This window comes from Pseudomonas sp. Marseille-P9899 (assembly GCF_903166565.1).
In the GTDB taxonomy this organism is placed as follows: Bacteria; Pseudomonadota; Gammaproteobacteria; order Pseudomonadales; family Pseudomonadaceae; genus Aquipseudomonas; species Aquipseudomonas huaxiensis.
Genome location: NZ_CAESCG010000004.1, coordinates 1 through 54,210 on the forward strand (window position 1 = coordinate 1; position 54,210 = coordinate 54,210).

Annotated in this window: 58 protein-coding genes (1 of these 58 only partly in view); 31 read left to right on the forward strand and 27 right to left on the reverse strand. The window is 63.9% G+C overall.

The window, feature by feature from the left end; all coding sequences use genetic code 11:
• Positions 1-835: methionyl-tRNA formyltransferase (gene fmt, locus HWV67_RS19810; protein WP_175652485.1), on the reverse strand; the 835-nt coding region annotated here is incomplete at its 3' end.
• A 58-nt stretch (positions 836-893) separates the two neighbouring features.
• Complete coding sequence (gene def, locus HWV67_RS19815) at positions 894-1,400, reverse strand: peptide deformylase (protein WP_175652486.1); 507 nt, start codon at positions 1,398-1,400, stop codon at positions 894-896.
• A 209-nt stretch (positions 1,401-1,609) separates the two neighbouring features.
• On the opposite strand from def, the gene dprA reads away from it, so the two are divergent.
• Positions 1,610-2,707, forward strand: a complete 1,098-nt coding sequence (dprA, locus tag HWV67_RS19820; protein WP_175652487.1) for a DNA-processing protein DprA — start codon at positions 1,610-1,612, stop codon at positions 2,705-2,707.
• A gap of 37 nt (positions 2,708-2,744) precedes the next feature.
• The gene (locus HWV67_RS19825) at positions 2,745-3,302 is read left to right on the forward strand and encodes an L-threonylcarbamoyladenylate synthase (protein ID WP_095159096.1); all 558 of its coding nucleotides are present in this window, start codon (positions 2,745-2,747) and stop codon (positions 3,300-3,302) included.
• A gap of 153 nt (positions 3,303-3,455) precedes the next feature.
• On the opposite strand, the gene HWV67_RS19830 is transcribed toward HWV67_RS19825, so the two are convergent.
• Complete coding sequence (locus HWV67_RS19830; RefSeq protein ID WP_175652488.1) at positions 3,456-4,433, reverse strand: NADPH:quinone reductase; 978 nt, start codon at positions 4,431-4,433, stop codon at positions 3,456-3,458.
• Positions 4,434-4,587: 154 nt separating this feature from the next.
• On the opposite strand from HWV67_RS19830, the gene hemF reads away from it, so the two are divergent.
• Positions 4,588-5,514 (forward strand): oxygen-dependent coproporphyrinogen oxidase, encoded by a 927-nt coding sequence (gene hemF / locus HWV67_RS19835; protein ID WP_175652489.1) that lies wholly within the window; start codon positions 4,588-4,590, stop codon positions 5,512-5,514.
• Positions 5,515-5,569: 55 nt separating this feature from the next.
• Positions 5,570-6,394 carry a shikimate dehydrogenase gene (gene aroE, locus HWV67_RS19840; protein ID WP_175652490.1) on the forward strand — a complete coding sequence of 275 codons (825 nt, stop codon included), beginning with the start codon at positions 5,570-5,572 and terminating at the stop codon, positions 6,392-6,394.
• 486 nt (positions 6,395-6,880) lie between these two features.
• On the opposite strand, the gene HWV67_RS19845 is transcribed toward aroE, so the two are convergent.
• From HWV67_RS19845 to betC, 4 genes are all read right to left on the reverse strand, one after another.
• Entirely contained in the window at positions 6,881-7,876 is a 996-nt protein-coding gene (locus HWV67_RS19845) for an IS110 family transposase (protein WP_175652491.1), read from the reverse strand.
• 341 nt (positions 7,877-8,217) lie between these two features.
• A complete protein-coding gene (locus HWV67_RS19850; protein WP_175652492.1) occupies positions 8,218-9,789 on the reverse strand; it encodes a SulP family inorganic anion transporter in 1,572 nt (523 codons plus the stop codon).
• Positions 9,790-9,868: 79 nt separating this feature from the next.
• Positions 9,869-10,792, reverse strand: coding sequence for a choline ABC transporter substrate-binding protein (gene choX, locus HWV67_RS19855; protein ID WP_175652493.1), 924 nt, complete (start codon positions 10,790-10,792; stop codon positions 9,869-9,871).
• A gap of 16 nt (positions 10,793-10,808) precedes the next feature.
• Positions 10,809-12,320, reverse strand: coding sequence for a choline-sulfatase (gene betC, locus HWV67_RS19860; protein ID WP_175652494.1), 1,512 nt, complete (start codon positions 12,318-12,320; stop codon positions 10,809-10,811).
• Between the two features lie 116 nt (positions 12,321-12,436).
• Here betC and HWV67_RS19865 point away from each other — a divergent pair, with 116 nt between their 5' ends.
• Positions 12,437-13,351 (forward strand): choline sulfate utilization transcriptional regulator, encoded by a 915-nt coding sequence (locus HWV67_RS19865; RefSeq protein ID WP_175652495.1) that lies wholly within the window; start codon positions 12,437-12,439, stop codon positions 13,349-13,351.
• Between the two features lie 33 nt (positions 13,352-13,384).
• Positions 13,385-13,714: a DOPA 4,5-dioxygenase family protein gene (locus tag HWV67_RS19870; RefSeq protein WP_095159090.1), complete on the forward strand. Its 330-nt coding sequence runs from the start codon at positions 13,385-13,387 to the stop codon at positions 13,712-13,714.
• Positions 13,715-13,811: 97 nt separating this feature from the next.
• On the opposite strand, the gene trpA is transcribed toward HWV67_RS19870, so the two are convergent.
• Both trpA and trpB read right to left on the reverse strand, forming a co-directional pair.
• Positions 13,812-14,624, reverse strand: a complete 813-nt coding sequence (gene trpA, locus HWV67_RS19875; protein ID WP_175652496.1) for a tryptophan synthase subunit alpha — start codon at positions 14,622-14,624, stop codon at positions 13,812-13,814.
• Complete coding sequence (gene trpB, locus HWV67_RS19880) at positions 14,621-15,847, reverse strand: tryptophan synthase subunit beta (RefSeq protein WP_095159088.1); 1,227 nt, start codon at positions 15,845-15,847, stop codon at positions 14,621-14,623. Before trpB ends, trpA begins: the two co-directional genes overlap by 4 nt.
• A gap of 110 nt (positions 15,848-15,957) precedes the next feature.
• Between trpB and HWV67_RS19885 the strand changes: the two genes are divergently transcribed.
• The gene (locus tag HWV67_RS19885; protein WP_175652497.1) at positions 15,958-16,851 is read left to right on the forward strand and encodes a LysR family transcriptional regulator; all 894 of its coding nucleotides are present in this window, start codon (positions 15,958-15,960) and stop codon (positions 16,849-16,851) included.
• On the opposite strand, the gene HWV67_RS19890 is transcribed toward HWV67_RS19885, so the two are convergent.
• The gene (locus tag HWV67_RS19890) at positions 16,848-17,174 is read right to left on the reverse strand and encodes a DUF883 family protein (RefSeq protein ID WP_095159086.1); all 327 of its coding nucleotides are present in this window, start codon (positions 17,172-17,174) and stop codon (positions 16,848-16,850) included. The two genes, HWV67_RS19885 and HWV67_RS19890, sit on opposite strands and share 4 nt — an antisense overlap.
• Before the next feature lie 297 nt (positions 17,175-17,471).
• Here HWV67_RS19890 and HWV67_RS19895 point away from each other — a divergent pair, with 297 nt between their 5' ends.
• The gene (locus HWV67_RS19895; protein ID WP_095159085.1) at positions 17,472-17,687 is read left to right on the forward strand and encodes a dodecin; all 216 of its coding nucleotides are present in this window, start codon (positions 17,472-17,474) and stop codon (positions 17,685-17,687) included.
• 81 nt (positions 17,688-17,768) lie between these two features.
• The gene (locus HWV67_RS19900) at positions 17,769-17,993 is read left to right on the forward strand and encodes a DUF1161 domain-containing protein (protein WP_175652498.1); all 225 of its coding nucleotides are present in this window, start codon (positions 17,769-17,771) and stop codon (positions 17,991-17,993) included.
• A gap of 73 nt (positions 17,994-18,066) precedes the next feature.
• Here HWV67_RS19900 and HWV67_RS19905 read toward each other — a convergent pair whose 3' ends face one another.
• Positions 18,067-19,071: an LLM class flavin-dependent oxidoreductase gene (locus tag HWV67_RS19905; protein ID WP_175652499.1), complete on the reverse strand. Its 1,005-nt coding sequence runs from the start codon at positions 19,069-19,071 to the stop codon at positions 18,067-18,069.
• Positions 19,072-19,244: 173 nt separating this feature from the next.
• On the opposite strand from HWV67_RS19905, the gene HWV67_RS19910 reads away from it, so the two are divergent.
• Both HWV67_RS19910 and HWV67_RS19915 read left to right on the forward strand, forming a co-directional pair.
• A complete protein-coding gene (locus HWV67_RS19910; RefSeq protein WP_175652500.1) occupies positions 19,245-19,670 on the forward strand; it encodes an OsmC family protein in 426 nt (141 codons plus the stop codon).
• Positions 19,671-19,753: 83 nt separating this feature from the next.
• Positions 19,754-19,987 (forward strand): DUF1161 domain-containing protein, encoded by a 234-nt coding sequence (locus HWV67_RS19915; RefSeq protein ID WP_175652501.1) that lies wholly within the window; start codon positions 19,754-19,756, stop codon positions 19,985-19,987.
• Positions 19,988-19,990: 3 nt separating this feature from the next.
• Here the strand turns inward: HWV67_RS19915 and HWV67_RS19920 are convergent, their stop codons facing one another.
• Both HWV67_RS19920 and HWV67_RS19925 read right to left on the reverse strand, forming a co-directional pair.
• Positions 19,991-20,401: a PA0061/PA0062 family lipoprotein gene (locus tag HWV67_RS19920; protein WP_095159080.1), complete on the reverse strand. Its 411-nt coding sequence runs from the start codon at positions 20,399-20,401 to the stop codon at positions 19,991-19,993.
• Between the two features lie 53 nt (positions 20,402-20,454).
• Positions 20,455-20,868 carry a PA0061/PA0062 family lipoprotein gene (locus HWV67_RS19925; protein WP_175652502.1) on the reverse strand — a complete coding sequence of 138 codons (414 nt, stop codon included), beginning with the start codon at positions 20,866-20,868 and terminating at the stop codon, positions 20,455-20,457.
• A gap of 83 nt (positions 20,869-20,951) precedes the next feature.
• Here HWV67_RS19925 and HWV67_RS19930 point away from each other — a divergent pair, with 83 nt between their 5' ends.
• Positions 20,952-22,013 (forward strand): aminopeptidase, encoded by a 1,062-nt coding sequence (locus tag HWV67_RS19930; RefSeq protein WP_175652819.1) that lies wholly within the window; start codon positions 20,952-20,954, stop codon positions 22,011-22,013.
• A gap of 122 nt (positions 22,014-22,135) precedes the next feature.
• Here the strand turns inward: HWV67_RS19930 and HWV67_RS19935 are convergent, their stop codons facing one another.
• Both HWV67_RS19935 and HWV67_RS19940 read right to left on the reverse strand, forming a co-directional pair.
• Positions 22,136-22,786, reverse strand: a complete 651-nt coding sequence (locus HWV67_RS19935) for an HAD family hydrolase (RefSeq protein ID WP_095159077.1) — start codon at positions 22,784-22,786, stop codon at positions 22,136-22,138.
• 31 nt (positions 22,787-22,817) lie between these two features.
• Positions 22,818-23,366 (reverse strand): gamma carbonic anhydrase family protein, encoded by a 549-nt coding sequence (locus HWV67_RS19940; protein WP_110969890.1) that lies wholly within the window; start codon positions 23,364-23,366, stop codon positions 22,818-22,820.
• Positions 23,367-23,457: 91 nt separating this feature from the next.
• On the opposite strand from HWV67_RS19940, the gene prlC reads away from it, so the two are divergent.
• Positions 23,458-25,509, forward strand: coding sequence for an oligopeptidase A (gene prlC, locus HWV67_RS19945; protein ID WP_175652503.1), 2,052 nt, complete (start codon positions 23,458-23,460; stop codon positions 25,507-25,509).
• A complete protein-coding gene (locus HWV67_RS19950) occupies positions 25,506-25,766 on the forward strand; it encodes a YheV family putative zinc ribbon protein (RefSeq protein WP_175652504.1) in 261 nt (86 codons plus the stop codon). The genes prlC and HWV67_RS19950 overlap by 4 nt, the downstream gene beginning before the upstream one ends.
• Before the next feature lie 62 nt (positions 25,767-25,828).
• Here HWV67_RS19950 and HWV67_RS19955 read toward each other — a convergent pair whose 3' ends face one another.
• Positions 25,829-26,311, reverse strand: coding sequence for a carbohydrate binding domain-containing protein (locus HWV67_RS19955; RefSeq protein ID WP_175652505.1), 483 nt, complete (start codon positions 26,309-26,311; stop codon positions 25,829-25,831).
• Between the two features lie 169 nt (positions 26,312-26,480).
• On the opposite strand from HWV67_RS19955, the gene HWV67_RS19960 reads away from it, so the two are divergent.
• The 6 genes from HWV67_RS19960 to HWV67_RS19985 all read left to right on the forward strand — a co-directional run bounded on the left by HWV67_RS19960 (position 26,481) and on the right by HWV67_RS19985 (position 34,359).
• On the forward strand, positions 26,481-27,539 hold the full coding sequence (locus tag HWV67_RS19960) for a PA0069 family radical SAM protein (RefSeq protein ID WP_175652506.1): 1,059 nt from the start codon (positions 26,481-26,483) through the stop codon (positions 27,537-27,539).
• Between the two features lie 247 nt (positions 27,540-27,786).
• Positions 27,787-28,509 carry a carbonic anhydrase gene (locus HWV67_RS19965; protein ID WP_175652507.1) on the forward strand — a complete coding sequence of 241 codons (723 nt, stop codon included), beginning with the start codon at positions 27,787-27,789 and terminating at the stop codon, positions 28,507-28,509.
• A gap of 189 nt (positions 28,510-28,698) precedes the next feature.
• Positions 28,699-30,231 (forward strand): SulP family inorganic anion transporter, encoded by a 1,533-nt coding sequence (locus HWV67_RS19970; protein WP_175652508.1) that lies wholly within the window; start codon positions 28,699-28,701, stop codon positions 30,229-30,231.
• 115 nt (positions 30,232-30,346) lie between these two features.
• The gene (locus tag HWV67_RS19975) at positions 30,347-30,859 is read left to right on the forward strand and encodes a sigma-70 family RNA polymerase sigma factor (protein WP_175652509.1); all 513 of its coding nucleotides are present in this window, start codon (positions 30,347-30,349) and stop codon (positions 30,857-30,859) included.
• Positions 30,860-30,863: 4 nt separating this feature from the next.
• The gene (locus HWV67_RS19980) at positions 30,864-31,832 is read left to right on the forward strand and encodes a FecR domain-containing protein (protein WP_175652510.1); all 969 of its coding nucleotides are present in this window, start codon (positions 30,864-30,866) and stop codon (positions 31,830-31,832) included.
• A 133-nt stretch (positions 31,833-31,965) separates the two neighbouring features.
• Entirely contained in the window at positions 31,966-34,359 is a 2,394-nt protein-coding gene (locus HWV67_RS19985) for a TonB-dependent siderophore receptor (RefSeq protein ID WP_175652820.1), read from the forward strand.
• 392 nt (positions 34,360-34,751) lie between these two features.
• On the opposite strand, the gene HWV67_RS19990 is transcribed toward HWV67_RS19985, so the two are convergent.
• On the reverse strand, positions 34,752-35,405 hold the full coding sequence (locus tag HWV67_RS19990; RefSeq protein ID WP_175652511.1) for a hypothetical protein: 654 nt from the start codon (positions 35,403-35,405) through the stop codon (positions 34,752-34,754).
• A 368-nt stretch (positions 35,406-35,773) separates the two neighbouring features.
• Here HWV67_RS19990 and coxB point away from each other — a divergent pair, with 368 nt between their 5' ends.
• The 4 genes from coxB to HWV67_RS20010 are packed head-to-tail and all read left to right on the forward strand — an operon-like array spanning position 35,774 to position 39,999.
• Positions 35,774-36,901: a cytochrome c oxidase subunit II gene (gene coxB / locus HWV67_RS19995; RefSeq protein WP_175652512.1), complete on the forward strand. Its 1,128-nt coding sequence runs from the start codon at positions 35,774-35,776 to the stop codon at positions 36,899-36,901.
• Between the two features lie 22 nt (positions 36,902-36,923).
• Entirely contained in the window at positions 36,924-38,516 is a 1,593-nt protein-coding gene (gene ctaD / locus HWV67_RS20000) for a cytochrome c oxidase subunit I (protein WP_175652513.1), read from the forward strand.
• Between the two features lie 16 nt (positions 38,517-38,532).
• A complete protein-coding gene (locus HWV67_RS20005; RefSeq protein ID WP_110969899.1) occupies positions 38,533-39,102 on the forward strand; it encodes a cytochrome c oxidase assembly protein in 570 nt (189 codons plus the stop codon).
• 12 nt (positions 39,103-39,114) lie between these two features.
• Positions 39,115-39,999 (forward strand): cytochrome c oxidase subunit 3, encoded by an 885-nt coding sequence (locus HWV67_RS20010; RefSeq protein WP_175652514.1) that lies wholly within the window; start codon positions 39,115-39,117, stop codon positions 39,997-39,999.
• Positions 40,000-40,008: 9 nt separating this feature from the next.
• On the opposite strand, the gene HWV67_RS20015 is transcribed toward HWV67_RS20010, so the two are convergent.
• The gene (locus HWV67_RS20015) at positions 40,009-40,212 is read right to left on the reverse strand and encodes a twin transmembrane helix small protein (protein ID WP_095159063.1); all 204 of its coding nucleotides are present in this window, start codon (positions 40,210-40,212) and stop codon (positions 40,009-40,011) included.
• A 49-nt stretch (positions 40,213-40,261) separates the two neighbouring features.
• Between HWV67_RS20015 and HWV67_RS20020 the strand changes: the two genes are divergently transcribed.
• From HWV67_RS20020 to HWV67_RS20040, 5 genes are read left to right on the forward strand one after another with little or no spacing between them, the layout of a single operon-like run.
• Positions 40,262-41,008: an SURF1 family protein gene (locus HWV67_RS20020; protein WP_175652515.1), complete on the forward strand. Its 747-nt coding sequence runs from the start codon at positions 40,262-40,264 to the stop codon at positions 41,006-41,008.
• Positions 40,974-41,567 carry a hypothetical protein gene (locus HWV67_RS20025; RefSeq protein WP_175652516.1) on the forward strand — a complete coding sequence of 198 codons (594 nt, stop codon included), beginning with the start codon at positions 40,974-40,976 and terminating at the stop codon, positions 41,565-41,567. The genes HWV67_RS20020 and HWV67_RS20025 overlap by 35 nt, the downstream gene beginning before the upstream one ends.
• Positions 41,568-41,576: 9 nt before the next feature.
• Positions 41,577-42,659: a COX15/CtaA family protein gene (locus HWV67_RS20030; protein ID WP_175652517.1), complete on the forward strand. Its 1,083-nt coding sequence runs from the start codon at positions 41,577-41,579 to the stop codon at positions 42,657-42,659.
• Positions 42,644-43,543, forward strand: coding sequence for a heme o synthase (cyoE, locus tag HWV67_RS20035; RefSeq protein WP_175652518.1), 900 nt, complete (start codon positions 42,644-42,646; stop codon positions 43,541-43,543). The genes HWV67_RS20030 and cyoE overlap by 16 nt, the downstream gene beginning before the upstream one ends.
• Positions 43,540-44,172, forward strand: coding sequence for an SCO family protein (locus tag HWV67_RS20040; RefSeq protein WP_095159058.1), 633 nt, complete (start codon positions 43,540-43,542; stop codon positions 44,170-44,172). Before cyoE ends, HWV67_RS20040 begins: the two co-directional genes overlap by 4 nt.
• A 61-nt stretch (positions 44,173-44,233) precedes the next feature.
• On the opposite strand, the gene HWV67_RS20045 is transcribed toward HWV67_RS20040, so the two are convergent.
• The 3 genes from HWV67_RS20045 to HWV67_RS20055 are packed head-to-tail and all read right to left on the reverse strand — an operon-like array spanning position 44,234 to position 46,743.
• The gene (locus HWV67_RS20045) at positions 44,234-45,007 is read right to left on the reverse strand and encodes a MetQ/NlpA family ABC transporter substrate-binding protein (protein ID WP_175652519.1); all 774 of its coding nucleotides are present in this window, start codon (positions 45,005-45,007) and stop codon (positions 44,234-44,236) included.
• Between the two features lie 57 nt (positions 45,008-45,064).
• The gene (locus tag HWV67_RS20050; RefSeq protein ID WP_110969906.1) at positions 45,065-45,736 is read right to left on the reverse strand and encodes a methionine ABC transporter permease; all 672 of its coding nucleotides are present in this window, start codon (positions 45,734-45,736) and stop codon (positions 45,065-45,067) included.
• Positions 45,736-46,743: a methionine ABC transporter ATP-binding protein gene (locus HWV67_RS20055; protein ID WP_110969907.1), complete on the reverse strand. Its 1,008-nt coding sequence runs from the start codon at positions 46,741-46,743 to the stop codon at positions 45,736-45,738. Before HWV67_RS20055 ends, HWV67_RS20050 begins: the two co-directional genes overlap by 1 nt.
• A 226-nt stretch (positions 46,744-46,969) precedes the next feature.
• Here HWV67_RS20055 and katE point away from each other — a divergent pair, with 226 nt between their 5' ends.
• Positions 46,970-49,108 carry a catalase HPII gene (gene katE, locus HWV67_RS20060; protein WP_175652520.1) on the forward strand — a complete coding sequence of 713 codons (2,139 nt, stop codon included), beginning with the start codon at positions 46,970-46,972 and terminating at the stop codon, positions 49,106-49,108.
• 105 nt (positions 49,109-49,213) lie between these two features.
• Here katE and HWV67_RS20065 read toward each other — a convergent pair whose 3' ends face one another.
• The 4 genes from HWV67_RS20065 to zur all read right to left on the reverse strand — a co-directional run bounded on the left by HWV67_RS20065 (position 49,214) and on the right by zur (position 52,102).
• Positions 49,214-49,930, reverse strand: a complete 717-nt coding sequence (locus tag HWV67_RS20065; RefSeq protein ID WP_175652521.1) for a PA5502 family lipoprotein — start codon at positions 49,928-49,930, stop codon at positions 49,214-49,216.
• A gap of 135 nt (positions 49,931-50,065) precedes the next feature.
• Complete coding sequence (gene znuB, locus HWV67_RS20070) at positions 50,066-50,848, reverse strand: zinc ABC transporter permease subunit ZnuB (protein WP_110969910.1); 783 nt, start codon at positions 50,846-50,848, stop codon at positions 50,066-50,068.
• Positions 50,841-51,620 carry a zinc ABC transporter ATP-binding protein ZnuC gene (gene znuC, locus HWV67_RS20075; RefSeq protein WP_175652522.1) on the reverse strand — a complete coding sequence of 260 codons (780 nt, stop codon included), beginning with the start codon at positions 51,618-51,620 and terminating at the stop codon, positions 50,841-50,843. Before znuC ends, znuB begins: the two co-directional genes overlap by 8 nt.
• Positions 51,620-52,102 (reverse strand): zinc uptake transcriptional repressor Zur, encoded by a 483-nt coding sequence (zur, locus tag HWV67_RS20080; protein WP_110969912.1) that lies wholly within the window; start codon positions 52,100-52,102, stop codon positions 51,620-51,622. Before zur ends, znuC begins: the two co-directional genes overlap by 1 nt.
• A 66-nt stretch (positions 52,103-52,168) precedes the next feature.
• On the opposite strand from zur, the gene HWV67_RS20085 reads away from it, so the two are divergent.
• Positions 52,169-53,104 (forward strand): zinc ABC transporter substrate-binding protein, encoded by a 936-nt coding sequence (locus tag HWV67_RS20085; RefSeq protein ID WP_175652523.1) that lies wholly within the window; start codon positions 52,169-52,171, stop codon positions 53,102-53,104.
• Positions 53,105-53,158: 54 nt separating this feature from the next.
• On the opposite strand, the gene HWV67_RS20090 is transcribed toward HWV67_RS20085, so the two are convergent.
• Both HWV67_RS20090 and HWV67_RS20095 read right to left on the reverse strand, forming a co-directional pair.
• Entirely contained in the window at positions 53,159-54,109 is a 951-nt protein-coding gene (locus HWV67_RS20090; protein WP_175652524.1) for a homoserine kinase, read from the reverse strand.
• A gap of 63 nt (positions 54,110-54,172) precedes the next feature.
• Positions 54,173-54,210 carry the 3' end of a DUF2782 domain-containing protein gene (locus HWV67_RS20095; RefSeq protein ID WP_175652525.1) on the reverse strand. The gene runs 250 nt beyond the window's last position, so only the last 38 of its 288 coding nucleotides appear in the window; its start codon lies off the right edge, out of view — the gene reads right to left on this strand; the stop codon is at positions 54,173-54,175.

A 54,210-nucleotide genomic window follows, 5' to 3' on the forward strand; every position in this document is an offset into this window, starting at 1 on the left:
TCAGGCTCAGCGCTTGCTCACCGCAGGCGACGACCAGGCCGTCCTTGCTCGCGGAAAGGATTTCACCCGGTGCGCCCTGCCCTTCGGCGAGGTTGGCGGCCAGCACTTTCAGCGCTTCGCCAGCCAGGGTGCTGTGGCAGATCGGCCACGGGTTGAAGGCGCGCACCAGACGCTCCAGCTCGACGGCCGGGCGGCTCCAGTCCAGACGTGCTTCGTCCTTGTTCAGCTTGTGTGCATAAGTGGCCAGGGCATCGTCCTGCACTTCGCCGTGCAGGGTGCCGGCGCCGAGACCGGCGATGGCTTCCAGCACGGCGGGCGGGCCGAGTTCGGCCAGGCGATCGTGCAGGGTGCCACCGGTGTCCGCGGCGCTGATCGGGGTGCTGACCTTGAGCAGCATCGGGCCGGTGTCCAAGCCAGCTTCCATGCGCATCACGGTAACGCCGCTCTCGGCATCGCCGGCTTGCACCGCGCGCTGGATCGGCGCGGCACCGCGCCAGCGCGGCAGCAGCGAGGCGTGGCTGTTGATGCAGCCGAGCTTGGGAATATCCAGCACCACCTGCGGCAGGATCAGGCCGTAAGCCACGACCACCATCAGGTCTGGTGCGAGGGCGGCCAGTTCGGCCTGGGCGTCGGGGTTGCGCAAGGTCGGCGGTTGCAGCACCGGAATGTTGTTATCCACAGCCAGTTGTTTCACCGGGCTCGGCATCAGCTTCTGCCCACGGCCGGCCGGGCGGTCGGGCTGGGTGTAGACGGCGATGATTTCGTGGTGGCTGGCCAGCAGGGCCTTGAGGTGTTCGGCGGCAAACTCGGGGGTGCCCGCGAAGACGATGCGCATGGAGTTCTCGCTTAAAAGAAAAAGGCTTGCCGGAGCAAGCCTTCTGGAGTGAGGAGGATCAAGCTTGCTGGCGGTGCTGCTTTTCCAGCTTCTTCTTGATGCGGTCGCGTTTGAGCGTCGACAGGTAATCGACGAACAGCTTGCCGTTGAGGTGGTCGCATTCGTGCTGAATGCACACGGCCAGCAGGCCTTCGGCGATCAGCTCGTAGGGCTTGCCGTCCCGGTCCAGGGCCTTGACCCGGACTTTCACCGGACGGTCGACGTTCTCGTAGAACCCCGGCACCGACAGGCAGCCTTCCTGGTACTGACCCATATCGTCGGTCAGCTCTTCCAGTTCGGGGTTGATGAACACCCGCGGCTCGCTGCGATCTTCGCTCAGGTCCATGACCACGACGCGCTTGTGCACGTTGACCTGAGTCGCGGCCAGGCCGATGCCTGGGGCTTCGTACATGGTTTCAAACATGTCATCCACCAACTGGCGGATGGCGTCGTCGACTTCCGTCACCGGTTTGGCGATGGTGCGAAGGCGCGGGTCCGGGAATTCGAGGATGTTCAGAATGGCCATAAGCGTATGAGCTGCACTGTGCAATGTGTGACAAACATGAGCGCACATAATAAAGGGATTCTGCGCGTTCGGCACCTGCGAAAAGGTCGTCTAGGGTTGAAATGCCGGCTGTCGGACTGCGTTCGTCAGGCAGTTGTCAAAGCATTATCAACAGACTTATCCACAGGTTGTGATATGTGGGTAATCCCGAAAAGATCAAGGATGGTCTTATGCCCTGCCCCGATTTTTCCGCTTGCCCGCCTGCCGAGTTGGAGGCGCGTTTGCGTTTGCAGCGCCTGCCCGAGGTCGGCCCGCAACGCTTTATGAAACTGATCCACGCATTTGGTAATGCATCGGCGGCGCTCAGCGCACCGGCTTCCGCTTGGCGGACGCTGGGTCTGCCGCCAGCGGCGAGCGACGCCCGACGCAGCGCCGAAGTGCGCGATGGCGCGGCGGCGGCAATGGCCTGGCTAGAGCGTCCGGACCAGCATTTGCTGATGTGGGACGACCCCGCGTACCCCGCGCTGCTCGCGGAAATCCCCAATCCGCCGCCGCTGCTGTTTGTCGCCGGCGACCCCGCGCTTGTGGATAAACCGCAGTTGGCCATCGTCGGCAGCCGCCGTGCTTCGCCGCCGGCGTTGGGCACTGCGGCAGCGTTTTCCCGCAGCCTGGCGCGGGCCGGTTTTGTCGTGACCAGCGGCCTGGCCCTGGGCATCGACGGTGCTGCACACCAGGCCGCCATCGACGTGGGCGGGGCGACGATCGGTGTGCTCGGCACCGGCTTGCAAAAACTTTATCCACAGCGCCACCGCAACCTGGCACGTCACATGCTGGAACAAGGCAGTGCGCTGGTTTCCGAGTTTCCCCTGGATGCCGGGCCGCTGCCCGCCAACTTCCCGCGGCGCAACCGCATCATCAGCGGGCTTTCCCTGGGCGTGCTGGTGGTGGAAGCGAGCCTCGCCAGTGGTTCGTTGATCACCGCGCGGCTGGCGGCGGAACAGGGCCGCGAGGTGTTCGCGATTCCCGGTTCGATCCACCACCCCGGCGCCAAGGGCTGCCACCAGTTGATCCGCGACGGCGCGCTGCTGGTGGAAAGCATCGAGCAGATCCTCGAAAGCCTGCGCGGCTGGCAGAACCTTTCGCCGGCGCCTGTGGATAAACCGGCTCATCCGTTGGTTGCCCTGCTGCTGGCCGCGCCACTGACCAGCGAAGGCCTGGCCCACGCCAGCGGCCAGCCGCTGAACCGCGTACTGGCTTCGTTGACCAATCTGGAACTGGATGGCCGCGTGTGCAATGAAGCCGGGCGTTGGTTTGCCCGCCCCGGCTAAGTAAACTGCCCACCAGCCTTCAAGCGGAGTAACAGAAATGGTCAACAGTTGGCGTGCGCAACAAGCCGCGCGGGAAATCCGGGCCGGAGCGGTGATCGCCTATCCGACCGAAGCGGTCTGGGGCCTGGGCTGTGACCCATGGAATGAAGAAGCGGTGGACCGGCTGCTGGCGCTCAAGTCGCGCTCGGTGAACAAGGGCCTGATCCTGATCGCCGACAACATCCGCCAGTTCGACTTCCTCTTCGAAGACTTCCCCGAACTCTGGCTCGACCGCATGGCCAGCACCTGGCCCGGCCCGAACACCTGGCTGGTGCCGCACCAGGGCATGCTGCCGGAGTGGATCACCGGCGTGCACGACACCGTGGCGCTGCGGGTCAGCGATCATCCGCTGGTGCGGGATCTGTGTTCGCTGGTTGGCCCGCTGGTATCGACCTCGGCCAACCCGGCCGGCCGCCCGGCGGCCAAGTCGCGGTTGCGGGTGGAGCAGTATTTCCACAACCAGCTTGATCTGGTGCTGGGTGGGGCGTTGGGCGGGCGGAAGAATCCGAGTGTGATTCGGGATCTGGCCAGTGGTGAGGTGGTTCGGGCGGGCTGACTAACGGCTCACCCGCCCCCCCTGTAGGTGTAGGGCGAGCTTGTCGGGGCGCCGAACCGTCGCGATAGAGCCATCTTGCGGGGGCTATCGCGACGGTTCGGCGCCCCGACAAGCTCGCTCCTACAAGGCAGGGAACGCGCGCAGTCCGGAAAATCAGGGAATCAGGACTGTCGACCCCACCGTCCGCCGAGCCGACAACTCTTCCTGCGCCTTGGCCGCCTCAGCCAGCGAATAGCGCTGCTGGATATCCACCTTCACCTTGCCGCTGGCGATCATCGCGAACAGTTCGTTGGCCATGGCCTGGGTGTTTTCCGCGCAGTTGGCATAGCTCGCCAGGGTCGGGCGGGTGACGTACAGCGAGCCCTTCTGCGCCAGGATGCCGAGGTTGACCCCGCTCACCGCGCCCGACGCATTACCGAAGCTCACCATCAAACCACGCGGCGCCAGGCAGTCCAGTGACGTCAGCCAGGTGTCCTGGCCCACGCCGTCATACACCACCGGACATTTCTTGCCGTCGGTCAGCTCCAGCACCCGCTGCGCCACATCTTCCCGGCTGTAATCGATGGTCGCCCAGGCGCCCAGGGCCTTGGCGCGTTCGGCTTTTTCCGCCGAGCTGACGGTGCCGATCAGCTTCGCACCCAGCGCCTTGGCCCATTGGCAGGCCAGCGAGCCAACCCCGCCTGCCGCCGCATGGAACAGAATGATCTGGCCCGGCTGCACGTCGAAGGTCTGGCGCAGCAGGTACTGCACGGTCAGGCCCTTGAGCATCACCGCAGCGGCGTCTTCGAAGCTGATGCTTTGCGGAATCTCCACCAGGTTGTTCGCCGGCAGTTCGTGCAGTTCGCTGTAGGCGCCCAGCGGGCCGCCACCGTAGGCCACGCGGTCGCCGACCTTGAAGCGGCTCACGCCATCGCCTACCGCCTCGACCACGCCGGCGCCCTCGGTGCCCAGGCCGGACGGCAGGGCGGGCGGCGCGTAGAGGCCGCTGCGGAAATAGGTGTCGATGAAATTCAGACCGATGGCGTGGTTGCGCACGAGAACATTGCCCGGCGCCGGTGCCGTGGGTTCGAAATCGACCAGGGTCAGTACCTCGGGGCCGCCATGCTGGCTGAACTGAATACGCTTGGCCATCTGCACTCTCCTGAGACATCGGGGAAAGGGCCTATCGGACGCTTTTGCTTGATCGCCGTCAACTACGGAGGGCACATGCACGGTGGTATGCTGTGCGCCGAATTTTTCCGCCGGTGCCGCCTGGGCCGGCCCATGCCCGCTTCAAGGTGACCCGATGACTAGCCGCACCGAGGCCGTGAAAGCCTACCTGCTGGACCTGCAAGACCGGATTTGCGCCGCTCTGGAAACCGAAGACGGCGGCGCCCGCTTCGTCGAGGATGCCTGGACCCGCGAGGCCGGCGGTGGCGGACGCACCCGGGTGATCGGCGACGGCAAGGTCATCGAGAAAGGCGGCGTCAACTTCTCCCACGTCTTCGGCAGCGGCCTGCCGCCGTCGGCCAGCGCTCACCGCCCTGAACTGGCGGGCCGTGGCTTCGAAGCCCTCGGCGTGTCGCTGGTGATCCACCCGCACAACCCGCATGTGCCGACCTCCCACGCCAACGTGCGCTTCTTCATCGCCGAGAAAGAAGGCGAAGAAGCGGTCTGGTGGTTCGGCGGCGGTTTCGACCTGACCCCGTACTACGGCAACGAAGAAGACTGCGTCCACTGGCACCGCGTTGCCGAGCAGGCGTGCGCGCCGTTCGGGGCTGACGTCTACCCGCGCTACAAAGCCTGGTGCGACCGCTACTTCCACCTCAAGCACCGTGGCGAGCCGCGCGGCATCGGCGGCCTGTTCTTCGACGACCTGAACGAATGGGACTTCGACACCAGCTTCGCCTTCATGCGCGCCATCGGCGATGCCTACGTCGAGGCGTACCTGCCGATCATCCAGCGCCGCAAGGCCGAGCCGTACACCGCCGAACAGCGCGAATTCCAGGAATTCCGCCGTGGCCGCTACGTCGAGTTCAACCTGGTCTACGACCGCGGCACCCTGTTCGGCCTGCAGTCGGGCGGGCGTACCGAGTCGATCCTCATGTCGCTGCCGCCGCAAGTGCGCTGGGGCTACGACTGGAAGCCCGAGCCTGGCAGCGCTGAAGCTCGCCTGACCGAGTATTTCCTGCAGGATCGTGACTGGCTGAATCTGGACAAGGCCGGGCACTGAGCCCATTGTGCACAACCGTTGCCCGGTCGTCGGGCCTGACTGAGGAAGCGCGTGAATGGACCAGTACGTTGTATTCGGCAATCCGATCGGCCACAGCAAGTCGCCGTTGATCCACCGGCTGTTTGCCGACCAGACCGGCCAGGCGTTGGAATACGACACCCTGCTGGCGCCGCTGGATGATTTCACCGCGTGCGCGCTGGGCTTCTTCAAGCAGGGCCTGGGCGCCAACGTTACCGTGCCGTTCAAGGAAGAAGCCTTCCGCCTGGTCGACCGCCTCACCCCCCGCGCCCAGCGCGCCGGGGCGGTGAACACTCTGAGCAAGCTGGAAGACGGCACCCTGCTGGGCGACAACACCGACGGCGCCGGACTGGTGCGTGACCTCACCGTCAACGCGGGCGTGGAACTGGCCGGCAAGCGCATCCTTCTGCTCGGTGCCGGCGGCGCGGTGCGCGGGGTGTTGGAGCCGCTGCTGGCGCACAACCCGGCGTCGCTGGTGATCGCCAACCGCACTGTGGAAAAGGCCGAGCAACTGGCCCGCGAATTCGCCGACCTTGGTCCGGTGGCGGCCAGCGGTTTCAGCTGGCTCAAGGAGCCGGTGGACCTGATCATCAACGCCACCTCGGCGAGCCTCGCCGGCGAAATGCCGCCGATCGACCCGAGCCTGATCCAGCCGGGCCTGACCGTGTGCTACGACATGATGTACGGCAAAGAGCCGACCCCGTTCTGCCAATGGGCCACCGAACACGGTGCGGCCAAGGTGCTGGACGGGCTGGGCATGCTGGCCGAGCAGGCGGCGGAAGCCTTCTTCATCTGGCGCGGTGTAAGGCCGGATAGCGGGCCGGTGCTGGCGGAATTGCGTCGGCAATTGGCGCGGGGATAATCCCGGGCGAAGATCGAAAAAAACCGGCCGTTGAGTGAATTCAACGGCCGGTTTTTTTATGGCGCTTGGGGTGGGGGTGGCAACTGTGCGCGGGTTGACAGACCAGGGATACGGAGAACCCGGCGCACCATCGGGTGCCCACACGCACAGTCGCCGCAGACGGCGGCAGTTGTACGCGGGTTGACAGACCGGCCCAGGAAACCCGGCGCACCATGAGGTGCCCACGCGCACAGCTGCCATAACAGCGGCCTGTCAACGCCGATCGTTGATGTTCAACGACCGCCGAAGACTAGGCAGCGATTTACCAGGGCGCAACAGCTAATGAGGCGCGGCAGTATGCTTGGGCAGTTGCCTACAAGAAAGTCGGAGATTGGGGAAGTTCGTAGCTATATGCGACACCAACAGGAACCGTTTTCACAGCCCCATCGCGAGCAAGCTCGCTCCTACAGAGGTTTGCGCAAGCCATTGTAGATACTCTGTTCGCGGTCAAGCTTTCAGCAGGTGCTTTTCGCTAAAAAGCTTGGCCGTGTCGAAGGGTTCTCCGCTTCTCATACAGGCCCATATGCCCGTCAAATATTTCCGCATGACAGCCGCAATTGCCTGCATTTTCTTCTTCCCCCTTCCCAGTAATACGTCGTAGAAACCCTTCGCATATGGGTCGAAACGTACAGCGGACATCGCGGGCATGAAGAGCGCCGAGCGCAAATAGGTGTTGCCAGCCTTTCCCAAACGCCCCGGCTTGTTCACGCTGGTTCCTGACTGGGTCAGTCGCACATCAAGCCCCGCGTGGCGACTCACCTGCGAGGACTTCAGGGTATCGGGAAGAGTTGTCAGCTCCGCCAAAATTGAGATCAGCGAGACCTCGGCAATGCCTGGTGCAGCAAGAATTGCTTTGGCGACATGTTGAAGTCTCTGGTCGGACTCGATCTGCTCAATCGCCGCTTTACGTATGCGCTCAATGCGGCGGTCAAATGCTGTGATCTCGTCTTTCAAATCCTCAACAATCAAATCAACCTGCTCTTTGGACGCCGTGTAGGCGTGCAACTGATTCTTCGCACGGGTTCGTGCCGCAACCAGCCGATTGGCGTGTCGCCCCAGAGTTCTCAAACTCAACTGAGTAGCCGTCGGTGGAGTCCACAGACGAGGGCGCATCCGCTCTCCGTACTGAGCGAAAAGACGCGCATCAACCTGATCGGTCTTGTTGTGCTCAAGCATGCCTTTGGCGAAGTGGTGGCTACTTTTGGGGTTGATCACCGACACGGGTAGTCCGGCTTCAGCCAAGGCCAAGGCGAGATCCAGGTAATAAATCCCGGTGGCCTCCAAAACGACACGATCGGGATTGCACTTGCTCAGTAACGCAACGGCCTGCTGATGTCCCTTGGCTGTTTGTTCGATGATCTTGGTGGTTTCGACACGATCTTCGTGAAGGATGGTCAGCACTGCAGTCCTGGCTGCAACGTCGATCCCGGCACTCCTCGACATGGTTTCGCTCTCCCGGTTTTTAAGACAGAATCTCCCAAGGTTCCCCCGACCTCGAACTTCATGCCGCTACAACCTTGTCATGCGAAGTCCGATTCGTCGGCTTCCGGATACTCTTCGTAGTGGGCAATGAGGCGGGGGGGCCTATCTACATACGAGATCGGGTGCAAAGCCCGTCTCCAGGAGCGTCCGGCCTCCCCCTTGGAACTACTTAGGTAGGCGTACCTTTCAAGAATTCAGAATCCCTTTGGGTACGCTCAGAACATACAAGGAGCGAGCTTGCTCGCGATGCGAAGGGCACTGAGAAACCATCGGCATGCCCATGGCCGCCACCCGAGCAGGCTTCAGTCTTCAAACCGAATCGGACACCGCTCCACCCCTTCCAGCTTCTGCAATTCCTCCACCACCTGCGGCCGCGCCCGGCGCAAGGTCAGGCTGCGGTCCTGGCGGCGCAACCGCCGTGCTTCCTGGTGCAGCATCTCGACCCCGGAATAGTCGATGAAGTTGATCTGCCGCGCATCGATCACCACCTCCGCCGCCTGGCAGCGCTGCAACCGCACCTGCAGGTAATGGCTGGCGCCAAAGAAGATCGACCCCCCCACCCGCAACACATCCGCTTCCCCTTCCCGGCTCTGCTGCACCCGCGGTTGCGAGGTGCGCTTGAGGTAGAAGAACAGCGACGCCAACACCCCGGCGTAGATCGCCGTCTGCAACTCCAGCAGCAAGGTGGCGACGAACGTCAGGATCATCACCAGAAACTCCGGCCGGCTGACCCGGTACAGCGCACGGATCGCCCGGTGATCCACCAGCCCCCAACAGATCAGCAGGATGCTCCCGGCCATCGCCGGGATCGGGATGTGTGCGATCAGTTGCGCACCGGCCACCGCGAACAATCCCACCCACAGCGCAGAAAATATCCCGGCCAGTGGCGAGCGGGCGCCGGCATCGAAACTCAGCCCGGAACGGGTGAACGAGCCGGACGAGAGGTAACCCGAGCACCACGCGCCAATCATGTTGGACAGGCCCTGGGCGCGGATTTCCTGGTTGGCGTCGATCAACTGCTCCGAGCGGATCGACAGCGAGCGGGCGATCGACAGGCTGGTCACCAGGCCGAGCATGCCCACCGCCACGGCGCCGGGCAGTAGGCGCAGGATCAGTTCCAGATCGAGCAACGGCAGCGGGCTCAGCGGCGGCAATTGGCCGATAAACGCCGGCACCCGGGCGACATGCCCGAACATCGCCGGCCACAGCACCGCCAGCAGGCTCGCCCCGGCCAGACTTATCAACAGGCTGGGCCAGCGCGGCCGGGTCAGTTTGATCAGCATGCCGATCAGCAACGTGCCCAATCCCAGCAGCAACGACGGCAGGTCGATGTCGCCGACGTGCTCCAGCAGGCTTTGCAGGGTTTTCAGCGCGGTGGTCTGGCTATCGAGGTCGAGGCCCATCAGGTTCGGCAACTGGCCGAGGGCGATGACCACTGCGGCGCCAAGGGTGAAGCCGATTACCACCGAATGGGAAACGAAGTTCACCAGCGCGCCGAAGCGCAGCATGCCCATCAGCCACTGGAACACGCCAGCGAGGAAGGTCAGCAACAGGATCAGGGTGATGTAGTCCGAGCTGCCGGCCACCGCCATGGGGCTGACGCTGGCATAGAGGACGATGGAGATGGCCGCGGTCGGCCCGCAGATCAGGTGCCACGACGAGCCCCAGAGGCAGGCGATCAGCACCGGCACGATGGCGGCATAGAGCCCGTATTCGGCGGGCAGGCCGGCGATCAGGGCGTAGGCGATGGACTGCGGCAGCGCCAGAATCGCCCCACTCAGGCCCACCAGCAAGTCGCGGCGCACGCTGGCGCGGGTCTGCTGCGGCAGCCAGCGCAAAAATGGCAGGAGTCTGTGGCGGTCGGGCCAGGCCATGGGGTCGCTCTATACCGGTGAAAGCCGTTCAGGGTGAGGTGTCCGGCGCGCCGGTGCAAGCGGGCGGCGCCGGACGCGATCACAGCCGCGTTTTGGCCGCCTCCAGCGCATTGCCGCCGCTGCGGGTGGTGACGCCTTGCAGCCAGCCATCGAGCAGTTCCGGGTGAGCCTTGATCCAGGCCTTGGCCGCGTCGTCGTAGCTGACTTTTTTATCCACAACCTCGGCCATGATGCTGTTCTCCATGGCCTGGGTGAACGTCAGGTTGCCGAGCAGCTTTGCCACGTTCGGGCAGGCCTGTGCGTAACCCTTGCGGGTCAGGGTGTAGACGCTGCCGTTGCTGCCGAACCATTTTTCGCCGCCGGTCAGGTAGCGCATTTTCAGTTGCACGTTCATCGGGTGCGGGGTCCAGCCGAGGAAGGTGATGAAGCGCTCGCGTTTCACGGCCCGCTGCACTTGCGCCAGCATCGCCTGTTCGCTGGATTCCACCAGCTTCCAGCCGCCGAGGTTGAACTCGTTCTTGTCGATGATCGACTGCAACGACAGGTTGGCCGGGGCGCCGGAGCCGATGCCGTAGATCTTCTTGTCGAACTCGCCGGCGTGTTTCTGCAGGTCGGCGAAGTCTTTCACGCCGGCTTCCCACACGTACTCCGGCACGGCCAGGGTGAACTCGGTGCCTTCGAGGTTGCGCGCCAACCGGTCCACCTCGCCGCTGGCGACGAACTTGTCGTGAAAGCCCTGCTGCGCCGGCATCCAGTTGCCGAGGAAGGCGTCTACCAAACCGTCCTTGAGACCGCCGTAAATGATCGGCACCGCCAGCGAATCGACCTTGGTCTGGTAGCCGACGCCTTCCAGCAGCACCCGCGCTACGGCGTTGGTGGCGGCGATATCGCTCCAGCCGGGGTCGGCCATCCTGACCGTGTCGCAGGTGCTGCTGTCGGCGTTCGCGGCGCCGGCAGCCAGGGTGAAGACAACCGCAATGACGCGTGTGGATAACCCTTTCATGCCCGTTCCTCGGTGATTACTGACCAGGTTGTGGATAACGTGCCTTGCGTTCGAGATCGTCGAGATCGATGTGGTTGCGCATGTACTGCTGGCTGGCGTCGACCATCGGTTGGTGGTCCCAGCTTTTCAGCGTGCCCGTGGCCAGGGCGTCGGCGACGAAGCGCCGGCGGCGCTGGCTGTCGAGCACCTGCTGACGCAGGTGGGGAATGTCCCAGCGCTGGCGCGCCTCGGCGAGAAAGCCGACGACGCGTTCAGCATGTTCCCGCAGGGCCGCCAGATTGTTCAGCTCGCGCGGGTCATCTTCCAGGTTGTAGAGCAGGCAGGGGTCATCCTCGCTGTAGATGAATTTCCACGGGCCGCGGCGAATCATCATCAGCGGGCTGATGGTGCCTTCGGCCATGTATTCGCCGATCACTTCGTCGTGACCGCCCTCCCCGTTCAGGTGCCCGAGCAGCGAGCGTCCGTCCAGTGGCAGACCGGGCTGTAGCGTGCCGCCGGCCAGTTCCACCAGGGTCGGCAGCAGGTCGCAGGTGGACACCGACGCGCTGACCCGGCCCGGCGCGAACTGCCCCGGCGCGTGGATCAGCAGCGGCACCCGGGCGGCCATTTCGAACCAGTGCATTTTGTACCAGAGGCCGCGCTCGCCGAGCATGTCGCCGTGGTCGCCGGAGAACACGATCAGGGTGTTCTCGGCCAGGCCGGTTTCTTCCAGGGTCTCCAGCAGCTTGCCGATGTTGGCGTCGATGTAGCTGCAGGCGCCGAAGTAGGCGCGGCGGGCGTCGCGGATCTTTTCCACAGGCAACGGCTTGTCCCACAGGTCGTAGACCTTGAGCAGGCGTTGCGAGTGCGGGTCCAGTTCGTCCTGGGCGAAGGGCGCGTGGGGCATGGGAATGGCGTCGCCCTGGTACAGGTCCCAGAACGCTTTGGGGATGGTGTACGGGTCGTGGGGGTGGGTCATCGAAACCGTCAGGCAAAACGGCTGCTCGCCGGCTTCGCGGACGTGGTCGTACAGGTACTGGCGGGCCTTGAACACCACCTCTTCGTCGAAATCGAGCTGGTTGGTGCGCACGCATGGTCCGGCCTGCAGCACCGAGGACATGTTGTGGTACCAGCTCGGGCGCTCGTCCGGGGCGTCCCAGTTCACGGCCCAGCCGTAGTCGGCCGGGTAGATGTCGCTGGTCAGGCGCTCTTCGTAGCCGTGCAACTGGTCCGGCCCGCAGAAATGCATCTTGCCCGACAGCGCCGTGCGGTAGCCGAGGCGGCGCAGGTAGTGGGCGTAGGTGGGGATATCAGCGGGAAAGTCGGCGGCGTTGTCATAGGCGCCGATCTTGCTGGGCAACTGGCCGCTGACCAGGGTGAAGCGCGATGGCGCACACAGCGGGCTGTTGCAGTAGGCCGAGTCGAACACCACGCCTTCGGCGGCCAGACGGCTCAGGTGCGGCATATGGATCGGCGACGGCGCGTAGATCGGCAGCATTGGCGCGGCCATCTGGTCGGCCATGATGAAGAGAATGTTCTTGCGTTTCATGTGGGTCACGGCATTCCATCGTCAGGCGTTATGGGGAAACGGCTGTGGATGACTGTGCGGCTGTGAATAACTTGGGTAAAGCCCATGCAGGGCAATGACTAGGATTAGCTGTGCTTATGTTTGATGCCTTGGACGGGATGTCGCTGGACGTATTGCGGGTCTTCGAGGCCGCAGCGCGCCAGCGCAGTTTCACCGCGGCGGCGGTCGAGTTGGGCACTACCCAGCCGGCGGTCAGCCAGCAGATCAAGCGCCTGGAAGAGCAGCTTGGCGCCCGCCTGTTCGACCGGATTTACCGCGGTATCGAGCTGACCGAGGCCGGTGTACTGCTGTACGAGCAAGTACACGTGGGAATGCTCGCGCTGGACGATGGCGTAGCCCAGGTGGTCGGTCGCGACCAGCATGAAGTGCTGCGGGTGGCGACTGATTTTGCCTTCGCCGCGTACTGGTTGATGCCCCGCTTGCAGCGTTTTCACCAGGCCAATCCGCAGGTCGATGTGAGCCTGGTGACCAGTGAACGCAGTCACGGCATGCTCCGCCCGGACATCGATGTGGCGGTGCTGTTTGGCGATGGGCGCTTGCGTCAGGGCGAGAGTTTCTGGCTGTTCGATGAGGAGGTTTTTCCGGTGTGTAGTCCGCGTTTGCTGGGCGAAAAGCCCCTGCCGCTGGCACCGGAAAGCCTGCTGAAACTGCCGCTGCTGCACTTGCGTGGCGAGTCGGCCAGCCGCTGGTTCGACTGGAATGGCGTGTTCCGCGAGCTGAAATTGCCCGGCCCGCCGAACCCTGGGCCGCTGCGTTTCGACAATTACACCTTGCTGATTCAGGCCGCGATTGCCGGCCAGGGCGTGGCCATCGGCTGGCGTTTTCTGGTGGACGCCCTTCTGGAGCAGGGCCTGCTTTGCCGGCCGCTCGAAGGATCAATTCGTTCCACGCAGGGATACTACGTGGTACGTCCTCAGCGAAAGCGGCGCAGTACGCTGGTCGAACGATTCGTCGAATGGCTGGGTGAAGAGCAGTCCCGGCAGCCGGTATAGTTCACGGCAGACCAGGCCTTCCAAGGAATCAGTGTGCAAAGGATCAAGGGGTATCACGCCCACGTGTATTACGACGCCAGCACGTTCGAGCAGGCGCGGTTGCTGTGCGAAGAGGCGTCGGCGCTGTTTCCGGTGACCATGGGGCGCATGCACCGCAAATTGGTGGGGCCGCATCCGGATTGGAGCTGCCAGTTGGCCTTCGGGCCGGAGGTGGTCGGGGTGGTGTTGCCGTGGCTGGCGCTGTATCGCCAGGGGCTGGTGGTGTTTCTGCATCCGCTGACCGGGGATGAGCTGGCGGACCACCGTGATCATGCGATCTGGATGGGGGCGGTCAGGCCGCTGGATCTTTCGATTTTTGAGTGAATCGGGGACCGCGTTGCGGTCCATCGCGAGCAAGCTCGCTCCTACACTGGGCTGTAGGAGCGAGCTTGTCGGGGCGCCGAACCGTCGCGATGGATTATCACGCCTTGCGCGCGCCCCGCACACCTTCGGCCAGCGCCGAGCACAGCGACAGCACGTTATCCACAGCCTGCTCCGGGCTGGCGGCGGTGGCGATTTTATCCACAAGCGCCGAACCCACGACCACACCGTCTGCCAGCCGCGCAATCGCCGCAGCCTGCTCCGGCGTGCGGATGCCGAAGCCAACGCTGATCGGCAACGGGGTATGCCGACGCAGGCGGGCAATGGCTTCGGTGACATGTTCAGTAGTCGCCGAACCCGCACCGGTCACACCAGCCACCGAGACGTAGTAGACGAAGCCCGAACTGCGCTCCAGTACACGCGGCAGGCGCGCGTCGTCGGTAGTCGGGGTGGTCAGGCGGATGAAGTCGATGCCCGCGGCCTGGGCCGGGGCCGCCAGTTCGGCGTCGTGCTCAGGCGGCAGGTCGACGATGATCAGGCCGTCGACGCCTGCTTCGTTGGCCTGGGCGACGAACGCCTCGACGCCAAAGCGGTGGATCGGGTTGTAGTAACCCATCAGCACGATCGGGGTGGTCTGGTCGTCAACGCGGAATTCACGAACCATTTGCAGGGTCTTGGCCAGGGTCTGGCCAGCGTCCAGGGCGCGCAGGGTCGCCAGCTGGATGGCGACACCGTCGGCCATCGGGTCGGTGAACGGCATGCCCAGTTCGATCACGTCCGCGCCCGCCGCCGGCAGGCCCTTGAGGATCGCCAGCGAAGCCTCGTAACCCGGGTCGCCAGCGGTGACAAAGGTCACCAGGGCGGCGCGGCCTTCTTGCTTCAGCTCGGAAAAACGTTGTTCAAGACGGCTCATGCCTGCTTCTCCTGCGCTTGGGTCGCGGCCATATGGCTCATTACGGTTTGCATGTCTTTGTCGCCGCGCCCGGACAGGCAGACCACCATCAGGTGATCCTTGGGCAGGGTCGGCGCGCGCTTGATGGCTTCGGCTAGCGCGTGGGAGGTTTCCAGCGCCGGGATGATGCCTTCCAGGCGGCAGGTGGTGTGGAACGCGGCCAGGGCTTCGTCGTCGGTGATGCTGACGTATTCGACGCGCTTGATCTCATGCAACCAGGCGTGTTCCGGGCCGATGCCGGGGTAGTCGAGGCCGGCGGAAATCGAGTGGGCGTCGGTGATCTGGCCGTCTTCGTCCTGCAGCAGGTAGGTGCGGTTGCCGTGCAGCACGCCCGGAACGCCGCCGTTGAGGCTGGCGGCGTGCTTGTCGGTGTCGACGCCGTGACCGCCGGCTTCGACGCCGATGATCTGCACGCTGCTGTCATCGAGGAAGTCGTGGAACAGGCCCATGGCGTTGGAGCCGCCGCCGACGCAGGCGACCAGGCTATCGGGCAGGCGACCTTCCTTCTCTTGCAACTGGGCGCGGGTTTCCTTGCCGATGATCGACTGGAAGTCGCGGACCATCGCCGGGTACGGGTGCGGGCCGGCCACGGTGCCGATCAGGTAGAAGGTGTCGTCGACGTTGGTGACCCAGTCACGCAGCGCTTCGTTCATGGCGTCTTTCAGGGTGCCGGTGCCGGCAGTGACCGGGACGATTTCGGCGCCCAGCAGCTTCATGCGGAACACGTTGGCTTGCTGGCGCTCGATGTCGGTGGCGCCCATGTAGATCACGCAAGGCAGGCCGAAGCGTGCGGCGACGGTGGCGGTGGCCACGCCGTGCATGCCGGCGCCGGTCTCGGCGATCAGGCGTTTCTTGCCCATGCGCTTGGCCAGCAGCACCTGGCCGATGCAGTTGTTCACCTTGTGCGCGCCGGTGTGGTTGAGCTCTTCACGCTTGAAGAAGATCTTCGCGCCGCCGCAGTGTTCGGTCAGGCGTTCGGCGAAGTACAGCGGGTTCGGACGGCCGATGTAGTCGCGCTGGAAGTACGCCAGTTGTTCGAGGAATTCCGGGTCGGCCTTGGCCGCTTCGTATTCGCGGGCCAGGTCGAGCACCAGCGGCATCAGGGTTTCGGCGACGTAGCGGCCGCCAAAGGCGCCAAACAGGCCGTTGGCGTCGGGGCCGCTGCGAAGGTTGCTCTGGGTCATGGGGGCGCTCCAGGAAGAAGGGTGGGCTGACAATGGGCCTACTCTAACCACGACACGCCTCGCTGAAAACCGATAAGATCGCCGCAACCTGTCAGGAAAACTCACACGTCATGTCCAGGGAACTGCCGCCACTCAATGCCCTTCGGGCCTTTGAAGTCACTGCCCGCCTGGGCAGTGTCAGTCAGGCCGCCGAGCAACTGCACGTGACCCACGGCGCGGTCAGCCGGCAGTTGAAGACGCTGGAAAGCCACTTGGGCGTGAGCCTGTTCGTCAAGGACGGGCGTGGCATCAAACTCACAGATGCAGGACTGCGCCTGCGCGAGGTCAGCGGCGAGGCGTTCGAGCGGCTGCGCTCGGTCTGCACCGAGCTGAGCCAGAGCAGTGTCGATGCGCCGTTTGTCCTCGGCTGTTCGGGGAGCCTGCTGGCGCGCTGGTTCATCCCGCGGCTGGGGCGGCTGAAAGCGGACCTGCCGGACCTGCGCCTGCACCTCTCGGCCGGCGAAGGCGATCTCGACCCGCGCCGCCCCGGTCTGGATGCATTGTTGGTGTTCGCCGAACCGCCATGGCCGGCGGACATGCAGGTTCATGTGCTCGCCCAGGAATGCATCGGCCCGGTGCTCAGCCCGCATTTCGCCGGTTTCGAGCGCCTGCGCCAGGCGCCGGCCAGCGCGCTGCTTGATGAGGCGGTTCTACTGACCAACTCCAGGCCGCAAGCCTGGCCGGACTGGGCGCGGCAACAGGGCATCGACCCGCGCGCGCTGCATTACGGGCAGGATTTCGAGCATTTGTATTACTTGCTGGAGGCGGCGGTGGCCGGGCTTGGCGTGGCGATCGCGCCGAAGCCGCTGGTGGCCGATGATTTGCGCGCCGGACGCCTGGCGGCGCCGTGGGGCTTCAGCCAGACCGAGGCGTCATTGGCGCTGTGGGTCCCTCGACGCGCCGCGGACGGGCGCGCCGAGCAACTGGCGGGATGGTTGCGCGCGGAACTGGCGCGGCAGGTTTAGTCGCGTTTGCTGCACAGCAGGTAGGCCGCCAGCAGACCCAGCGCGCCAACGGCAACGCCGGCGGTGGTCCAGGGGTGTTGCTGTGCGTAGTCGCGCGTGGCGAGGCCGGTTTCGCGAGTCTTGGTTTTCACCTCTTCATAGGCATCGCCAAGCAGGTTGCGCGAGTGGCGCAGGGCGTTCTCGGCGTTGCTTTTCAGCGCCTTCACGGTTTTGCGCGATTCGTCCGAGGCATCGTCTTTCAGGCTTTCCAGCGATTTCAGCAGGCTTTCGATTTCCGCTTCCATGCTTTGCAGCGCGGCTTTGCGTAGCGAACTTGTTGCCATGGTGACTCTCCTTCAGCGTTGAGTGAGGTGTTGTAGGTTCCGACTACGACGTGTCTGGAAAGTGCGATCGAACGTTTCGATCCAAACCCCCCTCTGAGGAAAAACGCCCCGGCGCTGCTAGGCTCTGTACGAAATGCATCCGAACTCGCCCATGCTGCGTTGAAAACAGGCTCGGAATGCTCATTGACAACCAGTCAACTCCGCTTCCTCGCCTGTTTTCGCCTTGCCTGGCCTTCGCTCGAATACATTTCGTACAGACCCCGAGGCTCAACCGGCACACCTTCAAGGAGAACAGCGATGTCCGATCATCACACCTACAAGAAGATCGAGCTTGTCGGCTCGTCCCCCACCAGCATCGAAGACGCGATCAACAGTGCCCTGGCCGAAGCCGGCAAGAGCATCAAGCATCTGGAATGGTTTGAAGTGGTGGATACCCGCGGGCATATCCGCGACAACAAGGCGGCGCATTTTCAGGTCACCCTGAAAGTCGGGTTCCGTATCGCCAACAGTTGAAACGATTACCCGGTTAGATATCCAAGGCTCCGGAATGACACCGGGGCCTTTCTCGTTTTGATCCAACAAGGAGAGCGATCAATGAAGCAACTGATTCTGGCAGTAGCACTGATGGGTTTGGCCGGCACCGCGCTGGCGGCGGGCAAGCCGTGTGAAGAATTGAAGAGCGAGATCGCAGCGAAGCTGGATGCCAAGGGCGTTAAGCATTATTCGCTGGAGGTTGTAGGCAAGGGAGCGGCTGCGGGTGGGAAAGTAGTCGGGACTTGTGAGGCTGGGACCAAGGAGATTGTCTACACGCGTGGGTGAGTTTGCGGCCGCTTCGCGACGGTCCGGCGTCCCGCCGAACCGTCGCGATGACCGCGTTAGCGGTCCGTGAATCTCACGAACCCAGCACCGTCTGCGCCATCAACTCATACGACCGCACCCGGTCCGCATGCTCATACAGATCACAGGTGAAGATCAGCTCATCCGCCTGGGTCTGCTCCAGCAACACTTCCAGCTTGGCCTTGACCTTCTGCGGGCTGCCGACCATCGCCAGACCGAGGAAATCCCCCACCGCCTCGCGTTCATGCGGCAACCACAAACCATTCATGCTTTCCACCGGCGGCTTCTGCATCAGGCTCTGGCCGCGCATCAGCGCGAGGATGCGCTGGTACACCGACGTTGCCAGGTACTCGGCGTGTTCGTCGGTATCGGCCACTACCATGGGCACGCCCAGCATCACATACGGCTTGTCGAGCACCGCCGACGGCTGGAAATGATTGCGGTACACGCGAATCGCCTCGTGCATGAAGCGCGGTGCGAAGTGCGAGGCGAAGGCGTACGGCAGACCGCGCTGGCCCGCCAGTTGCGCGCTGAACAGGCTGGAACCGAGCAGCCAGATCGGCACTTCGGTGCCGTAGCCGGGTACGGCGATCACTTTTTGATCAGGTGTGCGCGGGCCGAGGTAGCGCACCAGTTCGGCCACGTCGTCGGGGAAGTCGTCGGCGCTGCCGGAGCGTTCGCGGCGCAGGGCGCGGGCGGTCATCTGGTCGGAGCCGGGGGCGCGGCCCAGGCCGAGGTCGATGCGGCCGGGATAGAGGCTGGCCAGGGTGCCGAACTGTTCGGCAATCACTAGCGGCGCATGGTTGGGCAGCATCACCCCGCCGGAACCGACGCGGATGGTCGAGGTGCCGCCGGCCAGGTAGCCCAGCAGCACCGAGGTGGCCGAGCTGGCGATGCCGTCCATGTTGTGGTGCTCGGCTACCCAGAAGCGGTGGTAACCGAAACGCTCGACGTGCTGTGCCAGGTCCAGCGAGTTGCGCAGCGATTGCGCCGGGCCGCTGTCCTGGCGCACGGGCACGAGGTCGAGGGTGGAAATCTTGATGTCCGCGAGTTGCGTCATGGGGTCTCCTGAGCAAACGGAAGCCGCCGGAAAACGGCAGCCTTTGTTGCTCTGTGGGGGCAGTTACCCTAGGAATCAATACCGGATGTGGCAAACAGGCTGAACTTGCCCGCGGGCCGGGCCTCTGAATTCAGGTAACGGCGCAACCCGCGTCGGCAACCCGAGGAGGCACCATGAAAAAGACTGCATCGGCCGTATGGCAAGGCGGCCTGAAGGATGGCAAGGGCCAGATATCCACGGAAAGCGGCGCGCTGAAACAGGTTCCCTACGGTTTCAACACCCGTTTCGAAGGGACGCCGGGCACCAACCCGGAAGAACTCATCGGCGCCGCCCACTCCGGGTGTTTCTCCATGGCGCTGTCGATGATCCTCGGTGAAGCGGGACTGACCGCGGAACGTATCGACACCACCGCCGAAGTCACCCTCGATAAACAGCCCGACGGCTTCGCCATCACTGCCGTTCACCTGATCCTCAAGGCCAAGGTGCCGGGCGCCAGCGAGGAGCAGTTCCTGGAACTGGCGAATAAAGCCAAGTCCGGCTGTCCGGTCTCGAAAGTGCTGAACGCGAAGATCAGCCTGGACGCCACGCTCGTGCAGTGAGCTTGCCTGGTAGCAGAACCGTGGCATTCTCCACCGGTCCAACCTGATGTTGGCTCAAGGTCTTTTGCCACGAGGAACTGCTCATGATCCGTATCGCAATCGCCGTGCTGGCTTCGCTGTTGGCCTTCAATGCTTCCGCCGCGATCAAGTCGTGCGATGAATTGAAGGCCGAGATCGAAGCCAAGGTCCAGGCCCGCGGGGTAACGTCCTACACCCTGGAAATCGTGCCCAACAGCGAAGTCCACGACCAGAACATGGTCGTGGGCAGTTGCGACGGCGGCACCAAGAAAATCATCTACCAGCGCAACGGCCAGTAAGCCTCAAGGGATGCAATGGGTCAGCCGCTCCTGCGCCACCACCTTGCGCTCGGCGTCGTACAGCCAGGCGTTGGGTTGCAGGGCGATGGCCCGGGCTTCCAGCCGATAGCGCTGGCCGGCTTCGAAACCGTCGTATTCCAGCGTCAGGTAGCAGGTGCGCTCGGTCGGGTCGGTGGTGAAGAGGCCGGTGCTGATCTCATAGTCGAAGCGCACCACCAACTCGTGCTTGCCCGGCGACACCTGGAAGTAACGGCCGTCGTTGAGGCGTTTGCCGTCGAGACGCTCGGCCATCAGCACTTTGCCCGGGGTGATGGTGTAGAGGTCGACCCACGCCTGTTTCTGATCGACCGGAGGCATCGGACTGGTGCAGGCGCCCAGCGTGGTGAAAGCGAGGAACATCGCGGGTTGGCGCATGTTCAGCTCTCCAGAAAGGTAACAGAACGTAAGCATAGCGCCATCAGCGGCCCTCAGGTGCGCTGACAGCCAGCCGGCACGCCGCTTCCCACCAGTTTTTGCTGTTCGTCATAGAGTTTTGCCCAGGGCCGGAAGCCGATGCTGCCCGCTTGCAGGCGGTATTTCTGGCCTGCGTTGAAGTCCTTGAACTTGAGATTGAGCTGGCAATCGCGCCACAGCGGTTCGCTGGTGGGGCCGATATTGCTCGGGTCCACGGCGAACAGATAGCGCACGGTGAGCTGGTGATTGCCGGGGCTGACCTGGAAATAGCGGGTGTCGTCCCAGGCCCGCTCGTCCACTTCGACGGCGTGCAGAGTGTCATCCTGGCCGGGGGCGAGATCGACCCAGGCTTGGGTCGGGTCCGGCGCGGGCAGGCCGGCGCAGCCGGTGAGCGCCAGCAAGGCGCTGGCAGCGAGCATCGTTCGCATGGCAAAACTCCGGGCGGGCAGGATAGTCTTGGATCGATCTGGACTTGAGCGGGACCACCCCACGCATGATTCGAACTCTTCTGTTGTTGCGCTCAAGCCCCGGGGCACTCGACCGCGTTTTTCGCCTGTTTGTTCCCGTATTGCTGATCAGCCTGCTGAACGGTTGCGCGAGCGTGGGTTACTACGGCCAGCTCGCCAACGGCCAGTGGCAACTGCTGCGCGCCCGCACCCCGGTGCCGCAATTGCTGGCCGATCCCGCCACCGATCCGAAACTTCGCCAGCACCTGGAACAGTCCCAGCGCGCCCGTGCTTTCGCCAGCGAGCAACTGAAACTGCCGGACAACCGCAGCTACCGCGTCTACGCCGATATCGGTCGGCCGTTCGTGGTGTGGAACGTGTTCGCCACCCCGGAGTTTTCGCTGGAGCCGCAAACCCATTGCTTCCCCATCGCCGGCTGCGTCGCCTACCGCGGCTACTACAGCCAGGGCGGCGCGCGCGGGGCGGCGGCGGTGCAGAAACTGCAGGGGCTGGACGTGTATATCGGCGGTGTCGAGGCCTATTCGACGCTGGGCTGGTTTGACGATCCGATCCTCAATTCGATGCTCGGCTGGGGCGACGAGCGCCTGGCGACGGTGATCTTCCACGAGCTGGCGCACCAGCGGGGGTACGTGAAGGACGACACCGCCTTCAATGAGTCCTTCGCCACCTTTGTCGAGCAGGAAGGCACGCGGCAGTGGCGGGTGGCGCGGGGGCTGACGGCGCAGGTGCAGGATGGCGGCAAGCAGCGGGACCAGTTTGTCGGATTGGTGCTGGCGAGCCGGGAACGGCTCAAGGCGCTGTACACCCAGCCGCTGGCGTCGGACGCGATGCGCGCGGCCAAACAGGCGGAGTTCGAGCGGCTACGCCGGGAGTACCGACAGTTGCGGGACAGCGAGTGGGGCGGCGTCGGACGTTTCGATGCCTGGATCAATGCGCCGATGAACAACGCCAAGCTGTTGCCGTTCGGGCTGTATGACCAGTGGGTGCCGGCGTTTGCGGCGGTGTTTGCCCAGGTGGGCGGGGATTGGCAGCGGTTTTATGGGCGGGTGGAAGAGATTGGGCGGTTGCCGGTTGGGGAGCGGCAGTTGGTTTTGAAGGGGCTTTAAGGGCCTCATCGCCGGCAAGGCCGGCTCCCAAAAGTAGTTTGTCGGGCATTGGTTTTGTGACCGACTGGAAATCCTGTGGGAGCCGGCCTTACCGGCGATGAGGCCCCAGCAACCCCGTCAAGTCAGGGTTTCATGAACGCCCGATGCATTTCTGCCAACGTCGCAAAGTGATATGCCGGCGCTTCCGCCGCCAGCTCCTCATGACTCCCAAACCCATACCCCACCGCCACCGCTTCCAGCCCGTTGCTGCGCGCACCAATCAGGTCGTGCTTGCGGTCGCCGATCATCAGGGTCTGCGCCGGATCCAGGCCTTCCTCGGCCAGCAGGTGCCCGATCAGCTCGACCTTGTTGGTCCGCGTGCCGTCCAGCTCACTGCCGTAGATCACTTTGAAATGCCGGGCAAAGTCGAAGTGCCGGGCAATCTCGCGGGCGAATACCCACGGTTTGGACGTCGCGACATATAGCGTGCGCCCCTGCCCTTGCAGCTCGCTGAGTAACTCGCCGACGCCGTCGAACACGCGGTTTTCGTACAGCCCGGTGACCTTGAAGCGCTCACGGTAGAAATTCACCGCCTCCCACGCCTTGGCCTCGTCGAAGTCATAGAACTGCATGAACGCCTGCAACAGCGGCGGGCCGATGAAGTGTTCCAGGCGGGTCAGGTCCGGTTCGTCGATGCCGAGCTTGGCCAGGGCGTACTGGATCGAGCGGGTGATGCCTTCGCGCGGATCGGTCAGGGTGCCGTCGAGGTCGAAGAGGATGTTCTGCTGGTGCATGGCGGTCTCAAAAAAAGGGCTGTGGATAAGTTCACTCGGGCTGGTCGTAGCCTTCAGCCAGGTGCTGGTCCTTGAGTCGGACGTAGTTGGCGGCGCTGTAGGGGAAGAACGCGCGTTCCTTGTCGGTCAGCGGGCGGGCCTGCTTCACCGGGCTGCCGACATAGAGGAAACCGCTTTCCAGGCGCTTGCCCGGTGGTACCAGGCTGCCCGCGCCGATGATCACTTCGTCCTCGACGATGGCGCCGTCCATGATCGTGCTGCCCATGCCTACCAGGATGCGGTTGCCGAGGGTGCAGCCGTGGAGCATGACCTTGTGGCCGATGGTCACGTCGTCGCCGATCAGCAGCGGGAAGCCGTCGGGGTTGAAGGGGCCGGCGTGGGTGATGTGCAGCACGCTGGCGTCCTGCACGCTGGTGCGCGCACCGATGCGGATGCGGTGCATGTCGCCGCGGATCACCGTCAGCGGCCAGACCGAGCTGTCATCGCCGATCTCGACGTCACCGATAACCACCGCGCTGCGGTCGACGAAGGCGCGTTCGCCCAGGCGGGGCGTGTGCTGCTGGTAGGTGCGAATGGCCATGAATAGCGTCTCTCTCTGAGGCTTATTAGCTGCGGTCGGCGCCGATTGTAATTAAGATGGGCCGGTGTTTCTTCTGCCAAGGTGTCCAACCGTGAGTGCGACCAACCCGCTTCTGCAGTCCTACGACCTGCCGCCCTTCTCGGCGATCCGCGCCGAGCACGTGCTGCCGGCGATTGAACAGATCCTGGCCGACAACCGCAACGCCATTGCCGCCCTGCTCAAGACTCAGGGCCAGAACCCGAGCTGGGCCGGACTGGTCCTGGCCATGGACGAACTCAACGACCGCCTCGGCGCGGCGTGGAGCCCCGTCAGCCACCTCAACGCCGTGTGCAACAGCGCCGAGCTGCGCGAAGCCTACGAGGCGTGCCTGCCCGCCCTGAGCGCCTACGCCACCGAGCTGGGCCAGAACCGCGAACTGTTCCAGGCCTACGAGGCATTGATTGCCAGCCCTGAAGCCGCCGGCTTCGACGTGGCGCAAAAAACCATCATCGAACACGCCCTGCGCGACTTCCGCCTGTCGGGTATCGACCTGCCCGCCGACCAGCAGCAGCGCTATGCCGAAGTGCAGAGCAAGCTGTCCGAGCTGGGCAGCCGCTTCTCCAACCAGTTGCTCGACGCCACCCAGGCCTGGACCAAGCACGTCACCGACGAAGCGGCGCTTGCCGGCCTGACCGATTCGGCCAAGGCGCAGATGGCCGCCGCTGCCCAGGCCAAGGGCCTCGACGGCTGGCTGATCAGCCTGGAATTCCCCAGCTACTACGCGGTGATGACCTACGCCACCGACCGCGCCCTGCGTGAAGAAATCTACGCCGCCTACTGCACCCGCGCCTCCGACCAGGGCCCGAATGCCGGCCAGTTCGACAACGGCCCGGTGATGCGCGAGATCCTCGATCTGCGCCAGGAACTGGCCCAACTGCTGGGCTTCGCCAACTTCGCCGAGCTGAGCCTGGCGACCAAGATGGCCGAATCCAGCGACCAGGTGCTGGGTTTCCTGCGCGACCTGGCCAAGCGCAGCAAGCCGTTCGCCGCCCAGGACCTGGCCCAGCTCAAGGCCTACGCCGCCGAGCAAGGCTGCCCGGACCTGAGCAGTTGGGACAGCGGTTTCTACGGCGAGAAGCTGCGCGAGCAGCGCTACAGCGTTTCCCAGGAAACCCTGCGCGCCTACTTCCCGATCGACAAAGTGCTGTCCGGGCTGTTTGCCATCGTCCAGCGCCTGTACGGCATCGAGATCGCCGAACTCAAGGGCTTCGACACCTGGCACCCGGACGTGCGCCTGTTCGAAATCAAAGAGAACGGCCAGCACGTCGGCCGCTTCTTCTTCGACCTCTACGCCCGCGCCAATAAACGCGGTGGTGCCTGGATGGACGGCGCCCGCGACCGTCGCCGCACGGCTGACGGCGCATTGCAGAGCCCGGTGGCCAACCTGGTGTGCAACTTCACCCCGGCCGCCCCGGGCAAGCCAGCCCTGCTGACCCACGATGAAGTGACCACCCTGTTCCACGAATTCGGTCACGGCCTGCACCACCTGCTGACCCGCATCGAGCATGCCGGCGTGTCCGGTATCAACGGCGTGGCCTGGGACGCGGTGGAGCTGCCGAGCCAGTTCATGGAGAACTGGTGCTGGGAGCCGGAAGGCCTGGCGCTGATTTCCGGTCACTACGAAAGCGGCGAGCCGCTGCCGCAGGACCTGCTGGAGAAAATGCTGGCGGCGAAGAACTTCCAGTCCGGCCTGATGATGGTCCGCCAACTGGAATTCTCGCTGTTCGACTTCGAACTGCACGCCAGCCACGGCGACGGCCGCAGCGTGCTGGAAGTGCTCGAAGGCGTGCGCGACGAGGTTTCGGTCATGCGTCCGCCTGCGTACAACCGCTTCCCCAACAGCTTCGCGCACATCTTCGCTGGCGGTTACGCCGCGGGTTACTACAGCTACAAGTGGGCTGAAGTGCTGTCCGCCGATGCCTTCTCGCGCTTCGAGGAAGAAGGCGTGCTCAACGCCGAGACCGGCCGCGCCTTCCGCGAGGCGATCCTGGCCCGCGGCGGTTCGCTGGAACCGATGCTGCTGTTCGTCGACTTCCGCGGTCGCGAGCCTTCCATCGACGCGCTGTTGCGCCACAGCGGCCTGAGCGAGGACCTGGCGGCATGAGCACGACCAAGAAACGCTTTATCGCCGGGGCGGTCTGCCCGGCGTGCAGCGAGCCGGACAAGCTGATGATGTGGAACGTGGACGGCACGCCGCACCGCGAATGCGTGGCCTGCGGTTTCTCCGACACCCTCAACGAGCAGGGCCTGTCGGTGCCGAAGGAGCTGGGAACGCGGGTCAACCAGAACGAGGCGAAAGCGCCGAAACCTGCGGTGCAGACGGTGCAGTTCTTTCCCAATCCGAAGCTGAAGAAACCGTGAACGAAAAGGCCGCTCGGGATACCCGAGCGGCCTTTTCGTTTCTCGCAACTTCTCGCTGGACGTCACATCCGCCAAAGGCTGACGTTACGAATAGCAGCCCACCCCGTTGTATTTTCACTTTCGGTGTGTTGGATGCTGAACGTGAAGGACGTGGCGTTGGCTGGAAGCTCGAATTTCTTGGTCAGCTTTTTCCATTCCCTGTTAGCAGAGGCCGGCTTGGCAATAACTTTCCAGACACCGTCCGCCGCAAACCCTACAGACCCGGTAACGGTTGCGGTGCCATCCGCAGGCTGACCTGACTCGTCGCTGATGCGATACCAGTGGCTGAAGTAATAGGTGCCCGGTATCGCCGGGAGGTCTGTTTGCTCCAATGAGTAAGCGACTCCTTCCCCCGGCTGCACCTTAAGGACACAGATGAAGCCTTGGCCGTCAGGATCCTTCATCACGGTAAACGCCGAGGGATCACCGACTTTCCAGCCCTCCAGGGTGCCTTTTGCAAAGTCGTGATTGACCAAAAGCTCCGTTTTGATATCAGTGGATTGCATGATGTCACCTGCTGGGTGGGTGTATGGCCAGAGCGGCCTCAACGAAGAGCGGGAGTACCGAGGTATGGTGCTGCCGACATTTACCGGCCACAACTGACAGAAATATCAGGTGTGGCGCTAAGGAAAATTCCCTTGTACTGTATGAATAAACAGTATCGAGGTGAACGCCATGACCGCTCCAACGCCGGTACGCGGTCGCGGGACCGCGCACAACCCGCACAACCGCTTTGCCCCCAACCGCTCGGTGATGGAGGACGATGGCTGGTATCAGGAAGTGCCGATGACCCAGGGCACCGAAGTCCGCATCGAAACCGCGAAAACCATCATCACCCGCAACAATTCCCCGGACCTGCCCTTCGACCGTTCGATCAATCCGTATCGGGGTTGTGAGCACGGTTGCATCTACTGCTACGCGAGGCCAAGCCATGCGTACTGGGACATGTCTCCCGGCCTTGATTTCGAAACCCGGCTGATCGCCAAGACCAACGCCGCCGCTGTGCTCGAACAGCAATTGTCGAAGCCGGGCTATGTCTGTGCGCCGATCAACCTGGGTTCCAATACTGACCCGTACCAGCCGATCGAGCGCGAGCACCAATTGACTCGGCGCCTGCTGGAAGTGCTGCTGCGCTACCGGCATCCGGTAACCATTGTCACCAAGGGCTCGCTGATCTTGCGTGACCTCGACCTGCTCAGCGAGCTGGCCAAGCAGCGGCTGGTGTCGGTGATGATCAGCCTCACCACCCTCGATGACGAACTCAAACGCACCCTCGAACCACGCGCCGCCGCGCCCAAGGCCCGGCTGCGGGCGATCCGGGTGATGCGCGAGGCGGGGATTCCGGTGGGGGTGTTGTGCTCGCCGATGATCCCGATGATCAACGACAGCGAAATGGAGCGTCTGCTGGAGGCCGCCAGCGAGGCCGGGGCGTTGAGTGCCGCGTACATGTTGCTGCGCCTGCCGCTGGAAGTGGCGCCGCTGTTCGAACAATGGCTGCAGGACCATCACCCGCAACGCGCCGCCCATGTGCTCAGCCTGGTGCGGCAGAGCCGGGGCGGTGAGCTGTACGACAGCCGTTTCGGCGCGCGGATGCGTGGTGAAGGGGTATTCGCGGACTTGCTGGCGCAACGCTTCGACAAAGCGCTACGGCGCTACGGGCTGGACCGACGCGGCGGTTATTCACTGGATTGCACGGCCTTCTGTCCGCCGGGCGGTCAGTTGTCATTGTTGTAAAAACAATAATGGCCATTGGCGATTGATGGTTTTTTGATACTATCGATTTCCCGGAAAAATCGCCTGCAACCCTTGTTCTAGAGCCTTCCAAATTCAGTTTCAGTTAAGTTTCGCCAAGTAGCGTAGGAATTCAGGCAGCCGAATATGTGATTTGTTGACTACATCTGTAATCCAAGTGACGTATGACTCTCTGAATTTCAACCCGGTAAACTGGACTTACCTACGAACCTGTCAAAGAGGATGAATCATGTCGAACAAGGAACCCTCTCCGACCGGCCCGGCTACTCCGGAAGCCGAGACTGCCGATGGCGCCCTGAAACATATCGTAGATGGCTTTTTGAGATTCCATCACGATGTGTTCCCTGAACAGGAAGAGCTGTTCAAAAAACTCGCCACCGCCCAAAAACCCCGAGCGATGTTCATTACCTGCGCCGACTCGCGGATCGTTCCCGAACTGATTACCCAGAGCTCGCCTGGCGACCTGTTCGTTACCCGTAACGTCGGTAACGTGGTGCCGCCTTATGGCCAGATGAACGGTGGTGTGTCGACCGCCATCGAATATGCGGTGCTGGCGCTGGGCGTCCACCACATCATCATCTGCGGCCACTCCGACTGTGGCGCCATGCGCGCGGTGTTGAACCCGCAGTCGCTGGAAAAGATGCCGACCGTCAAAGCCTGGCTGCGCCATGCTGAGGTCGCCCGCACCGTGGTCGAGGACAACTGCCAGTGCGGCACCGAGCACGAAAACATGCAGGTGCTGACCAAGGAAAACGTCATCGCCCAACTGCACCACTTGCGCACGCACCCGTCGGTGGCTTCGCGCCTGGCGGCCGGTCAGTTGTATATCCACGGCTGGATCTACGACATCGAGACCAGCGAGATCTCCGCCTACGACGCTGCCAGCGACGCCTTCCTGCCGCTCAAGCGCGGCGAGCCAATACCAAGCGCCACGCCAAAAGGCCGTTTCTAAGCCTTATCGCTTCACCCAATTCTGCTGACTGACCCACCACAGGCCGCCCCGCGCGGCCCGTGGATGGGCGTCGGCTGTCTTTGAAAACGCTTTGATGCCTTGCCGCAGCGCCGGCGGCCTTCGGCTGCCCGTGATTTGGCGCTGCGCGTGAAATGTGGCCAGAGGAACGGCCTGAAAAAGGAGAACAGGATGAACATGACGCAATTCAAAGCGGCCTTGCCGCGGGACCTGTTGGCATCGGTGGTGGTGTTTCTGGTGGCGCTGCCGCTGTGCATGGGGATCGCCATCGCGTCTGGCATGCCGCCGGCCAAGGGCCTGATCACCGGTATCGTCGGCGGGCTGCTGGTGGGTTGGCTGGCGGGTTCGCCGTTGCAGGTCAGCGGACCGGCCGCGGGTTTGGCGGTGCTGGTGTTCGAGCTGGTGCGCCAGCACGGCATGGCGATGCTCGGACCGATTTTACTGTTGGCGGGCCTGCTGCAATTGCTCGCCGGGCGTTTCCGCCTTGGCTGCTGGTTCAGGGTCACGGCGCCGGCGGTGGTCTACGGGATGCTCGCCGGTATCGGCGTGCTGATCGTGCTGTCGCAGGTGCATGTGATGTTCGACCGCTCGCCGCTGCCCTCCGGGCTGGACAACCTGCTGGGCTTTCCCGCCGTCGTCGGCGAGGCGCTGCCGCTGGAGCAGGCGGGCAACGGCTGGCAGGCCGCAGTGCTGGGCCTCGGCACCATCGCGGTGATGTGGGCTTGGGAGCGCTGGAAGCCGAATACGCTGCGCTTCGTGCCGGGCGCGCTGCTCGGGGTGAGCCTGATGACGTTGCTGAGCATCGCCCTGGCCCTGCCGGTCAACCGCGTGCAAGTGCCGGCCGACTTGAGCCAGGCGATCGACTGGCTGCGCCCCGCCGACCTCATGGCGCTGGCCGACCCGACGCTGCTGGTCGCGGCCTTCGCCCTGGCCTTTATCGCCAGCGCCGAAACCCTGCTGTCGGCGGCGGCGGTGGACCGCATGCACAGCGGCCAGCGTTCGGACTTCGACCGTGAACTCTCGGCGCAAGGGGTCGGCAACATGATCTGCGGCGTGCTGGGTGCGCTGCCGATGACCGGAGTGATTGTGCGCAGTTCGGCCAATGTTCAGGCGGGCGCGCGGACGCGGTTATCGGCGGTGTTCCATGGGGTCTGGCTGCTGGCGTTCGTGGTGTTGCTGGGCAGTGTACTGCAGCAGATTCCGGTGGCGAGTCTGGCCGGGGTGCTGGTGTTCACCGGGGTGAAGCTGGTGGACCTCAAGGCCTTCCGCGGGCTCGGCCGTTATGGGCGGATGCCGATGTTCACCTACGCGGCCACCGCCCTGGCGATCGTCTTCACCGACCTGCTGACCGGCGTGCTGCTGGGCTTCGCCCTGACCTTGCTGAAGCTGGCGCTCAAGGCGGCACGGCTGAAGATCAGTGTCAGCAGCCTGGCGCAGCCCGGGCATATGGAACTGCGCTTGAGCGGCGCCGCGACCTTCCTCAAGGTGCCGGCGCTGACCCAGGCGCTGGACGCAATTCCGCCGGGCACCACCTTGCACGTGCCGCTGGCCAACCTCACTTACATCGACCATTCCTGCCTGGAACTGCTGGAGGACTGGGGGCGGGCGAACGCGGCTAACGGGTCGACGCTGGTGATCGAGTCGCGGCGCTTGAAGCGGCGCGTCGAAGGGCGGGTGCGGACCACGGCTGGCCTGGGCACGTAGGCGAACCCTGAAAAGACCCGGCACCTGCGAATGTAAGCGCACGTTGCAGCAGGTGCCGTCACTGCCATACTATTAAGAATCAATACCATTTGCGTCACCCGCGCGCGGATCTCCCATGCCTTCCCCTGCCCAGACCCTCTACGTTCGACACTCACCCTGGCTGCTGCTGTTCCTGCGCCGTCGCCTGGGCAATGGCTGGGATGCCGCCGACCTGCTGCATGACACGTTCCTGCGGGTGTTGCGCCGGCCTGTCGAGTTCGACAGCCAGGTCGGCGAACGCTCGTACCTCGCCACCATCGCCAAGGGCCTGTGCATCGACCATTGGCGCCACGCCCAGATCGAGCGCGCCTGGCGCGAAACCCTGGCGGCGCAGCCCGAGGCGACGGTGCCTTCCGCTGAACACACGGCGTTGGTGATCGAAACCCTGTTCGAAGTCGACGCGATGCTGTCGCGCCTGCCGGCCAAGGTGCGCGAGACGTTTCTCATGGCGCAGGTCGAAGGCGTGACCTACGCGGTGATCGCCGAGCGCCTGGAGGTCAGCGAGCGCATGGTCAAGAAGTACATGGCGCAGGCGTTCCTGCATTGCGCCGTGCTTGAAGCCGAACTCGACGGTTTGCTGGTGGAGTGACGCGATGAGAGCCGCCCAGGAAAAACTCAGCCATGCCACCCTCGAACACGCTGCCCAGTGGTACGTGCGGCTGCAGGAAGAAGGCGACCAGACCAGCGTGCGCGAGCAATGGCAATGCTGGTTCGACCAGCATGTCGAACACCAGGCCGCCTGGCGCTACATGGAACGGGTGGGCGAACGCTTCGCCCCGCTGCGGGCGGAAGGCGAGCGCGCCGGCCGCCTGCTGCGCGAGCGTGGGCCGGCCCGTCTGGGGCGGCGCCAGACGGTGAAGTCGCTGTTGGTGCTGGCGGTCGGCTCGATGGCCGGCTTCGGCGGTTGGCAGACGGCGTCGCGCAATGGCTGGACCGCCGATCTGCACACCGGCACCGGTGAGAACCGCGAGGTCGCGCTGGCCGATGGCAGCACCCTGTGGCTGGGTGCGCGCACCGCCGTCGACACCCGTTTCGATGCGCGACAGCGCCTGCTCGACCTGCGTTTTGGCGAAGTTCTGTTGCAGTCTTCGGTGCAGGATCGCCGGCCTTTGCTGTTGCAAACCGGGGCCGGCATGCTGCAAATGGCGGCGACGCCGATTCGCGTGGCGGTTCGCTATGCGCAGGGCACTGCGCGGCTCAACGTCTATCAGGGGCAGGTGGAAATCTTCACCCGCACCGGCACTCGCGCCTTGATCGAGGCCGGCCAGCGTGTCGATTTCAGCGCCCTCGCCGTGTCGCCCCCGGCACCGGCGCAGAAGGCGGGCGAATCCTGGTTGCAGGACCGGCTGACCGCCGACGCCATGCCCCTCGAAGAACTGATCGATGCGCTGGGCCGCTACCGTCCCGGCCACCTCGGCCTGCACCCGGACCTCGCCCGGCTGGCGGTGATGGGCACCTTCCCCCTCGACGACACGGATCACGCCCTGCGCCTGCTCGAAGCCGCGTTGCCGGTGCGGATCAAGAGGATGACCGACTGGTGGGTGACGGTCGAACCGGCCTGAATATTTTTTTCAGCGGCCGGTTCCCCTTTGCGTTCGTCGCCCGGTTCAACAGCAGAACCCTCCCATTTACCGCATGAACACCACAGGGACTGCCATGTCGTCGCCCCGCTCCTGCGTGTTGGCACTCGTGCCGATGACCATCCTCAGCTTCGCCCCGCTCGCCCTTCTGCCCGCCGCTGTCCAGGCCGCGCAGGCCAGCGCCCGGCTCCAGACCTTCCACGTTGCGGCAGGTAGCCTGAGCACGGTGCTCAATGACTTCAGCAGCCAGGCCGGCATTTACCTGGCCGGCAGCGACAGCCTCGCGACCGGCAAGCGCAGCGCCGGGCTGGACGGGGAATACAGCGTTGAACAGGCACTGCAGGTGTTGCTGGCCGGCAGCGGCCTGGTTGCCGTGCCGCAGGGCGCCAGCGGTTATGTGCTGCAACCCGCCGCCGAGACCGGCGCGGTGCAACTGGACGCGACGTCGATCAACGGCCAGGGCCTGGCCAGCCGCTACGGCCAGGAAGACAAAGGCTATCGCGCCACCCATTCGGCGACAGCGAGCAAGACCAGCACTGCGCTGGCCGACACGCCGCGTTCGGTGTCGGTGGTCACCCGCCAGCGCATGGACGATCAGAAATCCCAGAGCCTGACCGAAGTGCTGGGCTACGTTCCCGGCATCTTCGCCCCGCCCTTTGCGGCCGGTGATGGCCAGGCGGGCGATCTGTTCTTCATTCGCGGCTTCAACGCCACCGACTACGGCTACGGGCTGTTGCGCGATGGCCTGCGGGTGCAGGGCAACCGCTACGACACCAGCAGCGAGCCGTACGGCGTGGAGCGGGTCGAAGTGTTCCGTGGCCCGACCTCGATCCTGTACGGCGAGAACGCCCCCGGCGGCGTGGTCAACCTGGTGAGCAAGCGCCCGACGGCCCAGTCGCGTGGTGAAGTCCAGCTCAGCTATGGCTCCAACGAGCGCCGCCAACTGGGCATCGACGTGTCCGGCCCGCTGGCGGACAACCCCAACGTGCTCGGGCGGTTGGTGGTGCTGGGGCGCAAGTCCGGCACCCAGGTCGACCATCAGCCGGACGACCGCCTGTACGTCGCGCCGTCGCTCACGCTGAACTTCGACGAACACAATGACCTGACGCTGCTGGCGTCCTACCAGCGCGATCGCACCCTGATGGAGCTGGGCTACCCGGCCGCCGGCACTCTGCTGAACAACCCCAACGGCAAGATCAGCAAGCACGCGCTGCTGGGCAATGCGGGCTGGGACAACTTCGAGCGGGAAACCTGGACCCTCGGTTACGAGTTCCATCACCAGTTCAACGATGACTGGCAATACCGGCAGAACTCGCGCTACATGCAGTCGCGCATCGACCGCCAGGAAATCTGGCCGGGCAGCCTGAACAACGGCGGCTTTGGCACCACGGTCGCCAACACCGCCTACGACCGCTACAACAAGTCGATCGCCTATTCGCTGGACAACCAGGTCGAAGGCCGCTTCAACCTGGGCGAGGTGGAAAACACCCTGCTGGTCGGCGCCAGCCTCGACCGCACGTCGTTCAACCAGGACTGGAACGCCGGCTTCGGCGGCATGGTCAACGTGTTCAATCCGGTCTACAGCGGTAATCCGGTCACCTCGACGCGGGTGCAGGACGCCTTGCTCGAACAAACCATGTACGGCGTCTACAGTCAGATCCAGTCACGCCTCGACAACTGGGTGCTGCTGCTCGGCGGGCGCTATGACCGGGTCAACAGCGAGTACCGCAACCGCCGCGGCACCCTCAACGCGCCGGCCGACCTCGACTACTGGGATGGCCAGTTCACCTGGCAGACCGGCTTGATGTACCAGTTCGACAACGGGGTCTCGCCGTACGTGAGCTATTCCACGGCGTACAACCCGATCCAGCAGGTATCGAGCGCTTCGGGCCCGCTGGACCCGACGTTGAGCGAGCAATACGAAGCCGGTGTGAAGTACGAGCCCAAGGGTTGGAACACGCTGATCAGCGCGTCGGTGTATGACCTGCGCAAGAAGGATGATTCGCTGTACGACAGCGCCACCGGCGACTACCGCAACATTGGCCGCAGCCGCGCCAAGGGCGTGGAGCTGGAGCTGAACAGCGACATCAGCGAAAACATCAACGTGACGGCGGCTTACACCTACACCGATTCGCGGATTACCAAGGACGTGGCGGGTTCGCTGCTTGAAGGCCATCAGGGCACCGGCGTTCCGCGCAATCAGGCGTCGGTGTGGAGCACCTATCGCTTCCTCGACGGCCAGCTCAAGGGCCTGCGTGTCGGCGCCGGTGTCCGTCATTTCGACAGCACCCTCGCGTACACCAGCCCGTCGCTGTACGGCAAGCTGGATACGGGTGACGTGACCCTGGTGGATGCCACCATCGGCTATCAGGTGAATGCGCACTGGTCGGCCGAGGTCAACGCGCGCAACCTGTTCGACCAGGAATATGTGGCGGGCTGCAACAACGCCGGGCGTTGCTACTGGGGTGAAGAGCGGACGGTGTTGGGGACGGTGAGTTACAACTGGTAAGGCATACGGGTTGGGTCGGACAGGAAGCGTATTCTTGCTGGCCCTATCGCTGCATGGGGATCTACATATCTCGACGGCAAGCCTAGAGCGTCAGGTCACCGCGAACGGTGGGAGCGGATTCACCGGACGCCGGACCGCCGCGAAGGGCCGCAGAGCGGCCCCAAAACCATCCAGCACGAGATGGCTGTCTATCTCCGGCATTTCTTTCCACCGTCAGGATGCCTGAATGTGAAATTCAAGCCAGGCAGAAACAGCTTGCTGGATGGATTTAGGGCCGCTCCGCGGCCCTTCGCGGATGAATCCGCTCCCACCGGATCGCAAGTGGCTGACAGTTTGCGATTGTCTGCGAAAGGTTTAGATACCCAAGCCGCGATAGAACCACCAAGTAAATATCAGGCTGTTTGCTGCTGACCCAACTCCAGCCCAACCCCCAACTGCCGCGACAGGCACGGCCAGCGTTTCCACGCGGCGCCCGTCTCCGGGCTGCTCAGCGTTTCGCGGTACGCCTCCACCGACTCCAGCGCGAAGCTTTCGTCGTTGAGCATGTTGTCCAGCGAGTGATGCGCCACTTCATCGAGCTGGTTGGCGAATTCTTCGCCGATCAGCTGGTGGGCGATCAGGTTGGCCACGGTGGTATCCAGCGGAATCAACGGCTGCTGGAAATGCTTGATGTACAGGTCGTTGACCTCTTCCACCAGGCGATGCGCCAGATACGCTTCGTCCAGCAGGCAATCCAGGCCGACCTGGCCATTCACGATCTGTGGCGGGGTGATGAAATATTCCTCGGCGATTTTCAGCACCGGTTTGATCTGCGATTCGATACCCGCTTCGCGGGCGACATCGTTAGCGGCTTCCAGCAGCTCCGGGGCCTGATCGATATAGGCAGCAACGAAACGGTTCAACGCACCCTGCGCGTCCTGCTCGGGTAACTGAATCAAGGGATGCAGATGGGGTAACTGGCGCTCAAGCCGTTCCTTCAACTGGCCGGTTTCGGCTTCGTGACGGTGGGCTTGGGCGATCTGCTCGCGCAAAGCGGCAATCTTCATGACAACTCCAAGGACAAGCGGTGACGTACGGAAGACACTAAATTAGTCTTATTTTGTTATCGCCTAAGATCCATTTCTCATAACCCTCATGCCCTTTAGCAGTATGGGGTTATATCAAGATGCCATCATTCATGTAAGCCAATGTCCTACAAGGATTTTCGGCAATGACTGATTGGTCAGCAGCGCTTTTCCGTCGCGTCATTGCGCGGTCGGGACCCCTGTCTATACTCCGCTGTGAAAGTGATTTGGCTGATGAGGCCCGCCTGTTGTGCAGCGGGGGGCCGTCGTCAAAGTCCGCAGTCTTGACGCCGTGCCCCCTGCCGTAGGTCCCGCCTCCGGGATAACAAGAACGATAAGGGGAACCCGCAATGATGCGACATCCACATGTCTGGATGGGCCTCCTGCTGTGGTCGCTAATCACGCCAGCGCATGCCGCCTGGACCGTGAACATGGCGCCGGGGGCGACCGAAGTCAGCAATGCCGTGTTCGACCTGCACATGACCATCTTCTGGATCTGCGTGGTGATCGGCCTCGTGGTATTCGGCGCGATGTTCTGGTCGATGATTGTCCACCGCCGCTCCACCGGCCAGCAGCCGGCGCATTTCCACGAACACACCTGGGTGGAAATCCTCTGGACCGTGGTGCCCTTCCTGATCCTGGTGGTCATGGCCATTCCGGCGACCAAGACCCTGATCGACATCTACGACGCCAGCGAATCGGACGTGGATATCCAGGTCACCGGCTACCAGTGGAAATGGCACTACAAATACCTGGGCCAGGACGTCGAGTTCTTCAGCAACCTGGCGACTCCTGCGGACCAGATCCACAACAAGGCGCCGAAGGACGAACACTACCTTCTTGAAGTCGACCAGCCGCTGGTGCTGCCGGTGGGCGCGAAAGTGCGCTTCCTGGTCACCGCTGCCGACGTTATCCACTCCTGGTGGGTGCCGGCCTTCGCGGTCAAGCGCGACGCCATCCCAGGCTTCGTCAACGAAGCCTGGACCCGCGTCGAGAAGCCCGGCATCTACCGCGGCCAGTGCACCGAGCTGTGTGGCAAGGACCACGGCTTCATGCCGGTGGTGGTCGAGGTCAAGTCGAAAGAGGACTACGACACCTGGCTCGGCGAACGCAAGGCCGAGGCGGCCAAGCTCAAGGAACTGACCAGCAAGGAATGGACGCTGCAAGAGCTGGTCGAGCGCGGCGACAAGGTCTACCACACCACCTGCGTGGCCTGTCACCAGGCCGAAGGCCAGGGCCTGCCGCCGATGTTCCCGGCGCTCAAAGGCTCGAAGATCGCCACCGGACCGAAGGAAGACCACCTCAATCTGGTGTTCCACGGCAAGCCCGGCACCGCGATGGCGGCGTTCGGCAAGCAACTCTCGGAAGTCGATCTGGCCGCCGTCGTCACCTACGAACGCAACGCCTGGGGCAACAACAAGGGCGACATGGTCACGCCGAAAGACGTGCTGGCGATCAAACAGGCGGAAAGCAAATGAGCCGGTTTTCAGGAGACAGGACATGAGCACAGTGATCGACGACCACGGTCATGCCGGGCATGACCACGCCCACGGCCCGGCCAAGGGCCTGATGCGCTGGGTGCTGACGACCAACCATAAAGACATCGGCTCGATGTACCTGTGGTTCGCTTTCTGCGCCTTCCTGCTGGGCGGCTCCTTCGCCATGGTGATCCGCGCCGAGCTGTTCCAGCCCGGTCTGCAGATCGTCCAGCCGGAATTCTTCAACCAGATGACCACCATGCACGGCCTGGTCATGGTCTTCGGCGCGGTGATGCCGGCCTTCGTCGGCCTGGCCAACTGGATGATCCCGCTGATGATCGGCGCGCCGGACATGGCCCTGCCGCGGATGAACAACTTCAGCTTCTGGCTGTTGCCGGCGGCCTTCCTGCTGCTGGTGTCCACGCTGTTCATGCCCGGCGGCGGGCCGAACTTCGGCTGGACCTTCTACGCGCCGCTCTCGACCACCTACGCGCCGGAAAGCGTGACCTTCTTTATCTTCGCCATTCACCTCATGGGCATCAGTTCGATCATGGGCGCGATCAACGTCATCGCCACCATCCTCAACCTGCGCGCCCCCGGCATGACCCTGATGAAGATGCCGCTGTTCGTCTGGACCTGGCTGATCACCGCCTTCCTGCTGATCGCGGTGATGCCGGTGCTGGCGGGCGTGGTGACCATGATGCTGATGGACATCCATTTCGGTACCAGCTTCTTCAGTGCTGCTGGCGGTGGCGACCCGGTGCTGTTCCAGCACGTGTTCTGGTTCTTTGGGCACCCCGAGGTGTACATCATGATCCTGCCGGCATTCGGCGCGGTCAGTTCGATCATCCCGGCGTTCTCGCGCAAGCCGCTGTTCGGCTACACCTCGATGGTCTACGCCACCGGCGCGATCGCCTTCCTGTCGTTCATCGTCTGGGCGCACCACATGTTCGTGGTCGGCATTCCGGTGGTGGGCGAGCTGTTCTTCATGTACGCGACCATGCTGATCGCCGTGCCCACCGGGGTGAAGGTGTTCAACTGGGTCAGCACCATGTGGGAAGGCTCGCTGACCTTCGAGACGCCGATGCTGTTCGCCATCGCCTTCGTCATCCTGTTCACCATCGGCGGGTTCTCCGGGCTGATGCTGGCTATCGCCCCGGCGGACTTCCAGTACCACGACACCTACTTCGTGGTGGCGCATTTCCACTACGTGCTGGTGCCGGGGGCGATCTTCGGGATCTTCGCCTCGGCCTACTACTGGCTGCCGAAATGGACCGGGCACATGTACGACGAAACCCTCGGCAAGCTGCATTTCTGGCTGTCGTTCATCGGCATGAACCTGGCCTTCTTCCCGATGCACTTCGTCGGCCTGGCCGGCATGCCGCGGCGGATTCCGGACTACAACCTGCAGTTCGCCGACTTCAACATGATCTCGTCGATCGGTGCCTTCACCTTCGGCGCCACGCAGATCTTCTTCTTGTTCATCGTCATCAAGTGCATCCGTGGCGGTGAGCCGGCGCCGGCCAAGCCGTGGGATGGCGCCGAAGGACTGGAGTGGACGATTCCCTCGCCGGCGCCGTACCACACCTTCCAGACGCCACCGGAAGTGAAGTGAAAGGAGAATCGCGGCCATGAACGAGGGCATCTCGATCAAGCGCCTGGTCACCCGCCTGCTGATGCTGGCGGTGCTCATGTTCGCCTTCGGCTTCGCCCTGGTGCCGATCTACGACGTGATGTGCCGCGCGTTCGGCATCAACGGCAAGACCGGCGGCCAGTACGAAGGCAGCCAGGTGGTGGACCCGGCGCGTTCGGTGAAGGTGCAGTTTCTCTCGACCAACGCCATCGACATGGTCTGGGACTTCTACTCCACCGCCGACCAGATCGACGTCAATCCGGGGGCGGTGAACCAGATGATCTTCGTGGCCCACAACCCGACCGACAAACCCATGACCGCCCAGGCCATCCCGAGCATTTCGCCGGCCGAGGCGGCGGCGTATTTCCACAAGACCGAATGCTTCTGCTTCAGCCAGCAGGTGCTGCAGCCGGGTGAGCGCATCGAAATGCCGGTGCGTTTCATCGTCGACCGCGACCTGCCCAAGGATGTGAAACACCTGACGCTCGCCTACACGCTGTTCGACATCACCGCTCGCCAGCCGCCGGTCGCCCATGTGGCCAGCCAGAACCCGCAGAGCGCCCGATAAGGAGAACAATTCATGGCCTCTCACGAGCATTACTACGTACCGGCGCAAAGCAAATGGCCGATCATTGCCACCCTCGGCATGTTCATCACGGTGTTCGGCCTCGGCACCTGGTTCAACGACCTCAAGGCCGGGCGCGACTCCCACGGCCCGCTGATCTTTTTCGTCGGCGCTCTGTTCCTGGCCTACATGCTGTTCGGCTGGTTCGGCGCGGTGATCAAGGAAAGCCGCGCCGGGCTCTACAGCCCGCAGATGGACCGCTCGTTCCGTTGGGGGATGTCGTGGTTCATCTTTTCCGAGGTGATGTTCTTCATCGCCTTCTTCGGTGCCCTGTTTTACGTGCGCCACCTGGCCGGGCCGTGGCTCGGCGGTGAAGGTGCCAAGGGCGTGGCGCACATGCTCTGGCCGAACTTCGAGTTCACCTGGCCGTTGCTGCACACACCGGACCCGAAACTGTTCCCGCCGCCCAAGGAAGTGATCGATCCGTGGCACCTGCCGCTGATCAACACCATCCTGCTGGTCAGTTCCAGCGTGACCATCACCATCGCCCACCACGCCCTGCGCAAGGACCATCGCGGCCCGCTGAAATTCTGGCTGGCGCTGACCGTCGCGCTGGGTATCGCCTTCCTCATCCTGCAGGCCTACGAGTACCACGAGGCCTACACCAAGCTGGGGCTGACCCTCGGTTCGGGCATCTACGGCGCAACGTTCTTCATGCTCACGGGCTTCCACGGCGCCCACGTGACCATGGGCACCCTGATTCTCTTCGTGATGCTGATGCGGGTGTTGAAAGGGCATTTCAACGCCGACAAACACTTCGGTTTCGAAGCGGCCAGTTGGTACTGGCACTTCGTCGATGTGGTCTGGGTCGGGCTGTTTATCTTCGTTTACGTGCTGTGACGGGAGGCCTTACCAAGGGGCGTGGGAAACCAGTTGGCCGCTGTAGAAACCCCAGGTGATCAGGCCGAGGGTAAGGGCGGCCAGACTGACCCGTACGGTCAGGGCCTTGAGCAGACGGGTCGAGTTTCCATCGTCCTTGACCAGAAACACCAGGCCGCTGAACAGGCTGACGACAGTCGCCAGCAACAACACAACGATCGCGGCTTTGAGCATGGCGAAAACTCCGGGGGGATGTGATGACTTTGAGTATAGCGGGGGCCCGATGAGGCCCTTTCGCCCTGGCGTGGTGCCGACCCTGGTGGTGCTGATGCTGCTGCCGGTGCTGATCGGCCTGGGCGTCTGGCAGCTCGGTCGCGCCGAGGAAAAGCGCGCGCTGCTGGAGGTCTATGCCGAGCGCGAAATTGCCCAGCCGATGGCCGGCGAACGCCTGCTCGATGAAGTCGATCCCGCCTATCGCCGCGTGCATCTTCGCGGTCAATTCGACGCGCAGCACAGCCTGCTGCTGGACAGCCGCATGCGTGACGGCCACGCCGGCGTCGAGCTGCTGCAACCGTTCTTCGATGAGCCGAGCCAGCGCTGGTGGCTGGTCAATCGCGGCTGGCTGCCCTGGCCGGACCGGCGCGTGCCGGTGGCCTTCGATACACCGCAGCAAACCCTGAACCTCACCGCCTGGGTCTATATCGCGCCGGGCGCCAGCTTCCTGCTGCGCGCCGATGCGCCGGACGGCGACTGGCCGCGGCTGCTCAACAGCATCGACGCCAGCCATCTCTGGAGCCAACTGGCCCGCGACGGCTACGCCCATGAACTGCGCCTGGAACCGGGGCCCGGCAGTTTCGGGGTGGACTGGCCGGTGGTCGCCCTCGGGCCGGAAAAACACCTGGGTTACGCCGTGCAGTGGTTCGCCCTGGCGCTGGCCCTGATCGTTCTCTTCCTCTATTTCGGTTGGCATCAAAACAATAAAAAGGAGAAACAGCATGGGAGTCGCCACGGGTCCACTCGACATGTCTGAAGGCAAGGCGCCGCGCGGCCGTGCCTGGGGGCGTTTGCAGCTCATCCTGATATTGCTGGTGGTGGTGGGGCCGATGCTGCTCGCCACCGGCATGTACAAATTGCAGTTCTGGGTGCCGGAAGGCCGCAGTTACCACGGCGAGATGATCGGCGATGGTCAGAGCCTGGCCGACCTTGGCGTGCAGTCCGACGACCAGCGCTGGCAGTTGCTGGTCACCACGCCCAAGGACTGCGCGGTGGACTGCCAGCAACTGGTCTACCTGGCCCGGCAGATCAACATCGGCCTGGCCCGCGACGCCGGCCGCGCCAGCCATGCCCTGGCCAGCACTGAGCCGCTGAGCGGTGAGTACCTGGCACGGATCGAGCGCGAATACCCGCAATTGCAGCGCTACGCACTGGACCCGACGCGCTATGGCGCGACCATCCCCAACCGCGGCGAGGCGCAACTGTGGATCGTCGATCCTCACGGCAACCTGGTGTTGCGCTACGACGCTCGGGTCAAGGGCAAGGATGTGCTCAACGACCTGCGCCACCTGCTCAAACTGTCCAACATCGGTTAGGAGCGCGTCATGACCCGACCTGGATATCGCCTCGCTGTGTTCGCAACCGGGCTGGCGCTGCTGGTGGTGCTGCTCGGCGCCTACACCCGCCTCACCCACGCCGGCCTCGGCTGCCCGGACTGGCCGGGTTGCTACGGCTTTATCAGCGTGCCCAAGACCGAGGCGCAACTGGCCCATGCGGAGTTGAATTTCCCCGACTCGCCGGTGGAAGCGCACAAGGGCCGCAACGAGATGGTCCATCGCTATTTCGCCGGCACCCTGGCGCTGGTGATCGCCATGCTCGCGGTGCAGGCGCTGCGCCGCCATGGCCATGACGGCCAGCCGTATCGCCTGCCGCTGATCGTGCTCGGGGTGGTGCTGCTGCAAGCGGCGTTCGGTATGTGGACCGTGACCCTGCAGCTCTGGCCGCAGGTGGTGACGGCGCACTTGCTCGGTGGATTCGCCACCTTGAGCCTGCTGTTCTTGCTCAGCTTGCGCTTGTCCCGTGCGTATATGCCGCTGCCCGGCCTGCCGCGACGGGTGCGCCGACTGGCCGCTGCGGCGCTGTTGCTGGTGATCGGGCAGATCGCCCTGGGTGGCTGGGTCAGTGCCAACTACGCGGCGGTGGCCTGTATCGACCTGCCGACCTGCCACGGCCAATGGTGGCCGGAGGCGGACTTCGCCAACGGCTTCCACCTCACCCAGCACATCGGCCCCAACTACCTGGGCGGCCAGCTCGACAGCGAGGCCCGCACCGCCATCCACATCACCCACCGGCTCGGCGCGATGCTGGTCACCTGCGTGGCGTTGGCGCTGGCCTGGCAACTGCACCGCGTCGGCTTGCGGCGCCTGGCCAAGCTGGTGCTGGCGGCGCTGTTCATACAAATCGCCTTGGGCATCAGCAACGTGGTGTTCCACCTGCCGCTGGCGGTGGCGGTCGCGCACAACGCCGGCGGCGCCGGATTGCTGCTGACCATGGTGCTGGTCAATTACCGCACCCGCCTGGCCATGCAGCCACGGGCGCGCCGCGTCAGCCCGGGCTGGCGGCTTACCCCGCTGAGGCTTGCGGGTGACCTTCATTATCTGGGAGACAATCCATGGCAGCGCTTCTGAGCGAAGGCCAGAGCCAGGCTGGCTGGCGTGACTATCTGGAACTGACCAAACCCAAGGTGGTGGTGCTGATGCTCATCACCTCGCTGGTTGGCATGTTCCTCGCGACACGCGCCGGAGTGCCCTGGACCGTGCTGCTGTTCGGCAACCTGGGCATTGGCTGTTGCGCCGGCGCGGCGGCGGCGGTGAACCATGTGGTGGACCGCCGCATCGATGCGCTTATGGCCCGCACCCACAAACGGCCGCTGGCCGAAGGCCGGGTGGCGCCGCTGCCGGCGTTGCTGTTCGCCCTGCTGCTGGCGCTGGTCGGCCTGACGCTGCTGCTGGCCTTCACCAACGCCCTCACTGCCTGGCTGACGCTGGCCTCGTTGCTGGGTTACGCGGTGATCTACACCGGCTTTCTCAAACGCGCCACTCCGCAGAACATCGTGATCGGCGGACTGGCCGGCGCAGCGCCGCCGCTGCTCGGCTGGGTGGCGGTCAGCGGGCACTTGAGCGCCGAACCGCTGCTGCTGGTGCTGATCATCTTCGCCTGGACCCCGCCGCACTTCTGGGCTTTGGCTATCCACCGCAAGGCCGAATACGCCAAGGCCGACATCCCGATGCTGCCGGTGACCCACGGCGAGCACTACACCAAGGTGCACATCCTGCTCTACACCTGTGTATTGCTGGCGGTGAGCCTGTTGCCGTACGCCATCCATATGAGTGGGCCGCTGTACCTGGTCTGCGCCGTGCTGCTGGGGGCGCGCTTCCTGCAGTGGGCCTGGGTGTTGTACCGTGGCGTTCGGCCGCACGCTGCGATCAAGACCTTCAAGTACTCTGTCTGGTACTTGTTCCTGCTGTTCATCGCGCTGCTCGTAGACCACTACCTACTACTGAATCTATGACTCGAACCCAGAAAACCGTCTTTATCCTCGTCGCCCTGGTCGCATTGATTCTCGGGCTTACCATCAACAAAGTGCTCAACGGTCGCAGCCAGGGCAACCCGGCCGAGCTGATCGACGCCGGCATCATCCTGCTGCCGCAGAGCCGTGCGGTGCCGGAGCTTGAAATGAGCGACGAGAACGGCCAGCCGGTGCGCGTGGACCAGTTGAAGGGCAAGTGGTCGCTGGTGTTCTTCGGCTACACCTTCTGCCCGGACATCTGCCCGACGACCCTGGCGCAATTGCGTCAGGTGAAGAGTGAACTGCCGAAAGAGGCGGTGGAGCGGATGCAGGTGGTGCTGGTCAGCGTCGACCCGAACCGGGATACGCCGGCGCAGCTCAAGCAATACCTGGGGTATTTCGACAAGGACTTCCGCGGCCTGACCGGCTCGCTGGAAGCGACGCAGAAACTGGCGAATGCCCTGAGCATCCCGTTCATTCCGGCGGATACCAGCAAGGAAGGGTACACCGTGGACCACAGCGGCAACCTCGCGGTGATCGGACCGGATGGCGCGCAGCGGGGCTTTATTCGGGCGCCGTTCAACAACCAGAAGCTGGTGGCGCAATTGCCGGGGTTGGTGAAGCGGGATTGAGGCGGGCAGCTCGCGCCTACAGAGAACCTGTAGGAGCGAGCTCGCTCGCGATGAAGATAGATCAGAACGCCGGAATAACCGCGCCCTTGTACTTCTCGAGGATGAACTGCTTCACCTCAGGCGAGTGCAGCGCACCGACCAGTTTCTTCAGCGCCTCGGAGTCTTTGTTGTCCGGACGGGCAACCAGGATGTTCACGTAAGGCGAGTCGCTGCCTTCGATGATCAGCGCGTCTTTCTCCGGGTTCAGCTTGGCTTCCAGCGCGTAGTTGGTGTTGATCAGCGCCAGGTCGACCTGGGTCAGCACGCGCGGCAGAGTGGCAGCTTCCAGTTCGCGGATCTTCAGGTCTTTCGGGTTTTCGGCGATGTCTTTCGGCGTCGACAGGATGTTGGCCGCGTCTTTCAGCTTGATCAGGCCAGCCTTCTGCAGCAGCAGCAGCGCGCGGCCGCCGTTGGTGGCGTCGTTCGGGATGACCACGTTGGCGCCCGACGGGATTTCGTCCAGCTTCTTGAACTTGCTCGAGTAGGCGCCCAGCGGCTCCAGGTGCACGCCGGCAACGCTCACAAGGTTAGTGCCCTTGCCCTTGTTGAACTCATCCAGGTACGGCTGGTGCTGGAAGAAGTTGGCGTCCAGGCGCTTTTCGGCCACCTGTACGTTCGGCTGGATGTAGTCAGTGAACACCTTCACTTTCAGGTCCACGCCTTCTTTGGCCAGGGTCGGCTTCACGAATTCGAGGATCTCGGCGTGCGGCACGGCGGTCGCGGCGACGCTCAGGGTTTCCGCGGCATTGGCGGAGATGGCCGCGAAGGCGGCGACAGCAACAAGCAGTTTTTTCATTCCATCACTCCTTGAGGGGGCCATCACGACCCCCGGCGTGTCGGCAGCGCCGACCCATTACTTACGGGAAAAATGCACAACCAGTTTGTCGCCGACGCTCTGCAGAACTTGAACCAGGATCAGCAGCAGGACCACGGTGACGATCATCACGTCGGTCTGGAAACGCTGGTAGCCAAAGCGGATGGCCAGGTCGCCCAGACCGCCGGCACCCACCACGCCCGCCATCGCGGTGTAGGACACCAGGGTGATGGCAGTGACAGTGATGGCGGCGAAGATGCCCGGCCGCGCTTCCGGCAGCAGGGCATTGACGATGATCTGGCGGGTGGTGGCGCCCATCGACTGGGTCGCCTCGATGATGCCGCGGTCAACCTCGCGCAGCGCGGTTTCCACCAGGCGCGCGAAGAACGGCGTGGCACCGACCACCAGCGGCGGAATGGCACCGGCCACGCCCAGCGAGGTGCCGGTGATCAACACCGTCACCGGAATCATCACGATCAGCAGGATGATGAACGGCAGCGAGCGCAGGATGTTGACGACCAGCGACAGCAGCGCATACACGCCCTTCTGTTCGAACATCTGCCGCGGCCCGCACATGAACAGCAGCACGCCCAGCGGCAGGCCCAGCAGTACGGTGAACAGCAGCGAACCGAACAGCATGATCATGGTGTCGCCGGTGGCCAGCCAGATTTCGGACCAGTCGACGTTGGCGAAGAAACTCAGAGCGTCCATCAGCGCAGTACCTCCATGTGAACGTCAGCCGCGGTGAAGCGGGCGAACGCCGCTTCCATGTCGCCGCCGGTGACGGCCAGGGTCAGTTGCCCATACGGAGTGTCCTTGATGCGGTCGATGCGCCCGGCAAGGATGCTGTAGTCCACGCCCGTCTCGCGGGCCACGGTGCCCAGCAGCGGCGCGTAGGTGGCGTCGCCCTGGAAGGTCAGGCGCACGATGCGGCCCGGTACGTGGGCGAAGTCGTCGCGCTGTTCGGCTTCGTCGACTTGCTCGTCTTCCTGGACGAAGCGTTTGGTGGTCGGGTGTTTCGGGTGCAGGAACACCTCGGTCACCGTGCCCTGTTCGACGATCTGGCCGGCGTCCATCACTGCGACCTGGTCGCAGACACGGCGGATCACGTCCATTTCATGGGTGATCAGCACGATGGTCAGTTTCAGCTCGCGGTTGATCTCGGCCAGCAGTTGCAGCACCGAGGCGGTGGTCTGCGGGTCGAGGGCGCTGGTGGCTTCGTCGCACAGCAGGATCTTCGGCTGGGTCGACAGGGCGCGGGCGATGCCGACGCGCTGCTTCTGTCCGCCGGACAACTGTGCCGGATATTTCTTCGCGTGCTCGGACAACCCGACCCGCGCCAGCAGCTCGCTGACCCGCGCGTCGATGTCCTTGCGCGACAGCTCGCCGGCCAGGGTCAGTGGCAGGGCGACGTTGTCGGCCACGGTCTTGGAGGCGAGAAGGTTGAAGTGCTGGAAGATCATCCCGACCTGCTGGCGGAAACGGCGCAGGGCGTTGGCGTCGAACGCGGTGACGTCCTCGCCATCGACAATGATCTTGCCGCCGCTGGGGGCTTCCAGACGGTTGATCAGGCGCAGCAGCGTACTTTTGCCGGCACCGGAATGGCCGATCAGGCCGAACACCTGGCCGTTGTCGATGCTCAGGCTAGTGGGGTGCAGCGCGGGAATGTCCCTACCGGCGACGCGGTAGGTCTTGTGGACTTGTTGAAACTCGATCACGTAGCGAACCTTGTGGGGCGCATGGAAAGGGGGTCAGCGGTTAGCCGGTCGCGCATTTTAGCCTGTTCGTATAGAGGTTCTTAGCATTTATTTCGTAACGGACCAACGACGTGGGAATAACGCGATCAATGGTCATCACATCCGATGGAACGCCCGCCGCGTCGCCTCAGTCACTAACAAAACAAGCCCTCGACGGGCGCCTGAAGACTGATGAGGAACGCAGACCATGCCCAGCAAGAAGAATGCGCCGCGGGAAAGCCAGCTCGCCGGTGTCGACACCCCCGACCGCGCCAACACCAACGCCAAGCTGCAGAGCCTCGAGACGGTGCGCAGCGACGCCACGGGCCAGGCATTGCGCACCAACCAGGGCGTGAAGGTCGCCGACAACCAGAACAGCCTAAAGGCGGGCGATCGCGGGCCGTCGCTGCTGGAAGACTTCATCATGCGCGAGAAAATCACGCATTTTGACCATGAGCGCATTCCAGAGCGGATCGTTCATGCCCGCGGCGTCGGCGCCCACGGTTATTTCCAGTCCTATGACAACCACGCCGCGCTGACCAAGGCGGGCTTCCTGCAGGACCCGGAAAAGATCACCCCGGTGTTCGTCCGTTTCTCCACTGTCCAGGGCCCTCGCGGCTCGGGCGACACCGTGCGCGATGTGCGCGGCTTTGCCGTCAAGTTCTACACCGATGAAGGCAATTTCGACCTGGTTGGCAACAACATGCCGGTGTTTTTCATCCAGGATGCGATCAAGTTCCCCGACTTCGTCCATGCCGTGAAACCCGAACCGCACAACGAGATGCCTACGGGCGGCTCGGCTCACGACACCTTCTGGGACTTCGTCTCGCTGGTGCCGGAGTCGGCGCACATGGTGATCTGGGCCATGTCCGACCGGGCGATTCCGAAAAGCCTGCGCACCATGGAAGGCTTCGGCGTGCACACCTTCCGCCTGGTCAACGCCGAGGGCGTGGCCAGCTTCGTCAAATTCCACTGGAAGCCGAAGCAGGGCGTGTTGTCGCTGCTCTGGGACGAAGCGCAGAAGCTCGCCGGTAAAGACGCGGATTACCACCGCCGCGACCTCTGGGAAGCCATCGAGACCGGTAACTACCCGGAATGGGAGTTCGGCGTGCAGATCGTGCCCGAGGCCGATGAGCACAAGTTCGAGTTCGACCTGCTCGATCCGACCAAGATCATCCCCGAGGAGCTGGTGCCGGTGACGCCGCTGGGCAAGCTGGTGCTCAACCGCAACCCGGACAACTTCTTCGCCGAGACCGAGCAAGTCGCGTTCTGCCCGGGGCATATCGTGCCGGGCATCGATTTCAGCAACGACCCGCTGCTGCAGGGCCGGCTGTTCTCCTACACCGACACCCAGATCAGCCGCCTGGGCGGGCCGAACTTCCATGAAATCCCGATCAACCGCCCGCTGGCGCCGAACCACAATGGCCAGCGCGACGCCCAGCACCGCGTCACCATCGACAAGGGTCGCGCCTCCTACGAGCCCAACTCCATCGACGGCGGCTGGCCGAAAGAAACCCCGCCCGGCCCGCGTGACGGCGGTTTCGAGTCGTACCCGGAACGCATCGAGGCCCACAAGATCCGCCAGCGCAGCGAGTCGTTCGGCGACCACTTCTCCCAGGCCCGGCTGTTCTTCCACAGCATGAGCCCGAGTGAACAGGCGCATATCGTCTCGGCCTACAGCTTCGAACTGGGCAAGGTCGAACGCGAGCACATCCGCGTGCGCGAGGTGAACGAGATTCTCGCCAATATCGACCTCGATCTGGCGGCGAAAGTAGCGGCCAACCTCGGGCTGCCGGCACCGAAGGCCGGCACGGTGGACACGCCTGATCAGTCGCTGAAAGCCTCGCCGGCGCTGAGCCAGATGAATCATCCGGGCGAAGGCATCAAGGGTCGCAAGGTGGCGTTGTTGGTGGCCGATGGCGTGGACGCGGCGCAGTTGGACAAGCTGGTCAAGGCGCTGGAGGCCGAGAGCCTGCAGATCAAGCTGCTTGGCCCGACCTCGGCGCCGGTCAAGACTTCCGCGGGCAAGCCGCTGGCGGTGGACGCGTCGATGGAAGGCATGCCGTCGGTGGCCTTCGACGCGGTCTGGATCGCCAGTGGTCAGTCAGTGCTGGATGCGTTGAAGGGCGATGGCGTGGCGGTGCACTTTATTCTTGAGGCCTACAAGCACCTCAAGCCGGTCGCGGGTGATACGGCGGCGAAGGGCTGGTTCGACAGCCTGAACCTGAAGGCCGACAGCGGCTTGCTTGCGGGCAGCGACGGCAAGACGGTCAAGGCGTTCATTGCCGCGATCGGCAAGCATCGGGTGTGGGAGCGGGAGGCGGCGGCGAAGGCCATTCCGGCCTAAGCCCTTCGCGACGGTTCGGCGCCCGGCAAGCTCGCTTCTACAGATCCAACTGTAGGAGCGAGCTTGCTCGCGAAAGGGCCCCAGATCCGAAGAGGGATCTTTAAATCACTCGCTGCGACGAGGAGTCAGAACCACCTGCGCCGGCTGATTGCGGTGGATTTCATTGCGCACCTGCAACTCAAAACCAGGATCGCGCTTGTTCACCCGCTTGGCCAGCAAACCCGAAAGCCACGGGTAATCGGCCGTACGCGGCACCTGGAAAAGCACGTCGCACTGGTAATTGACCACGTCGGTGGCGATGTCATCGAGCTGGCGGCGCAGTTTGCCGATCTCGCGGATATCCAGGGCGATCACCGTGCTCGGCGCGGTGGGATCGATCAGCTTGGCCTTGGGCTTGGCTTCGGCAGCCTTGAGCGCAGCTTCGGCCTTGTCCAGCTCGGCCTTGCGCGCCTGGGCGATGGCGCCGTTGACGCCGCCAGTCAGCGCCGGAGCCTTGGGCATCAGTGCGCGAGCCCGTGCCAAAGCGGTTGCGGCGGCATTCACATCACCTTTCTGCAGGACGATCTGGCTGCGTTGCAGGTAGGCCTCGGCCAGTTGCCGCTGGTATTGCTCGACGCGGCTGTCATTGGGCGATTCGGTTTGCAGGGTTGCCAACTGGTCCTCGGCGGTGGCCAGTTCATTGCTGGCGATGCTTTGTTGCAGTTGTTGCCAGGCATCCGGCGCGGCCGGCACGACGGTGCTTTCGACCGGCTTGCTGGCGCAAGCGGTCAGGATCAGGGAAAACGCGGCAAGGAGCAGATAACGGGACGCGAACGGCTTCATTCCTACGACTCTCTATTTGCGCAAAAAACGAGCAAGTCTACACCCAGTCCATGGCGTCGAACATCATTCCTTCGAAGGCTGGCGGGTAAATCGTGCTGCCGGACGCCCGTCGCGCAGGTGGCGTCCGGATGCCGGTCAACGCTTGGGAATGGCCAAGCTCAGCAAGAATAGCACCGCGGCGCAGACCACGATCGAGGGGCCGGCCGGGGTGTCTTTGAACCACGACATGGCCAGTCCGCCGCACACCGCAAGCACGCCCAGCAGGCTGGCGCCGAAGGCCATCTGCTCGGGCGAGCGGGCGTGGCGCTGGGCGGCGGCGGCGGGAATGATCAGCAGCGAAGTGATCAGCAGCACGCCAACGATCTTCATCGCCACGGCAATCACCACGGCAATCAGCAGCATCAGCGCCAGGCGCAGACCGGTGACCGGCAGGCCTTCGACCCGCGCCAGTTCCTCGTGCACGGTGACCGCCAGCAGCGGCCGCCACAACACCACCATCAACAGCAGCACTGCGGCGCTGCCGCCGAGAATCCAGGCCAGGTCGCCGGGGCTGATCGCCAGCAGGTCGCCGAACAGGTAGGCCATGAGGTCGATGCGCACGTCGTGCATAAAGCTCAGCACCACCAGGCCCAGCGATAGCGTGCTGGGCGCGAGAATCCCCAGCAGTGTGTCCGAGGCCAGCGGCTGGCGTTGTTGCAGCGTCACCAGCAGCAGCGCCAGCAGCAGGCAGCCGACGGTGACGGCCAGGGCCGGGCTGATGTCGAGCATGAAACCGAGGGCCACGCCGAGCAGCGCGGCGTGGGACAGGGTGTCGCCGAAATAGGCCATGCGCCGCCAGACCACGAACGATCCCAGGGGGCCGGCGACCAGGGCCAGGGCCAGGCCCGCGAGCAGGGCGTAAAGCAGGAAATCAGCCATGCTTGCAGTTGTCTCCGTGAACATGTCCGCCCTTGGCGGGTGCGACGACCGAGCCATGCAGGTCGTGGCTGTGGTCGTGATGGTGGTGATAGATCGCCAGGCTTGGCGCGTTCTTGCCGAACAGCTCGACGAACGCCGGGTCGCCGCTGACCTGCTCCGGGTGCCCGGAACAGCAGACGTGGCGGTTGAGGCAGACCACCTGGTCGGTGGTGCTCATCACCAGGTGCAGGTCGTGGGACACCATCAGCACGCCGCACCCATGGCGGTCGCGCAGGCGGGTGATCAGGCTGTACAGCTCGGCCTGGCCGGCGACATCGACGCCCTGCACGGGTTCGTCCAGCACCAGCAGCTCGGGTTCGCGCAGCAGCGCCCGGGCCAGCAGCACACGCTGCATTTCACCGCCGGAGATGGTCTGGATCGGACTGTCGATGACCTGTTCTGCGCCCACTTCTTCCAGCGCGCTCATCGCGGCGGCGCGGTCCACACCGGGCACCAGACGCAGGAAGCGCAGCACCGAGAGTGGCAGCGTGGCGTCCACCTGAAGTTTCTGCGGCATATAGCCGATACGCAGCTTCGGCTTGCGCCAGACGCTGCCGGTCCCAGGTTTGAGCAGGCCGAGCACGGCGCGCACGAGGGTGGTCTTGCCGGCGCCGTTGGGGCCTATCAGGGTGACGATCTGGCCGGGTTCGACGGTCAGGTCGATGCTGTCGAGGATGGTCTGCCCGGCAAACGAGACGCCCACCTGCTGCAGGCGGATCAGAGCGTTGCTCATCAGGCGCTCCGGCAGTTGCCGCAGAGGCCGACCACTTCGACGGTCTGCGCTTCGACGCTGAAGCCGACATCCTTGGCGCTGTCGATGATCGCATCGCTGATCGCGGCCTGTTCCAGCTCGATCGCCACGTGGCATTCGCGGCAGATCAGGAACTGGCCCTGGTGCGCGTGTTCCGGGTGGTTGCAGCCGATGAAGGCGTTGAGCGAGGCGATGCGGTGGACCAGGCTGTTTTCCAGCAGGAAATCCAGCGCCCGATAAACGGTCGGTGGCGCGGCGCGGCGGCCGTCCTGCTCGCTGAGCACGGCGAGAATGTCGTAGGCGCCCAGCGGCTTGTGGCTTTGCCAGACCAGCTCCAGCACGCGACGGCGCAGGGCAGTCAGGCGCACCCCTTGGCGGGCACACAGCACATCGGCTTCGGCCAGGGCGGTGTGGACGCAATGGGAATGGTCGTGTGGACGGTTGGCCAGCGGAGTATTGGGCATGGGCGGCGACGGTTTTGAGGAGAGACGTTATTATGTTACCTGTCTTTGCCTCATTGAGTGGTCATCGTGTCCCGATTTTTTGCCCTTTTTGTCGCTTTTGTCTCAACCCTGGTCGTCCTCCCGGCGCACGCCGAGGTACGCGTACTGACCAGCATCCAGCCTCTGCAACTGATCGCCGCGGCGGTCCAGGACGGTGTCGGCAAGCCTGAAGTGCTGCTGCCGCCGGGGGCGTCGCCGCATCACTACGCGCTGCGTCCGTCGGATGTGCGGCGGGTAGCCGAGGTCGATCTGCTGTACTGGATCGGCCCGGACATGGAAGGTTTCCTGCCGCGGGTGCTGAATGGCCGCAGCAAGCCAACCGTTGCTGTGCAGGGCTTGCCAGGCATGCACCTGCGCCATTTTGGCGAGGACAGCCAGTCACATGACGAGCACGAAGAACACGGCGACGATGCCGACGAGCATGATCACGACCACCGCCCTGGCAGCCTTGATGCGCATTTGTGGCTGTCGACGGTCAATGCGCGGGTGATCGCCGGGCGCATGAGTGCCGACCTGAGTGCTGCGGATCCGGCCAACGCCGCGCGTTACCAGAGCAACCTGAAAGCCTTCGAACAGCGCCTCGACGCACTGGACCAGCGCTTGAAAGACCGTGTTGCGGGCGTGGCGGGCAAGCCGTTCTTCGTCTTCCATGAGGCGTTCGATTACTTCGAGTCGGCGTATGGCCTGAAGCACGCGGGCGTGTTCAGCGTGGCGGCGGAAGTCCAGCCGGGCGCCCAGCATGTCGCGGCGATGCGCAAACGCCTTCAGGAAGCCGGCAAGACCTGCGTGTTCAGCGAACCGCCGCTGCGGCCGCGTCTGGCCGAGACCCTGACGGCCGGGCTGCCGGTGAAACTGGCAGAGCTGGATGCGCTCGGCGGGACGCTGCCGGTGACTGCTCAGGGGTATGAGCAGTTGCTGGATAACCTGGGGAATGGGTTGGCGGGGTGTCTGGAAAGTCTGTAACGGCTGCAATCGCTGCGGTTCGGTGCTCCGAACCGCAGCGATGCTTCTAGAGGCTCAAAGCGCAAACGGCAACGCCAGCCCCACTTCCTGCCGCGCCTTCAGGCGCACCTCGAACTCCGCCGGGTCATGGATCAACACATCCATCCCCGCGAAGGACTCGGCGGCAATCAGCCGCGACAGCCAGAACCGCACGCACGCCACCCGCAACATCACCGGCCAGAGCTGGGCTTCGGCCGCGGTGAACGGGCGCAACGCCGCGTAGGCGCCGAGGAAGGCGCGGGCGCGGGCCGGGTCGATTTCGCCGGCTTCGTCGCAGCACCAGTCGTTCAGGGCAATCGCCAGGTCGTAGAGCATCGGCCCGGAGCAGGCGTTGTAGAAGTCGATCACGCCGGTCAGGTGCGTGCCTTCGAACAGCGCGTTGTCGCGGAACAGGTCGGCGTGCAGGTTGGCCCGTGGCAGCGCCATGATCTGCGGCTGGTGAGCGACGATCTCGTCCAGGCTGGCCTTCAGCAGCGCCTGCTGCTCGGACGTCAGACGGCCCATCAGTTCGTTACCGGTTTCCAGCATCCAGTCCAGGCCGCGGTCGGTCTTGCGCTCCAGCACCTTGTTGCGGGAAGCCAGGTGAACGTGGGCGACGAACTCGGCGACCTGAATGCAATGCTGGTTGTTGGTGACCTTGATGTGCTTGCCGGCCAGGCGTGGTTGCAGCAGTGCAGGCTTGCCGGCCAGCTCGCGCAGGGCGGCGCCGTCGGTGGTGCGCAGCGCGTAGGGCACCGGCAGGTCGGCTTCGTGCAGGACGTCGAGCAGTTCGATGAAGAACGGCAGGTCCTGGATCGGCCCGCGTTCGACCAGCGTCAGCACGAACTCACCCTGTTCGAGGCTGATAAAGAAGTTGCTGTTCTCGGTGCCAGCGGCAATGCCCTGGAAGTCCCGCAGGCGACCCAGTCCGTAAGGGGCCAGAAAGGTTTCCAGCTCGGGCCGGGTCAGGGGGGTGAAGACAGACATGGTCAAAAACTGCTCATACGGGCACGTCGTATCGACGTGCCGGGTGGATGTTGAAGGTCCGCATTACCACTCGAAGATCTTCCAGGATGGAATCAGCATGT

What these genes read in the sequence shown, in the direction of transcription:
- def (WP_175652486.1), bottom strand. Translation starts at nt 1,400, where the DNA reads ATGGCCATTCTGAACATCCTCGAATTCCCGGACCCGCGCCTTCGCACC.
- dprA (WP_175652487.1), top strand. Translation starts at nt 1,610, where the DNA reads ATGCCCTGCCCCGATTTTTCCGCTTGCCCGCCTGCCGAGTTGGAGGCG.
- HWV67_RS19825 (WP_095159096.1), top strand. Translation starts at nt 2,745, where the DNA reads ATGGTCAACAGTTGGCGTGCGCAACAAGCCGCGCGGGAAATCCGGGCC.
- HWV67_RS19830 (WP_175652488.1), bottom strand. Translation starts at nt 4,433, where the DNA reads ATGGCCAAGCGTATTCAGTTCAGCCAGCATGGCGGCCCCGAGGTACTG.
- hemF (WP_175652489.1), top strand. Translation starts at nt 4,588, where the DNA reads ATGACTAGCCGCACCGAGGCCGTGAAAGCCTACCTGCTGGACCTGCAA.
- aroE (WP_175652490.1), top strand. Translation starts at nt 5,570, where the DNA reads ATGGACCAGTACGTTGTATTCGGCAATCCGATCGGCCACAGCAAGTCG.
- HWV67_RS19845 (WP_175652491.1), bottom strand. Translation starts at nt 7,876, where the DNA reads ATGTCGAGGAGTGCCGGGATCGACGTTGCAGCCAGGACTGCAGTGCTG.
- HWV67_RS19850 (WP_175652492.1), bottom strand. Translation starts at nt 9,789, where the DNA reads ATGGCCTGGCCCGACCGCCACAGACTCCTGCCATTTTTGCGCTGGCTG.
- choX (WP_175652493.1), bottom strand. Translation starts at nt 10,792, where the DNA reads ATGAAAGGGTTATCCACACGCGTCATTGCGGTTGTCTTCACCCTGGCT.
- betC (WP_175652494.1), bottom strand. Translation starts at nt 12,320, where the DNA reads ATGAAACGCAAGAACATTCTCTTCATCATGGCCGACCAGATGGCCGCG.
- HWV67_RS19865 (WP_175652495.1), top strand. Translation starts at nt 12,437, where the DNA reads ATGTTTGATGCCTTGGACGGGATGTCGCTGGACGTATTGCGGGTCTTC.
- trpA (WP_175652496.1), bottom strand. Translation starts at nt 14,624, where the DNA reads ATGAGCCGTCTTGAACAACGTTTTTCCGAGCTGAAGCAAGAAGGCCGC.
- trpB (WP_095159088.1), bottom strand. Translation starts at nt 15,847, where the DNA reads ATGACCCAGAGCAACCTTCGCAGCGGCCCCGACGCCAACGGCCTGTTT.
- HWV67_RS19885 (WP_175652497.1), top strand. Translation starts at nt 15,958, where the DNA reads ATGTCCAGGGAACTGCCGCCACTCAATGCCCTTCGGGCCTTTGAAGTC.
- HWV67_RS19890 (WP_095159086.1), bottom strand. Translation starts at nt 17,174, where the DNA reads ATGGCAACAAGTTCGCTACGCAAAGCCGCGCTGCAAAGCATGGAAGCG.
- HWV67_RS19895 (WP_095159085.1), top strand. Translation starts at nt 17,472, where the DNA reads ATGTCCGATCATCACACCTACAAGAAGATCGAGCTTGTCGGCTCGTCC.
- HWV67_RS19900 (WP_175652498.1), top strand. Translation starts at nt 17,769, where the DNA reads ATGAAGCAACTGATTCTGGCAGTAGCACTGATGGGTTTGGCCGGCACC.
- HWV67_RS19905 (WP_175652499.1), bottom strand. Translation starts at nt 19,071, where the DNA reads ATGACGCAACTCGCGGACATCAAGATTTCCACCCTCGACCTCGTGCCC.
- HWV67_RS19910 (WP_175652500.1), top strand. Translation starts at nt 19,245, where the DNA reads ATGAAAAAGACTGCATCGGCCGTATGGCAAGGCGGCCTGAAGGATGGC.
- HWV67_RS19915 (WP_175652501.1), top strand. Translation starts at nt 19,754, where the DNA reads ATGATCCGTATCGCAATCGCCGTGCTGGCTTCGCTGTTGGCCTTCAAT.
- HWV67_RS19920 (WP_095159080.1), bottom strand. Translation starts at nt 20,401, where the DNA reads ATGCGCCAACCCGCGATGTTCCTCGCTTTCACCACGCTGGGCGCCTGC.
- HWV67_RS19925 (WP_175652502.1), bottom strand. Translation starts at nt 20,868, where the DNA reads ATGCGAACGATGCTCGCTGCCAGCGCCTTGCTGGCGCTCACCGGCTGC.
- HWV67_RS19935 (WP_095159077.1), bottom strand. Translation starts at nt 22,786, where the DNA reads ATGCACCAGCAGAACATCCTCTTCGACCTCGACGGCACCCTGACCGAT.
- HWV67_RS19940 (WP_110969890.1), bottom strand. Translation starts at nt 23,366, where the DNA reads ATGGCCATTCGCACCTACCAGCAGCACACGCCCCGCCTGGGCGAACGC.
- HWV67_RS19950 (WP_175652504.1), top strand. Translation starts at nt 25,506, where the DNA reads ATGAGCACGACCAAGAAACGCTTTATCGCCGGGGCGGTCTGCCCGGCG.
- HWV67_RS19955 (WP_175652505.1), bottom strand. Translation starts at nt 26,311, where the DNA reads ATGCAATCCACTGATATCAAAACGGAGCTTTTGGTCAATCACGACTTT.
- HWV67_RS19960 (WP_175652506.1), top strand. Translation starts at nt 26,481, where the DNA reads ATGACCGCTCCAACGCCGGTACGCGGTCGCGGGACCGCGCACAACCCG.
- HWV67_RS19965 (WP_175652507.1), top strand. Translation starts at nt 27,787, where the DNA reads ATGTCGAACAAGGAACCCTCTCCGACCGGCCCGGCTACTCCGGAAGCC.
- HWV67_RS19970 (WP_175652508.1), top strand. Translation starts at nt 28,699, where the DNA reads ATGAACATGACGCAATTCAAAGCGGCCTTGCCGCGGGACCTGTTGGCA.
- HWV67_RS19975 (WP_175652509.1), top strand. Translation starts at nt 30,347, where the DNA reads ATGCCTTCCCCTGCCCAGACCCTCTACGTTCGACACTCACCCTGGCTG.
- HWV67_RS19980 (WP_175652510.1), top strand. Translation starts at nt 30,864, where the DNA reads ATGAGAGCCGCCCAGGAAAAACTCAGCCATGCCACCCTCGAACACGCT.
- HWV67_RS19985 (WP_175652820.1), top strand. Translation starts at nt 31,966, where the DNA reads ATGACCATCCTCAGCTTCGCCCCGCTCGCCCTTCTGCCCGCCGCTGTC.
- HWV67_RS19990 (WP_175652511.1), bottom strand. Translation starts at nt 35,405, where the DNA reads ATGAAGATTGCCGCTTTGCGCGAGCAGATCGCCCAAGCCCACCGTCAC.
- coxB (WP_175652512.1), top strand. Translation starts at nt 35,774, where the DNA reads ATGATGCGACATCCACATGTCTGGATGGGCCTCCTGCTGTGGTCGCTA.
- ctaD (WP_175652513.1), top strand. Translation starts at nt 36,924, where the DNA reads ATGAGCACAGTGATCGACGACCACGGTCATGCCGGGCATGACCACGCC.
- HWV67_RS20005 (WP_110969899.1), top strand. Translation starts at nt 38,533, where the DNA reads ATGAACGAGGGCATCTCGATCAAGCGCCTGGTCACCCGCCTGCTGATG.
- HWV67_RS20010 (WP_175652514.1), top strand. Translation starts at nt 39,115, where the DNA reads ATGGCCTCTCACGAGCATTACTACGTACCGGCGCAAAGCAAATGGCCG.
- HWV67_RS20015 (WP_095159063.1), bottom strand. Translation starts at nt 40,212, where the DNA reads ATGCTCAAAGCCGCGATCGTTGTGTTGTTGCTGGCGACTGTCGTCAGC.
- HWV67_RS20020 (WP_175652515.1), top strand. Translation starts at nt 40,262, where the DNA reads ATGAGGCCCTTTCGCCCTGGCGTGGTGCCGACCCTGGTGGTGCTGATG.
- HWV67_RS20025 (WP_175652516.1), top strand. Translation starts at nt 40,974, where the DNA reads ATGGGAGTCGCCACGGGTCCACTCGACATGTCTGAAGGCAAGGCGCCG.
- HWV67_RS20030 (WP_175652517.1), top strand. Translation starts at nt 41,577, where the DNA reads ATGACCCGACCTGGATATCGCCTCGCTGTGTTCGCAACCGGGCTGGCG.
- cyoE (WP_175652518.1), top strand. Translation starts at nt 42,644, where the DNA reads ATGGCAGCGCTTCTGAGCGAAGGCCAGAGCCAGGCTGGCTGGCGTGAC.
- HWV67_RS20040 (WP_095159058.1), top strand. Translation starts at nt 43,540, where the DNA reads ATGACTCGAACCCAGAAAACCGTCTTTATCCTCGTCGCCCTGGTCGCA.
- HWV67_RS20045 (WP_175652519.1), bottom strand. Translation starts at nt 45,007, where the DNA reads ATGAAAAAACTGCTTGTTGCTGTCGCCGCCTTCGCGGCCATCTCCGCC.
- HWV67_RS20050 (WP_110969906.1), bottom strand. Translation starts at nt 45,736, where the DNA reads ATGGACGCTCTGAGTTTCTTCGCCAACGTCGACTGGTCCGAAATCTGG.
- katE (WP_175652520.1), top strand. Translation starts at nt 46,970, where the DNA reads ATGCCCAGCAAGAAGAATGCGCCGCGGGAAAGCCAGCTCGCCGGTGTC.
- HWV67_RS20065 (WP_175652521.1), bottom strand. Translation starts at nt 49,930, where the DNA reads ATGAAGCCGTTCGCGTCCCGTTATCTGCTCCTTGCCGCGTTTTCCCTG.
- znuB (WP_110969910.1), bottom strand. Translation starts at nt 50,848, where the DNA reads ATGGCTGATTTCCTGCTTTACGCCCTGCTCGCGGGCCTGGCCCTGGCC.
- znuC (WP_175652522.1), bottom strand. Translation starts at nt 51,620, where the DNA reads ATGAGCAACGCTCTGATCCGCCTGCAGCAGGTGGGCGTCTCGTTTGCC.
- zur (WP_110969912.1), bottom strand. Translation starts at nt 52,102, where the DNA reads ATGCCCAATACTCCGCTGGCCAACCGTCCACACGACCATTCCCATTGC.
- HWV67_RS20090 (WP_175652524.1), bottom strand. Translation starts at nt 54,109, where the DNA reads ATGTCTGTCTTCACCCCCCTGACCCGGCCCGAGCTGGAAACCTTTCTG.